The following is a 57,671-nucleotide window of genomic DNA, read 5'->3' as shown; positions in this document are numbered from 1 at the left end:
TGATCTGGTGGGAGAGGCGGCTCTTGGACTGCATGGTGGAGGTGGCCAGGTCGGTCATCCGCATCCGGCGCTCGGGGGACTCGGAGAGGACGACGAGGATCTCGTAGTCGTTGATGGCGAGGTTGTGGGCCTGCAGTTCCCGGCTCAGCTGGTGTTCCAGCAGCTTGCCGACCTCCAGGTGGGCGCGCCAGAACCGCTGCTCACGCGCGTCCAGCCAGGGCGCGTCCTCCTCCGTGGGGGAGGCGGGGACCGCCGGCGCTTCGGTCACAGGAGTATTCATGTGATCGAGTATAGCCGACATTGTTCAATGTTGTACAAATTCACCCGTGGCGGAAGCGTGTAAGGACGGTGTGCTGCGGGCGGACTGATACGTACCCGCACCACCGCCCTGCCGCCTGGCCGGGGTTGAAACGAACATGCTCAATTACCGGGGTGCACTCGGCCGGTGACGGCATGTTAGGCATAATCGCGCCCATGACGACGCGGAGCGCGAACTTCCATTCGATAGCCGACGGCGTGTACGCCTGGCAGCCCGAGCAGCGCGGATGGGGCCTGGCCAACTGCGGCCTGGTCGCCTCCGGCCGCACCGCGCTGTGGATCGACACCCCGTACGACCGCAAGCTCGCCGGCCAGTTCCTGGACCGCACCCGCGGCGTCCTGCCCAAGGGTGTCACCGTCGACCGGATCGTCGTCACCCACGCCAACGGCGACCACATGTGGGGCGCCGGCGTCCTGCCCGACGCCGAACTCATCACCACCCACGAGGCGCTGCACCACATCGCCTACGAGCCGAGCCCCGAGCAGCAGCACGCCCTGCTGCAGAGCCTCGACCCGGCCACCGACACCGGCTCCTACCTGCACGAGCACTTCGGGTGCTTCGACTGGGCCGACACCCCGCCGATCCAGCCCGACACCGTCTTCACCGGCGAACTCGAACTGCGCGTCGGCGACATCCCGGTGCAGATCAGCAGCCTCCCGCCGGCCCACACCAGCGGCGACCTGATCGTCCACCTGCCCACCCGCTCCACCGTGTTCACCGGCGACATCGTGTTCGGCTCCACCGCCGACCGCCCCGGCGACCACCCCGTGCACTGGGCCGGCCCGCTCGGCAACGTCATCGACGCCGTCGAACGCGTCCTCGCCACCGGCGCCGAGACCATCGTCCCCGGCCACGGCCCGCTGCTCACCCGCTACGACCTGCGCGCGCACGCCGAATACCTCGGCCACGTCCGCGACCGCGCACACGCCCTGCACGCCGCCGGCATCCCGGCCGGCGAGGCCGCGCGCACCGTCATCGACGAACGCCGCTACCCCGAACTCGGCCTGCCCGAACGGCTGCTGATCACCATCGCCACCGAATACCGGCACCTCGACGGCAGCGAACCGCCCGCCATGATGGAGGTCTTCGGCCGGATGGCCGGCTTCGCCCGGCAGCGCGGCGCCGAAACCGCCGCCAGCACCGCCTGACCCCCGACCCGCGCCGACGACACCCCCCGAGGACCCGATGGTCGTGATCCTGTACGTCCTGGCCGGCGCCGCCCTGGCCGCAGGACCCCTGCTCTGGCTCCTCCGCCGCGCCGCCCAGGACACCCAGGCCGCCGAACGGCGCGCCACCGAAGCCGACACCTCGGCCCGCGCGGCCACCGCCCGCACCGAGACCGCCGAACAGCGCGCCCGCGCCGCGGACAGCACCGCCCGCGCCGCCGACGCCGTCGCCTCGGCCGCCGAAGCCCGCGCCGAGGCGGCCGAGGAACGCGCCCGCGCCGCCGACACCTCGGCCCGCACCGCGGAGGCCCAGCGCACCGTCGCCGAGACCCGGTACGCCGCCGCCCTGCGCGAACTCGGCCACCTCGCGCACGAGCGGCTGCCCGCCGCCACCACCGCGCTCACCCACCCCCGGACGCCCGTCCCCGGGCCGCTCGACACCACCGGCGGCACCGAGGAACTCCACCACGCCCTGGACACCGCGCTCACCGCCGCCGTCCGGGCCGTGCTCGCCGAACGCGACCGCACCGACGCCGCCGCCCGGGCCGCGCTGCGCGGCGCCGCGTCCAAGATCCAGGCCCTGCTGATCCAGGTCCGCTCGCTGCTGGAGGAGATCCAGCTCAGCGTCGACGACCCGCGACTGCTGGCGCTCGACTTCCGCAACGAACTGACGCTGCGCCGGGTCCAGTCCCTCGCGGTGCTCTCCGGCGCCTGGCCCGGCATGACCCGGGAGGCCTCGCCGCTCGCCGAACTCTGCGTCGGCGCGCAGTCCCGGGTGGCCGGCTACGCCCGCATCGAGATCACCAACCACCTGCGCGAACCCCGCCTCGCGGTGGCCGCGCGGGCCGCCGAACCCGTCGCCATCGCGCTCGCCGAGATCCTCGGCAACGCCACCGCCTACTCCCACCCCGAGACCCGGGTGGTGGTCTCCATCGAACAGGGCAGCTCCGGCGCCCTCGTGGTGGTCGACGACATGGGCGTCGGCATGGAACCCGACCAACTGGAGCGGTCCGGCGACCTGCTGGACGGCCAGGCCGAGGTCCTGCTCACCGAACTCGGCGACCCGCCGCAGGCCGGCTTCGCCGTGATCGGTCTGCTCTGCCGACAGTTCGGCTTCGGCTGCCGGGTCGAACCGTCCCCGTACGGCGGCGTGCGCGCCATCCTGCGACTGCCCGCCGACCTGCTCACCCTGACCGACCCGGCCGCCCCGCTCTCCGCGCTCGCCCCCCGCCCGATCACCCAGACCACACCGGTGTTCGACGCGGGCGACGCGCTGCCCACCCGCAAGCGCCGCAGCCCGCGCGTCCCGCAGCAGGACGCGCCGTCCCCCCTCCCGTCCCCGGTGGGCAGCACCCCCGACCGGGCCCGATCCGCGTGGTCGGCCCTGCAGTCCGGCACCCTCGCCGGCCGCAGCGCCGTCCACCACAACCCGGGCCCCGACGGACCCGCCGCACCCGAAGGAGTCGAAGCCCCGTGACCACCCAGCTCCGCCGCCACACCGAGGACCTCTCCTGGGTCCTCACCCCGCTGCTCGACCTGCCCGGCGTGCAGAACGCCGTCATCGCCACCGGGGACGGCCTGGTCACCGGCCACTCCGCCGACCTCGGCCGGGACAGCGCCGACCGGGTCGCCGCGATGACCGCCTCGCTGCACGCCGCCGCCCGCGCCTTCACCGTCGCCTTCACCGAGGCCGACCAGGTCCGGCTCACCCAGACCGTCGTCGAGTCCGACCTCGGCTACGCCGTCGTCACCCCGGCCGGCGCCAACTCCTCGCTCGCGGTGTTCGCCGTCCCCGGCGCCGACCTCGGCACCATCGCCTACCAGATGCAGGTCCAGGTCGCCGCGCTCGCCAGAGCCCTCGCCAGCCCCGCCCGGGAGGCGAGCGGGACATGACCACACCCAGCGGACCGCACCGCCGACTCGTCCCCGCCTACCTCGCCACCCAGGGCCGCGACCTCGCGCCCGGCAAGCACAGCCTGGACCGGCTCAGCATCCTGCACGCCGCCGCCGACCTCCCCGCCGGACTCGGCGGCGAACACCGCCAGTTATGGGAACTGGTCCGCCCCGGCGCGCTGACCGTCGCCGAGGCGGCCGCCCACCTCCGGCTCCCGGTCAGCGCGACCGTCTTCATCGTCGCCGACCTGGCCGAGCGCGGCGCCCTCAAGGTGCGCGCGCCGATTCCCTCCGCCCAGCCGGTCAACCGGGACCTCGCCGAAAGGCTCCTCAGTGGACTTCGCGCCCTCAAGTAGCACGGGCAGCAGCCCCGTTTACCTCCCCGCCACCGACCCGATCCTGATGAAACTCATGGTCACCGGGCCGTTCGGGGTCGGGAAGACCACCTTCGTGCGCTCGCTGTCGGAGATCCCGACACTGCACACCGAGGAGACCATGACCGCCCAGGGCATCCCGGTCGACGACACCGCCCGGATCCCCGGCAAGACCGCCACCACCGTCGCCGTCGACTTCGGACGACTCACCCTGCCCGGCGGCGACCTCGTCCTCTACCTGTTCGGCACCCCCGGCCAGCGCCGCTTCCTGCCGCTCTGGGAAGACCTCGCCCGCGGCGCCCTCGGCGCACTGATCCTCGCCGACACCCGCCGCCTCGCCGACGCCTTCGACGCCATGGACCTCATCGAGGAAGCCGGCCTGCCCTACGCGGTCGCCGTCAACCGCTTCCCCGACACCCCGCCGATCGAACTCGACAAGATCCGCGCCGCGCTCGACCTCGACCCCGCCACCCCGCTGATCGAATGCGACGCCCGGGAACGCGCAGGCTGCCTGGACGCCCTGATCGCCCTCACCGAGCACGTCCTGGACCGCCTCCCGCAGGAGACCGCCCCATGACCCGCACCGCCCTCTACGGGCCGCAGTTCGCCGCCCAGCCGCACGCCCACTACGCCCGGCTGCGCGACCGCGGCCCGCTCGCGCCCGTCGAACTCGCCCCCGGCATCGACGCCTGGCTGGTCACCGACTACCACGTCGCCCTGGAAGTCCTCCGCGACACCGACACCTGGACCCGCGACTCCCGCGTCTGGCAGGCCACCCAGCCCGCCGACTCCCCGATCACGCCGATGCTCGGCTGGCGCCCCACCGCACTCTTCAACGACGGCGCCACCCACGCCCGCTACCGGCAGGTCATCACCGACAGCGTCGGCATCATCGAACCCCACCTGCTGCAACGCGACACCACCGCCGTTGCCGAACAGCTCATCTCCGAATTCGCGCACACCGGCAAGGCCGACATCCTCGCCCAGTACGCCTACCGGCTCCCGCTGCTCATCCTCTGCTCCTGGTACGGCATCCCCGACCAGGACCTCGACCGGATCAGCGCCGCGATGAACGACTCCTTCGAATCCTCCACCGGCGCCATTGCCGCGTACGCCGACCTGGTCGCCGTCATCACCGGCCTGGTCGCCGAACGCCGCACCGCACCCCGGCACGACCTGATCTCCGCCTTCATCAACCACCCCGCGCGACTCGGCGACGACGAGGTCGTCCGGCACATCACCCTCACCCTGATGGCCGGCCACGAACCCACCGCCAACCTCACCGCCAACGCGCTGCTCCGCATGCTCTCCGACGACCGCTACGCCGGCTCCCTGCACAGCGGCGCGCTCAGCGCGCACGACGCGGTCAACGAAGTCCTCTGGACCGACCCCCCGCTCTCGAACTTCGCCCCGCACTACACCCGGCGCAACATCGTCTTCCACGGCACGCCGATCGCCCCCGACCAGCCCGTGCTGATCTCCTACGCCTCCGCGAACGCGCAGGCCGCGCTCCCTCCCTCGGAGAGCGAGTCCCTCGGCGGCTCCTACGCCCACCTCGCCTGGGGCGCCGGCCCGCACCGCTGCCCCGCCCGCCAGCCCGCGGTCCTGATGGCCGTCACCGCGATCGAACACCTCATCAGCCGCCTCACCGACCTCCGGCTCGCCGTCCCCGCCGACCAGATCCTCTGGCGCCAGGGCCCGGTCCACCGGGCACTGGTCTCCCTCCCGGTCGAGTTCACAGCGCTATAGCGGTTGAGAAACCAGGGAGAGCACAACCAGGGGCGCGGGGAACTGCGCGACAAGCGCACACCACGTCCGCAAGGTCGCGATCAAGTGCAAGTCATTGCCCTGCGTCGCGATCTTGCGGTTGGGTGCCTTCCGCTGCGCGCAGTTCCCCGCGCCCCTGGTGGTGCTCCTCCTGGTTTCGCACCCCGCTAAAGCCCGAACTGCCGGCCGAGGTCCCTCAGGCTCGGCATCGCCTGCGTCGGTTGCTGGTGCGGGACCGCCGACTGTTCGCCGACGACGCCGACCGACTTCTCGGCCATCACCGTCTCCGACGATTGCATCAGCACCTGCCCGGCCCCGATGAACTCGAACTGGTGCTCCTCGCCGCTCGCGCCGCCGATCCCGGTCAGGTGCCGGATGCCGCCGAGGACGCCGTGCAGGTAGCTGTGGTCGTAGTGGTGGCAGGGGGCGGGGCAGTCGGCCCAGCCGACCAGGGCCTCGGGGTCGACCCGTAGCGGGGGTTCGACGAAGTGCACGGGGCCGTTGGACGCGGCGACGAACTTGCCGGTGCCGATCAGGGTGAGGAACCCGGGGATGATCGACTGCTTGAGTCGCAACGTCGGCTCGAAAGCCAGCAGGTTGCCGGACCGGACGGTCAGGTTGCCGTCCTCCAGGTCGTAGGAGTTGAGGTCGTACGCGCGGTCGGCGAGCAGCAGCTTGCCGCGTCCCTCGGCAACGACCCAATCCGACGCGTGCAGTGGGGAGTTGAAGTTCTGTTCGAGGACCCGGTCGAGGACTCCGCGGCCGATCCCGGAGAAGCGCATCTCGCCGTAGTAGGCGATCATCTTGCCCTTCTGCAGGTAGTACGCGCCGTTCAGGTCCACCGAGAAGCAGTACGGGTTGACGTTGTCGTTGACAGGCAGGGTGTGCGGGTCCCAGACCTGCGGGCCGTCGGCGCCGGGGGGCTGCATCAGCGGGGCGTGGGACGGGGGAGGGGGGTAGGACATCAGAGCTTCACCTCGCTGGCCTGCACGTACACCATGCCGTGTCCGGAGAGTTCGAGCTGGAAGGCCTCGCCGGAGCCGCGGCCGATCATGTCGCGCCAACCGAGCGCGCTGGAGAGCTTATTGGTGACCTGGCCGCGGTGTGCGACGTAGGCCTGCGGGTCGACGTGGACGGGTGCTCCGGGGGAGATGGGGAGTTCGACGACGCCGCCGTGGGCGAGCATGGCGACCGCGCCCTTGCCGCTGAGCTGGGTGGTGAACAGCCCTTGCCCGGTGACCTGGCCGCGGACCACGCCCATCAGGCCGCCCTGCTGTCCCATGAACATGGTGGACTGCTGGAGGCTGCCCTCGAAGGCGAGCAGCCGGTCGGCCTCGACGTACAGGGTGTCGCCGGCCAGGTCGACGACGTGCACGTGGTGGCCGCCGTGGCCGAACATCACGGTGCCGTGGCCCTCGACGGTCATCAGTGGGGTGTCCTCGTTGGCCACCCGGCGTCCGATCATCGACATGACGCCGCCCTGGCCGCCCATCAGGTTGGGCTTGAAGGTGACCTCGCCGGTGTAGCCGAGCATCGCGCCGCGCTGGGAGAGGATCCGCTGGCCCGGGAACACCTGGGCGGAGACCATCTTGTGGTTGATCAGGGTGAAGGCCATCAGGCGTCGCCTCCGAAGGTCAGGCGCTCGGAGGGCTGGACGTAGACCAGCCCGTCGCCGGTGAACTCGACCTGCATGGCCTCGCCGCCGCCCTCGCCGATCAGCGTGGTCCAGCCGGCGCCGGACTTGAGGGCGCGGTTCAGGTTGCCGGTGTGCGCGACGTACGCGCCGGGGTCGACCCGCAGCGGCAGGCCCTGGGCGACCCGGAGTATCACCGCGGGGCCGTGCGAGGTGACGGCGGCCCAGCCGTGGCCCTCGACCTTGGTGGTGAACAGGCCGTTGCCGCTCGCCATCCCGTTCAGGCCGGTGAAGGAGGTGCCGGTGCGCAGCGACGCCTCGGTGCAGAGCAGGTTGTCGGACTCGACGAACAGCGTCTCGCCGTTCAGCCGGACCAGATTGATCTCGGTGGCCTTGTCGGCGAAGTAGCAGGTGCCCTGCCCCTTCACCTCCATGACCTCCATGCGCTCGCCGGTGAGCCGGCGGGTGACCATGCCGCGCAGGCCGTCGCCGCCGCCGGTGAGCTTCTTGAAGCCCATCTGCCCGGTGTAGGCGACCATCGAGCCGTTGCGTGCCTTGACGGTGTCCCCGGCGAGATCGACGGCGAGGACCTTTGACCCCTGGAGTCGGAACTGTGCCACGTTGGGGAATGTAGCGGCCCCCGCCCCGGTGTGGGGAGAGGGCCGGGCGAGCCGGTACGGAACCGGCACATCGGACGCGTCGTCAGGCGGCCTGCGACAGCGCCCCGGCGGAGGTCTCGACCTCCAGCAGCGAGGCGGAGTGCCGCTCGGCCTCGAACGCGACGACGCCGCCCCGCAGGCCGAACAGCCGCTTGGAGAGCATGATCCAGAGCACCGCGGCGATGTTCAGCAGCAGCGTGCAGATCTTCAGCACGCTGACGTGCTCGGTGAGTTCGTAGACCTCCAGCGGCAGGAACGCGGCGGTGGCGACCACGGTCAGGTACTCGGCCCAGCGCTGCCCCCACCACAGGCCGAACGCCTCGACGATCTCGACCAGCGCGTAGACCACGAGCGCGGCGGCGACGTAGATCAGGGTGTTGTGCTGGTAGTCGAAGGTCTTGCGGATGGTGTCGACGATCGGCGAGTGGTCGAGGTCGTAGTGGAAGTGGTCGGTGACCGGCTTGAAGACGGTGAGGTTCTCGTCGAAGATCCGGCGCACCGCGTCCTGGCTGTTGGAGAACTTCCACACCGCCCAGGCGGCGACCACGATCAGCACGCCGCGCAGCAGCCGTTCGACGGCCAGGAAGCGCAGGATGAACAGGTCGCGCAGGGCCTTGCCGCGGGGCACCAGCGGCGCCTCGTCGGCGGGGCCGGAGCCGTGCGGCTCGCCGAGCGCGAAGTCACCGCAGCGCAGGCAGCGCCAGGCGGTGCCGAGGGCGGTGGTGGCGTGCAGCCGCTCGCGCAGGTCGGTCTCGTCGGGCGCGTAGGTGATGTGGCCGCGCCGGGCACAGGTGTGCCGGTCCCAGTCTCGTCTCAGCATGGTGTGCGTCCCCCCGTTGCTCTGCGGGCCTGCTGTTCAGGCCGCGCGCAGCACAGCAGGATAGGGGGTCCGGGGTCGGCCGCGACGGCGGGTCGGTGATAATAGGTCTGGTTTGTGCATCCGTTCACAAACCCAGCCGCCCGCCGTGCCTGTGAGGAATCCCCGTGAAGAGCATCGCCGCCGTCCACCGTCTGCGCCTGGTCTCCGGCCCCGAGGGGCTGTCCTTCATCCTGCTGCTGATCTGCTCGGTGCTGAAGCGCACCACGAGCTTCAACGCGGTGCCGGTGATGGGCATGGTGCACGGCGTGCTGTTCGTGCTGTACGTGGTCTTCCTGGTGCAGGCGTACCAGGCCCGCCGCTGGGAGCCGAAGCGCGCGCTGCTGATGTTCGTGCTGTCGGTGTTGCCCACCGGCGGCTTCTTCGCCGAGCGGATGCTCGCCAAGGAGGAGCGCGGCGAGCTGGACGCGGCGAAGCCGGCCACCGCCTGACGTCAGGACAACGTGGTGCGCGGCGGTCGGGCCTCTTCGTGGGAGGCCCGACCGCCGCGAGCTTTTGTGCTACCCGGTGGGGGTCAGTTCACGTTGACGCCGGTCCAGGCCGCCGCCACCGCGTTGTACTGGGTGGAGGTGGCGCCGTACAGGTCCTTCGCCGCGTTCAGGGTCGCGGTGCGCGCGGCCTTGTAGTTGGTGGTGGAGGTCATGTAGACGGTCAGCGCCCGGTACCAGATCTGCGCGGCCTGGTCCCGGCCGATGCCGGTGACGGCGGCGCCGCTGTAGGTGGGCGAGTTGTAGCTGACGCCGTTGATGGTCTTGGCGCCGCTGCCCTCGGCCAGCAGGTAGAAGAAGTGGTTGGCGACGCCCGAGGAGTAGTGGACGTCCTTGCTGCCGACGGTGGAGGACCAGTAGTCGGCGGACGCGCCGTCCTTGGAGGGCTTGTCCATGTAGCGCAGCGGCGTGCCGTTGCCGTTGATGTTGATCAGCTCGCCGATCAGGTAGTCCGGCACGTCCTTCGACAGGTTGGCGTAGAACTCCACCATGGAGCCGAAGATGTCGGAGGTCGCCTCGTTCAGGCCGCCGGACTCGCCCGAGTAGTTCAGGCCGGCGGTGTTGGAGGTGACGCCGTGGCTCATCTCGTGGCCGGAGACGTCCAGTTCGGTCAGCGGGTGGGTGTTGGACGCGCCGTCGCCGTAGGTCATGCAGAAGCAGCTGTCGTCCCAGAAGGCGTTGACGTAGTTGCTGCCGTAGTGGACCCGGCTGTACGCGCCGACACCGTCGTTGCGGATGCCGTTGCGGCCGAAGGTGTTCTTGTAGAAGTCCCAGGTGACGGCCGCGCCGTACTGGGCGTCCACCGCCGCGGACTCCTTGTTGGAGGCCAGGCCGTTGCCCCAGGAGTTGGTGGTCTTCGAGTACAGGGTGCCGCTGCCGGAGGTCTTGCCCGCCAGCGTGGTCGTGTACTGGTTGCCGCGGGTGGCGTCCTTCAGCGTGTAGGTGCTGCCGGTCAGCGTGGTGGTCAGCGAGACGTTGCCGACGAAGACGCCGTTGCCGGTGCCGGTCGCGTTGGCGGTCTGGATCTCCTCGTGGGTGGAGAGGATCTCGCCGGTGTTCGCGTCGGTGACCAGCTTCTGGCGGCTCGGGGTGCCGTCGGCCCGCATGCCCTCGACGGTGGTGCGGTAGGCCAGGCGCGGGGCGCCGTCGGCGGCCCAGACCACCAGCTCGGAGTTGCCGGTGGCGCCGGAGACCGAGGTCAGGGCGGCCTCGTCGGCGTCCTTGGTGATGCCGACGGTGGACTGCACCGCGCCGGTCGCCTTGCCGGCGGCCTGGGCGGCCGTCAGCTTCGGGCTCAGCGAGGCGGGGGCCAGGCTGCCGGAGACGGCCTTGTCGGAGGAGCGGACCTGGCCCTTGGCGTCCTGGTGCACGACCAGGTCGCCGCCGAGCACGGGCAGCCCGTTGAAGGTGCGCTCGTAACGGAGGTGGCGGGTGCCGTCGGCGTCGACGATGGCGTCCTTGACCACCAGCTTCTCCTGGGCGCCGAGGCCGAGGGCCTTGGCGGCGGAGGGAGCCTGCCCGGCGGCCATCGCCAGCAGTTCGGCGCGCTGCTGGCCCGGGGCGTTCTGCGCGGCCGGGTTGGGGGCGGCCTGGGCGATCCCGGCACTCACCTGGATCGCACCGGCCAGCAGGGCAGAGGCAGAGAGAACGGCTCCGACAGCGAGCTTTCGCTTCACGTACGGGTTCCTTCCGGGATGAACCGCATGTGCGGTCGCACCACGTTCCGGGGCACTGGGGGTAGTGCCTGCTGGGGCGGAGGCGGGTGCTGACGTGCAGCTCCGTGCGGTCTGGCGACGTCGCCGGTGGGGTGGGCCGGCTTGTCGAACGGGGCTGGGCAGAAGCATGACAATCGTTCAAATCCCGGAACAGGACCCCGGCAACAATTGGCAAACTCTCGCCAGACCCCCGGCAATGGAACGGTCAGGAAATCGGAGGTTTCGCCGCGAACCATGCGGTGCGGGCTGGGACTCGGCCCAACTCCCGTGTTTTCACTGAATAGTGACGGATTATCCGGTGTTAATTGCGGGAGTACGGTGGCGGTTGTCTGTTTGGCGTGATCCCGCCAACGGGTGGCCTTGTTCAGCATCGTGGACACCTGCTACCCGCGCCCCGGACCGCAGGTACGGTGGGGTCGTGCCCAAGCCCCTCGCTCTCGACTTCGACCCGATCGCCCGCGCCGACGAACTCTGGACCCGCCGCTGGGGCAAGGTGCCGGCGATGGCGGCGATCACCTCGGTGATGCGCGCCCACCAGATCCTGCTGGCCCGGGTCGACGCGGTGGTCAAGCCCTACGGCCTGACCTTCGCCCGCTACGAGGCCCTGGTGCTGCTCACCTTCAGCCGCTCCGGCGAACTCCCGCTGTCCAAGATCGGCGAGCGGCTGATGGTGCACCCCACCAGCGTCACCAACACCGTCGACCGCCTGGAGCGCGCCGGACTCGTCGCCCGCCGCCCCAACCCGCTCGACGGCCGCGGCGTCCTCGCGGCCATCACCGAGCGCGGCCGCCAGGTCGTCGAACGCGCCACCCGCGACCTGATGGCCGTCGAGTTCGGCCTGGAGGGCTACGACGAGGACGACTGCCGCGAGGTGTTCGAACTGTTCCGCCCGCTGCGGGTGGCGGCCGGCGACTTCGACCTGCCACAGCCGCAGGGCCACGACCGGGAGCACCCGTAGGGCCGGTTACCCTCGATGGCATGAAGCAGAGTGTGCTCACCCGCTACCGTGCCATGGCCTACATCACCGGCGTCCTCCTGATCCTGCTCACCATCGGGGTGATCGCCAAGTACGCCCTGGACATGTCGGGCGCCGCCGGCTTCACCACCGCCGTCGGCATCGCGCACGGCTGGCTGTACGTGATCTACCTGGTGCTCGCCTTCGACCTCGGTACCAAGGCCAAGTGGCCGATCGGCAAGCTCGCCTGGGTCCTGCTGGCCGGCACCATCCCCACCGCCGTGTTCTTCGTCGAGCGCAAGGTCAGCCGCGAGGTCGCCCCGCTGATCGCCGCGCCGGAGCCCACCGCCGCCTGACCGCCACCGCGCGCACCAGCTCTGCCGGGCGCCCCTCCCCACACCGGGAGGGGCGCCCTTTCGCGTTTCGGACTGCCGTTCGGAGGACGGGCATCGACAGGTAGTAGGACGTCCGAGTAAATTAGTAGGACATCCAAGTAGTTGTGCCGCCCACCCACCGGGGCGGCCGCACGGAGCGGAGTCGGAGCCGATGGACGCCGAGCAGATCGAAGCCGGCCGGCAGCGCTGGCAGCAGCGGTACGACAAGGCGCGCAAGCGCGACGCCGACTTCACCACGCTGAGCGGCGAGACCGTCGAACCCGTCTACGGCCCGCCCGCCGGTCAGGAGGTCGAGGGCTTCGAGCGGATCGGCTGGCCCGGCGAATACCCCTACACCCGCGGCCTGCACCCCACCGGCTACCGCGGCCGCGCCTGGACCATCCGCCAGTTCGCCGGCTTCGGCAACGCGCAGCAGACCAACGAGCGCTACCGGATGATCCTCGACGCCGGCGGCGGCGGCCTCTCCGTCGCCTTCGACATGCCGACCCTGATGGGCTACGACTCCGACGACGCCAAGTCGCTCGGCGAGGTCGGCCACTGCGGCGTCGCCATCGACAGCGCCGCCGACATGGAGGTGCTGTTCGCCGGCATCCCGCTCGGCGAGGTCACCACCTCGATGACCATCTCCGGCCCCGCCGTCCCGATCTTCTGCATGTACCTGGTCGCCGCCGAACGCCAGGGCGTCGACCCCGCCGTCCTCAACGGCACCCTGCAGACCGACATCTTCAAGGAGTACATCGCGCAGAAGGAGTGGCTCTTCGCCCCCGAGCCCCACCTGCGCCTGATCGGCGACCTGATGGAGCACTGCGCCAAGGGCATCCCCGCCTACAAGCCGCTCTCCGTCTCCGGCTACCACATCCGCGAAGCCGGAGCCACGGCCGCCCAGGAACTCGCCTACACCCTCGCCGACGGCCTCGCCTACGTCGAACTCGGCCTCTCCCGCGGCCTCGACGTGGACGTCTTCGCCCCCGGCCTGTCGTTCTTCTTCGACGCCCACCTCGACTTCTTCGAGGAGATCGCCAAGTTCCGCGCCGCCCGCCGGATCTGGGCCCGCTGGATGCGCGACCACTTCGGCGCCAAGACCGACAAGGCGCAGTGGCTGCGCTTCCACACCCAGACCGCCGGCGTCTCGCTCACCGCCCAGCAGCCGTACAACAACGTGGTCCGCACCGCGGTCGAGGCCCTCTCCGCCGTCCTCGGCGGCACCAACTCGCTGCACACCAACGCCCTCGACGAGACCCTCGCCCTCCCCAGCGAGCAGGCCGCCGAGATCGCGCTGCGCACCCAGCAGGTGATCATGGAGGAGACCGGCGTCACCAACGTCGCCGACCCGCTCGGCGGCTCCTGGTACGTCGAGGCGCTCACCGACAAGATCGAGGCGCAGGTCGAGGAGATCTTCCAGCGCATCCTGGACAAGGGCAGCGCCGAGCACCCGATCGGCCCGATGACCTCCGGCATCCTGCGCGGCATCGAGGAGGGCTGGTTCACCGGCGAGATCGCCGAGGCCGCCTTCCGCTACCAGCAGGGCGTCGAGAAGGGCGACAAGCGCGTGGTCGGCGTCAACTGCCACCCCCGCAGCGTCACCCCCGAACTCGAAATTCTCCGCGTCAGCCACGAGGTCGAACGCGAGCAGGTCCGCGTCCTCGGCGCCCGCAAGTCGCAGCGCGACGAATCCGCCGTCCGGGCCGGCCTCGACGCGATGCTCGACGCTGCCCGCTCCGGCACCAACATGATCGAACCGATGCTCCAGGCCGTCCGCGCCGAAGCCACCCTCGGCGAGATCTGCCACGCCCTGCGCGACGAGTGGGGCACGTACCGCGAGAACGCCTCGTTCTGAGCGAGAGAGCAGACAGGGGCGCTGGGGGTACCCCCAGCGAAGCGAGGGGGCGGAACTGCGCGCAGCGGAAGGCACCCACCAGGAAGATCGCGACGCAGGACAATGACCTGCACTCGATCGCGACCTTGCGGACGTGACTTGCGCTTGTCGCGCAGTTCCCCGCGCCCCTGTTTTCGCACCCATCCGCGGAAGGGATATGGCAGATGACCGGCGCAGCACTTCTCGCCGCGCGTTTCGAGTCGCAACGGCCCAGGTTGCGGGCCGTCGCGTACCGGATGCTGGGCTCGCTGGGGGAGGCCGAGGACGCGGTGCAGGAGGCGTGGTTGCGGCTGGACCGGCATGCGGAGGAGGTGGAGAACCTCGGCGGCTGGCTGACCACGGTGGTGTCGCGGGTGTGCCTGAACGAGCTGCGCAGCCGCTCGCGGCGGCGGGAGGAGGAGCTGGACACCCAGGTGCCGGATCCGGTGCTGGCCGCGCCGGAGCGGGACGATCCGGAGGCGGCGGCGCTGCTGGGGGACCAGGTCGGGTTGGCGTTGCAGGTGGTGCTGGGGACGCTGGGCCCGTCGGAGCGGCTCGCGTTCGTGCTGCACGACCTGTTCGCGGTGCCGTTCGAGGAGATCGCGGCGCTGTTGGAGAAGTCCCCGGCGGCGGTGCGGCAGCTCGCGAGTCGGGCGCGCAAGAAGGTGAAGGAACAGGCGCCGGAGCCGGACCGCGACCCGGCGGCCCAGCGCGGCGCCGTGGAGGCGTTCCTGGCGGCGGCCCGGGAGGGTGATTTCGACGGCCTGGTGCGGGTGCTGGCGCCGGACGCGGTGCTGCGTTCGGACGGCGGCGCGCTGGCGGAGCTGACCAGGGTGCTGCGCGGTGGCGCGGCGATCGCCGCCTCCGCGGTGGGGTTCCGGAAGCTGGCGCCGTTCGCGCGGCTGGTGCTGGTGAACGGCTCCTACGGCGTGCTGACGGTCCGGGAGGGCCGTCCGGTGTCGGTGATGGCGTTCACCGTGGTGGGCGGCCGGGTGGCGCGGATCGACGTGCTGATCGACCCGGAGCGGCTGGCGTCCCTGGAGCTGCCGGGCTGAGTGTCCGTCAACGCAGCAGCCCCGGGAAGGGGTTGAGCAGCAGGGTGGTGAAGCGGCGGATCCAATCCTCGGTGACGGGTTCGCCGCTGACCAGCAGCCGGTGTTCGACGGTGCCGGCGATGATGTCGAAGACGATGTCGGTCTCCTCGTCGGCGCTGGCCGGGTCCCGGTCGGGGTCCATCTCGCCGCGGGCCTGGGCGTTGGCCCGGCCGAGCTGGACGAGGACCTTCTGCGGCTGGACGATCCGTTCCCGGATGCGGCGGCGCAGTTGGAGGTCGCGGGAGCCCTCGGCGAACAGGGCGAGCAGGGCGGCCTGGGTCTCGGGGCGGTTGAGGAGCTCGGCGAACCGGGCGACCACGGCCTCGATGTCGGCCTGCAGGCTGCCGAGGTCGGCGCATTCGAGCTGGTCGAAGAGGCTGGCGATGGCGTCGACGACGAGTTCGCTCTTGGACGGCCAGCGGCGGTAGAGGGTGGTCTTGGCGACGCCCGCGCGCTGGGCGACGTCGCCCATGGTGAGTCCGCCCCAGCCGAGTTCGGCGAGTGCCTCGCGGGTGGCGTCCAGGATGGCCTGGTCGGCGGCGGCGCTGCGGGGGCGGCCCTTGCCGCGGGTGGGCGGCGGGGTGACGGCCGGTGGGTCCGGCTGCTCGGCGGGCTGCCGGGTGGTGGGGGCCACCGCGCCTCCTCAGCGAATTTACTCAGAAGTAACTTGGTGGCCCCACGGTAGCGACCTGCGGCGCTGCCCGATACCCGCCCCGGGTCGGAAAGTGGGGCAGCTCACGCTCCGGGAGGGCGGTTGGGGCTTGCGGGGGGAGCCCGTCCGGCAGATACGCTACGACCAGTAGCGAAAGAGCGACGACCAACGCGCCCTGCCCTCTGGGATCGGGCTGGCGCGGGGCGCGGATGGGGATCCGCGCCCGAACGGACCGGGCTCCGCCGGGAGAGGCGGGCGTCCCGGTTTCGGCATTTCCGGGCGGATGGCGTCCGGTACCGGCTCCGGCGGGGGAGGATAGAGCCATGCAGTCACGGAATTCGCGTCTCAACAGCTCCGCTCTGCGCGGTGCGGTGGACCTCGCCGCGGTGAAGGCGGCCGGAGAGGCCGCCCAGAAGGCGGAGCAGACCCGGGCCGAGCGGGCCCGGCAGGCGGCGGCGGGCGACGGCCCGGCGCTCGCGGACTACCCCCTGGTGCTGGACGTCACCGAGGACACCTTCGAGTCGGAGGTGGTCCAGCGCTCGGCCGAGGTCCCCGTGGTGGTGGACTTCTGGGCCGAGTGGTGCGGCCCGTGCAAGCAGCTCAGCCCGATCCTGGAGCGCCTCGCCGAGGAGTACGCCGGCCGGATCGTGCTCGCCAAGATCGACGTGGACGCCAACCCGCTGATCGCCCAGCAGTTCGGCATCCAGGGCATTCCGGCCGTGATGGCCGTGGTCGCGGGCCAGCTGGTGCCGCTGTTCCAGGGCGCCGAGAACGAGTCGAACGTTCGCAAGGTGATCGACCAGCTGATCGCGGTCGCCGAGCAGCGCTTCGGCATCGTCGGCGGCTCCGGTGCGGGCGCTTCGGACGCCGAAGCCGCCCCGCGGGTGCCGGCCGACCCGGCGCTGGAGGCCGCGCACGACGCGCTGGACCGGGGCGACCTGGGCGGCGCGGTGCAGGCGTACCGGAACGTGCTGAGCGAGCGGCCCGGCCACGTCGAGGCCAAGCTCGGCCTGGCCCAGGCGCAGCTGCTGCAGCGGGTGGAGAAGCTCGACCCGCAGCAGGTGCGCGCGGACGCGGCGGCCGACCCGAAGGACGTGCAGGCCCAGCTGCGGGCGGCCGACCTGGACCTGGTCGGCGGGCACGTCGAGGACGCCTTCGGCCGCCTCGTGTCCACCGTCGCGAAGACCTTCGGCGACGACCGGGACGCCGCGCGGCTGCGCCTGCTGGAGCTGTTCGAGGTGATCGGCCCCGACGACCCGCGCACCGTGGCGGCCCGTCAGGCGCTGGCCCGGGTGCTGTTCTGACAGCCGTTCCGACGGCACTGGGTGACACGTTCGGTGACCTGCGGTGTCGTCGGTGATTTGACGACTTTCACGGGTAATCCGGGCAGGTTTACCAAATCTTGATAACACCCCTCCTTCGTCACGGCGAGTGATGAAGGAGGGGTGTTTTGCCTTCGTTTGCCAGGGTCACGGCTCTGGCGGCCTGCGTCTTCCGTCACTCTGCGCAGTCGCGCCTTCGATCCCCTGAGCGAACGCGTTCACTGTTGGATTACCCGTCAGTAACGCACCCCTTGTGCTCCGCCCGGTATTCGAGCACGATCGGCGACGCCCGGTCCCTTCGTCACGAAGGGTCCCCACCGGGTGAGGGCAGGGGGGTAACCGCAGATCCCACGCGGCGGTTCCTGGCCTCGGCGGTCGCGCAGCCCGCGCGTTCGCACGGTTGTCGCTCGGGGGTGATCGCCGACGCCGTCCCCACGGCATCAGGCGCTCTCCGCTACCGAGGACGTAGCTCTCTCCCATTTCGGGCCGAACCATGTGCGGGACGCACCGGACCGGCCGGAGATGTACGTCCTAGAAGGAGGACTCGCATGTCCACGTCTTACGGCAAGACCCGCTGGAAGCGCTTCGCCCTGGTGATGGTGCCGAGCGTCGCGGCCACCGCCGCGATCGGCATCTCCCTGGCCAACTCCGCGCTGGCGGCCTCGTTCGCGGTCTCCGGCCAGCAGTTCAAGGTCACCGTCGACCAGCTGCACGGCGAGAACTTCTCGCAGTTCGGTGGCGTCGACATGGAGGCCAACCACACGCCGCACCCGGTCGCCATCTCGGCGTTCGACCACGCGACCCTGCAGAACCTGTGCCAGTCGGTCGTCACCGACCTCGGCCCGCTCGGCAAGTGGACCCTGGTCCTCAAGGCCGGCGACCAGAAGCCGGTCGACGCGCAGCAGCTGCTGATCGACATGAACCAGCTGAACGCCGACGCCGAGTTCCACAGCATCAACATCGGCCAGGACGCCAGCACCCTGCAGGGTACGGCCATCGACAAGCTGAAGAAGGACGGCGGCTCCCTGCCGTCCGGCGCGCAGGGCTTTGCCCAGTCCGCCAAGTCCGCGGACCTGTCCAAGGTCCAGCAGACCGCCTGGGCCACCTCGGCGGGCACCTTCACGCTGCCGAACCTGCACCTGAACATCAACCAGGGTGTCAACGAGTGCTACTAGTCCGTGACTGACGGCCCGTCAGTCGGGCCGGACGGCGGACCCCCGGTCCGAGGGAGCGGCAGCGCGCCGCTCCCTCGGGCCGCACCCCGGCATACCCGGGGCCATCCGTATTTCCCCCTCGGACCCACCATCGAGGAGTCGCACCATGTCCAGCGCAACCGTCGAGGCCTGGCCCGAGGGCCCGGCCGGCTTGGCCAGCCGAGGCCGGCGAGGGTTCCGCGCCTGGCGGCGCACCCGGCCGTTCTGGGGTGGCCTGCTGGCCGTGTTCGCCGGCGTCCCGATCCTGTACTTCCCGTACGCCCATCTCAGCCTGAACGGCCTGACGGTGGCGATGGCCACCACCGCCGGCGCCGGCTCGCTGCTGATCGGCATCCTGATGATGGTGCTCGGCATCACCGTCTGGTTCCAGCCGATGGTGCGGATCTTCTGCGGGGTGGCGACCACCATCCTGGCGCTGATCTCCATCCCGGTCTCCAACCTGGGCGGCTTCGGATTCGGCGTGGTGCCCGGCCTGATCGCCGGTGGCCTGCTGGCCTCCTGGGCGCCGCTGCCGGAGCCGGCCGCCGGGCCGGAGACCGCCGAGATGGCGGCTGAGGCGACCGTCGCGGACGCCGCGCCGACCGCGCAGCTGCCCGCGCAGGCCGTCGCCGAGCAGCCGCCGGCGCAGGGCACCACACCGACAGCGAGTCCGGAGGGGGAGCGGCCGTGACCGACTCGGAGAAGCCGGCGGTTCCCGGCCCGCGGCACGCGGTGCCACGGGAGGGCGTGCGGTCCCGGCTGCGCGGGCGGGCGCTGGCGATCGCCGCCGTGCCGACCGCGCTGCTGGTCGGCGCCGCCTACACGCCGACCCTGGCGGTCGCGGCCGACCCGCAGTCCGGCGCCTGCGCGAGCAGCCCGGACACCGTGCTCAAGGAGACGCCCGTCCCGAAGAGCGAGATCAAGGTGCAGCCGGACTCCTCGGTGAGCGAGGCGGCGGCCGTGCAGTCCGGGCAGGCGCCCGCGGGCAGCGCCGCCGCGGTGCCGGCGGTGTTCACCGGCTCGACCGGCGTGCAGTCCGCTGCCTACGTGACGCCCAGCACCGGTAACGCGGCCGGCGGCGGGGTGCAGCAGGCCGGCGTGATCGACGACTGGTGGAACAAGCTGACCCACCCGAGCACCGCCCCGTCGGCCACACCCGGGGCCGCGACCACCGCGCCCGCCACCCCGAGCCCCAGCGCGAAGCCGTCCGCCGAGCCGAGCCCCTCGGCGACCGGGCAGCCGGCCGCCGAGACGCCCGGCACGCCGGAGGCCCCGGCCACCGAGGGTTCGAAGGCGCCGACCAAGGCGCCGTCGACCAATGCGCCGTCCACCAAGGCGCCGAAGCCGTCCAGCTCGGCCTCGGCCTCGGACGACCCGAACTGCCTGGTGAGTACCCGCGGCCTGGCCGCGAAGGCCGCGCCCAAGGGCCACGTGGTGCCGGACCAGAACTGGGTGCTGCACTCGACCCGGCTGGCGCTGCACGGCTCGGTGTTCAACGGCGTCTACGACGTCACCACGGAGAGCGGCACCAAGCGGGTGCTGAAGTTCACCACCGACAGCGTCGACATCGAGAACCTGGACATGTCGACCATCCAGATACCGGGCCTGACCTTCCACGTGAAGAGCCGTCAGGGATCGACCTCCACCATGCGCAACGGCCCGATCACCATGTACGTGGAGAGCCTGTCCGGCCACCTGGCGGAGATCTACGGCCTGCCGATACCGATCGACCTGGGCCAGATCACGCTGACCCCGGACACCCTGCCGAAGTGGCTGTGGGACCTGCTGGGCGCGGTGCCGATCCCGCTGGACCTGACCCTCACCGGCGCCAAGACTGTGCAGGCCGGCCAGTTCGGCGGCGACCTGAACATTCCGGGCATGCGGCTCTTCAACGACAAGGAGCCGTACGACGGTTGAGCCGTCGTCACAGTTGTCGCGCGGACGCCCGCAGGGGCGGGACCCGGTCTCCCGGGTCCCGCCCCTGCGGGTTTTCCGCGCTGCGGCTCAGCGGCCGCGGGTGCCCAGGTGGTGGACCTGGACCATGTTGGTGGTGCCGGGGACGCCGACCGGCACGCCGGCGGTGACGATCACGGTGTCGCCCTCGGTGAGGCGGCCGAGCTTCACCAGCTCGCGGTCGACCTGCTCGACCATCGCGTCGGTGGTGGCCACCTGCTCGGTGACGTACGCCTCGACGCCCCAGCTCAGCGAGAGCTGGTTGCGGGTGGCGACGTCCGGGGTGAACGCGATCACCGGGATCGGCGAGCGGTAGCGGGACAGTCGGCGGGCGGTGTCACCGGACTTGGTGAAGGCGATCAGCGCCTGGCCGTTGAGGAAGTCGCCCAGCTCGCACGCGGCGCGGGCGACCGAGCCGCCCTGGGTGCGCGGCTTGCGGCCCGGGTTGAGCGGCTGGAGGCCCTGCGAGAGCATTTCCTCCTCGGCCTTCTCGGCGATCCTGCTCATGGTCTTGACGGTCTCGACCGGGTACTTGCCGACGCTGGACTCGGCGGACAGCATCACCGCGTCCGCGCCGTCCAGGATCGCGTTGGCGACGTCGGAGACCTCGGCGCGGGTCGGGCGCGAGGCGTGGATCATCGACTCCATCATCTGGGTGGCGACGATCACCGGCTTGGCGTTCCGGCGGGCCAGGGTGACCAGCTGCTTCTGGACCAGCGGCACCTTCTCCAGCGGGTACTCGACCGCCAGGTCGCCGCGGGCCACCATGATCGCGTCGAAGGCGAGGACGATCTCCTCCATCGCCTCGACGGCCTGCGGCTTCTCGATCTTGGCGATGACCGGCACACGAATGCCGACCTCGTCCATGACCTTGTGGACGTCCTCGATGTCCGCGGCGTTGCGGACGAAGGACAGCGCGATCATGTCGACGCCCAGTCGCAGGGCGAAGCGCAGGTCGTCCTTGTCCTTCTCGGACAGCGCGGGCACGTTGACCGCCGCGCCGGGCAGGTTGATGCCCTTGTTGTTGGAGAGCACGCCGCCCTCGACGACCACGGTCTTCACCCGCGGGCCGTCGACGCTGACGACCTCCAGGGCGATGACGCCGTCGTTGATCAGGATCGGGTCGCCGGGCTTCACGTCGCCGGGCAGGCCCTTGTAGGTGGTGCCGCAGATGTGCTGGTCACCGGGGACGTCCTCGGTGGTGATGGTGAACGTGTCGCCGTTGTCAACGGTCACCGGGCCGTTGGCGAAAGTCGCCAGACGGATCTTGGGGCCCTGCAGGTCGGCCAGCACGCCGATGGTGCGGCCGGTGTCCTCCGACACCTGGCGGACGCGGCGGTACCGGTCCTCGTGCTCGGCGTGGGAGCCGTGGCTCATGTTCAGTCGGGCGACGTTCATGCCCGCTTCGACGATGGCCTTCAGCTGTTCGTAGGAGTCCGTGGCAGGACCCAGGGTGCAGACAATTTTCGCTCGGCGCATATCCGTCAGTCTATCCGTTCGTGTTATCGGTGTATTCGACTCGAATCGTCAGATATCGCCAACGAACATTCCGAGGGATGGGATACTGACGGGTAGTCATCCCGCGTCGGCCCTATACCTCGTGGACCAGCGCGAACGTCTGCTGGGCGATCTCCAGTTCCTCGTCGGTGGGCACCACGGCGACGGTCACCCGGCCGTAGGACGGCGAGATCGTCCGGGCCCGGCGCGAACGCGTCGCGTTCAGCTCCGGCTCCACCGAAATACCGAGTTCCTCCAGATTGGCACAGACCGCCGCCCGGACCTCCGCGGAGTTCTCCCCGACACCCGCCGTGAATGCCACCGCGTCCACCCGGCCCAGTACCGCGTAGTAGCCGCCCAGGTAGCGGCGGATCCGGTGCACGTACGAGTCGAAGGCCAGCTTGGCATCCTCGTCGCCGCCCTGGGCGCGCCGCACCACCTCGCGCATGTCGTTGTCGCCGCACATGCCGAGCAGGCCGCTGCGGCGGTTCAGCAGGTCGTCGATCTGATCGATGCTCAGACCGCCCACCCGGTGCAGGTGGAACACCAGGCCCGGGTCCACGTCGCCGGAGCGGGTGCCCATCACCAGGCCCTCCAGCGGGGTGAGGCCCATGGAGGTCTCCACGCAGACGCCGCCGGCCACCGCCGACACCGACGCGCCGTTGCCCAGGTGCAGCACGATCACGTTCAGCTCGGCCGGGTCGCGGCCCAGCAGCCGGGCGGTGGCCCGGGAGACGTACTGGTGCGAGGTGCCGTGGAAGCCGTAACGGCGCACCCGGTGCTCGTCGGCGGTCCGCCGGTCGATCGCGTACCGGGCCGCGTACTCCGGCAGGGTGGCGTGGAAGGCGGTGTCGAACACCGCGACCTGCGGCAGGTCCGGGCGGATCGCGCGGGCCACCTCGATGCCGGTGATGTTCGCCGGGTTGTGCAGCGGCGCCACCGGGATCAGCCGGCGGATCTCCGCCACCACCGCGTCGTTGATCAGCGTCGGCCGGGTGAAGCGCAGCCCGCCGTGCACCACCCGGTGGCCGATCGCCGCCAGCTCGGGCGAGTCCAGGCCCATCAGGTCCGCGGCCAGCTCGTCGGCGACCGCCCGCAGCGCCCCGTCGTGGTCGGCGAACCGGCGCACCTGCTCGCGCGGCTCCCCGGCCAGCGGCAGGTGCAGCAGCCGCCCCTCGCTCTCGCCGATCCGCTCCACCAGGCCGGACGCCAGCCGGGCGCCGTCCAGCATGTCGATCAGCTGGTACTTCACCGAGGACGACCCGGCGTTCAGCACCAGGACACGGGTACCGGTGCTCACTGCGCGTCTCCCTCGGCGGACTGGGTCTGGGACTGGATCGCGGTGATCGCCACGGTGTTGACGATGTCCTCGATCAGGGCGCCCCGGGACAGGTCGTTGACCGGCTTGTTCAGACCCTGGAGCACCGGGCCGACCGCGATCGCGCCGGCCGAGCGCTGCACCGCCTTGTAGGTGTTGTTACCGGTGTTCAGGTCCGGGAAGACCAGCACGGTGGCCCGGCCCGCCACCGGCGAGCCCGGCAGCTTGGTCGCCGCGACGTGCGCGTCCACCGCCGCGTCGTACTGGATCGGCCCCTCCACCAGCAGGTCCGGACGCAGCGCGCGGACCAGCTCGGTGGCCTTGCGGACCTTGTCGACGTCCGCGCCGGAGCCCGAGGTGCCGGTCGAGTACGACAGCATCGCCACCCGCGGCTCCACCCCGAACTGGGCGGCCGTCTCCGCCGACTGGATCGCGATGTCGGCCAGCTGCTGGGCGTCCGGGTCCGGGTTGACCGCGCAGTCGCCGTACACCAGCACCTTGTCGGCCAGGCACATGAAGAACACCGAGGAGACGATCGACGCCCCCGGCGAGGTCTTGATCACCTCGAACGCCGGGCGGATGGTCGCCGCCGTCGAGTGCACCGCGCCGGACACCATGCCGTCCGCGATGCCCTCCTGCACCATCAGGGTGCCGAAGTACGAGACGTCGGTGACCACGTCGAGCGCCCGCTCCACCGTCATGCCCTTGTGCGCCCGGGCCTTCGCGTACAGCTCGGCGAACTGCTGGCGCAGCGGGCTGGCCGCCGGGTCGACGATCCGCAGCTGCGCGCCGGACTCGCCGGCCTGCGGGAACTCGATGCCCAGCGCGGCGGCCCGGCGGTGCACCGCCTCCGGCTCGCCGAGCAGGGTCAGGTCGCAGATGTTGCGGCGCAGCAGCACCTCGGCGGCGCGCAGCACCCGCTCCTCGGTGCCCTCCGGCAGCACGATGTGCCGGCGGTCGGCGCGGGCCCGCTCCAGCAGCGCGTGCTCGAACATCATCGGGGTCACCCGCTCGGAGCGGGTCAGCTCGATCCGGCTGGTCAACTCGGCGGTGTCGACGTGCAGTTCGAACAGGCCGAGGGCGATCTCCGCCTTCCGCGGGCTGTCCGGGCCGATCCGTCCCTCCAGGTGGGTGAGCGCCGCGGCGGTCAGCCAGGAGCCCTCCGTCACCTCCGCCACCGGCGTGCCGGGCGCGAGCCGGGACGCCAGCGCCATCACGTCCGGGCCCGGGTGCTGACCGAGCGTCAGCAGCACGCCCGCGATCGGCGGGGAGCCCGCGGCGTGCGCGGCCAGCGAGCCGATCAGCAGGTCCGCCCGGTCGCCCGGGGTCACCACCAGCGCGCCCTCGGTCAGTGCGTTCAGGAAGGTCGGCAGCATCGCGCCGCCGAACACGAAGCCCCGCACGTCCCGGGCCAGGCCCGCCGCGTCGCCCAGCAGCACCTGCGCGCCGGTCGCCTCCACCAGCTGCGCCACGGTCGGCGCGGCCAGCGCCGGTTCCTCCGGGACGACGTACACCGGCACCGGCAGCTTCTCGGTCAGCGCCCGCTGCACCTGCTGCTTGGCGCCCGGCGCGACCCGGTTGGCGATCATCGCCAGGATCGAGCAGCCCAGGTCCCGGTACGCCCGGTGCGCGTTGCGGACCTCCGCGATCACCGTCTGCGGGTCGTCGTGCTGGCCGCCGACCACCGGCAGCACGGCCGCCCCGAACTCGTTCGCCAGCCGCGCGTTGAAGGCCAGCTCGTCCGGGATGTTGGTGTCCGCGTAGTCGGTGCCCAGCACCAGCACCGCCTGGCAGCGGCGGGCCAGCTGGTGGAACCGGTCGACCAGGACGGAGACCAGCTCGTCCTGGCCGCGGGCCGCCTGCAGGGCCGCCGCCTCGTCGTACGTCAGCCCGTACAGTTCGGCGGTCGGCAGGTCCAGCCGGTACCGGCTGCGCAGCAGTTCCACCATGTGGTCGGTGGCCGGTGCCGCCCCGTCGGGTGCGTGCACCAGCGGGCGGAACACCCCGACCCGGTCCACCTGACGGGTGAGCAGTTCCATGACCCCGAGTTCCACGGCCTGCCGGCCGTCCCCCCGGTCGATCCCGGTCACGTACACGCTGCTCGCCACGGTGGAACTCTCCGTCCGTCTTTCTCAGGCTGAGGTCATCTTGACCATACCTTCGTATGACATTCGGACTGGGCTGCGGCACTGCCGTTCGGGCTGCTCGGGGGGCCGGAGGTCCTCGGTTCGATCAGGTGGTGCGGGCCGGGCGCAGCCAGACGGTGGCCAGCGGCGGCAGCACCAGTTCGGCCGAGCGCGGCTGGCCGTTCCACTGCGTGCCCTCCGCCTTCACCGGCCGGGAGTTGGCGATCCCGCTGCCGCCGTACCGCTCGGCGTCGGTGTTCAGCGCCTCCTCCCAGAGCTGCTCGCGGCCCTCCAGCCGGGGCAGACCGACCCGGAACCCGCGCCGGACCACGGGGGAGAAGTTGCTGACCGCGACCAGCGGGCTGCCGTCGGCGGCGAACCGGACGAAGGAGAACGCGTTGTCGTCGGCCGCGCCGCCGTCCAGCCAGCGGAAGCCCGCCGGGACGGTGTCCTGCTCGTACAGCGCGGGGGTGGCGCGGTAGACCCGGTTCAGGTCGCCGACCAGGCGCTGCACGCCGCGGTGGTCGGCGTGCGCCGCCCACGCCTCGTCGAGCACCCACCACTGCGGGCCGCTCTCGTGCTCCCACTCCGCGCCCTGGGCGAACTCCTGCCCCATGAAAAGCAGTTGCTTGCCCGGGTGGGCCCACATGAAGCCCAGGTAGGCGCGGTGGTTGGCGCGCTGCTGCCACCAGTCGCCGGGCATCTTGGAGACCAGCGCCTGCTTGCCGTGCACCACCTCGTCGTGCGAGATCGGCAGGATGTAGTTCTCCGACCAGGCGTACACCATCGAGAAGGTCATCTCGTTGTGGTGGTACCTGCGGTGCACCGGCTCCTTGGACATGTAGACCAGCGAGTCGTGCATCCAGCCCATGTTCCACTTCAGGCCGAAGCCCAGGCCCCCGGAGTCGGTGGGCCGGGTGACGCCGTCCCAGGCGGTGGACTCCTCGGCGACCGTCAGCACGCCCGGGCAGCGCCGGTAGACGGTGGCGTTCATCTCCTGGAGGAAGGACGCCGCGTCCAGGTTCTCCCGGCCGCCGAACTGGTTGGGCGACCAGTCGCCGCCCTCGCGGGAGTAGTCGAGGTAGAGCATCGAGGCGACCGCGTCCACCCGCAGGCCGTCCACGTGGAACTCCTCGCACCAGTACACCGCGTTGGCGACCAGGAAGTTGCGCACCTCGGTACGGCCGTAGTCGAACTCCAGCGTCCCCCAGTCCGGGTGCTCGGCGCGCTGCGGGTCGGCCGGCTCGTACAGCGGCTCGCCGTCGAACCGGGCCAGCGCGAAGTCGTCCTTCGGGAAGTGCGCGGGCACCCAGTCGACCAGCACGCCGATGCCGTGCCGGTGCAGCGTGTCCACCAGGTACCGGAAGTCGTCGGGGGTGCCGAGTCGGGCCGTCGGGGCGTAGAAACCGGACACCTGGTAGCCCCAGGAACCGCCGAACGGGTGCTCCATCACCGGCATGAACTCGACGTGGGTGAAGCCGAGTTCGCTCAAGTAGCCGGGCAGCACCCCGGCGATCTGCCGGTAGGACGTCAGGTCGGGCCGCCAGGAGGCCAGGTGCAGCTCGTAGACCGACATCGGGGCGCGGTGGTGGACGGTCTGCGCGCGCGCCGCCATCCACTCGGCGTCCTGCCACTCGTGCCGGGAGACCGTCACCACCGAGGCGGTGTCCGGCGGGCACTGCGCGGCCCGGGCCAGCGGGTCGGCCTTCTCCACCACCCGGCCGGAGCGGGTCAGGATCTGGTACTTGTACTGCGCGCCCTCGCCGAGGCCCGGCACGAACAGCTCCCACACGCCGGACGAGCCCAGCGAGCGCATCGGGTGCGCGGTGCCGTTCCAGTGGTTGAACGAGCCGATCAGCCGCACCCCGACCGCGTTCGGCGCCCACACCGCGAACGACGTGCCGGCCACCCCGTCCACGGTGCGCACGTGCGAGCCGAGCGCGTGCCACAGCTGCTCGTGCCGGCCCTCCGAGATCAGGTGCAGGTCCAGCTCGCCGAGCGTCGGGGCGAACCGGTAGCCGTCGTGCTGCTCCAGCGGCGTCCCGCCCGGGTACGTCACCCTCAGCGTGTAGTCCGGGAACCGCTGGCCGGTCAGCAGGCCGGTGAACAGTCCCGCCTGCTGGTGGGTCAGTTCGGCCGGGCCGAGCGCGGTCTCCACCACCACCCGCTCGGCGAACGGGCGCAGCACCCGGATCGCGGTGCCCGTCGGCAGCGCGTGCGCACCCAGCAGGGCGTGCGGGTCGTGGTGCGCGCCGGAGACCAGGCGCTCCACCTCGGCGGGCGGCAGCGGAGCCTCTGGCAGCCGCAGCGCCGCGCCCGGTGCGGGCCGGACGGGCGCGGGGCGGGACTTCGCCGGGCGCCCGGCCTTCCCGGAAGCGGGGGCGTTCGCCGGCTTGGCCGCCGGGCTCTTGGCCACCGGGTTCTTGGTCGCCGCCGGACGGGGCGTCGCGCCGGACGGCCGTGCGGGCTTCGCCGGGGGCTGCCAGCCGGCCCCCCTGCCGCGCTCGCCGTTCCGGAAGGTGGCCGGGACGGCCGGTTGGCGGTCGGCCGGAAGGGGCGGGTCGAGCGGACCGAGCGGGGTCACGGCGGAGGCCTCCAGGATTCCTGCGAACGGGTCGGGGTTGGTGCCGGGAGAACGGACCGCCCGGCCGGGGTGCCCGGCCGGGCGGAGGGTCAGACGGAGTCGGCCAGCCGGTTGATCGCGGCCAGCGGGATCGGCAGCCAGCTGGGCCGGTGCCGGGCCTCGTACACCACCTCGTACACGGCCTTGTCGATCTCCAGGGCGCGCATCAGCTCGGGCGACTCGGACGGGTCGCAGCCGCCGCCCGCCGTGTAGCCGGCGCAGTACGCGGCCCGGTTGCGGGCCGCCCAGGCGGAGGCCAGGTGGGCCAGTTCGGGGTCCTGGGCGGGGGCGCCGGCCAGCAGGTGGGCGGCCGCGTAGTCGAAGGAGCGCAGCATCGCGGCGACGTCCCGCAGCGCGGGCTGCGGCAGGCGGCGTTCGGCCAGCGGTTTGGCGGGCTCGCCCTCGAAGTCCAGCAGCACCCAGCCCTGCGGGGTGCGCATCGCCTGGCCGAGGTGCAGGTCGCCGTGGATGCGCTGGACCAGCAGCCCGTCCAGGTGGGCGGCCGTCAGCTGCTGGAAGGCGGAGCGCAGTGCGGAGCGGTAGCGCAGCAGGCCGGGGACGGCGGTGACGGCGGAGTCCAGCCGGTCGGCCATCGCGCCGGCCAGTTCGGCGATCCGCGGCCGGTCCAGCCGGGTGGTGGGCATCGAGCGGGCCAGCACCCGGTGCACCTCGGCGGTGGCCCGGCCCAGCCGGTGCGCCTCGATCGCGAAGTTGCCGGGCGACGGGTCGCCCTTCAGCCGGGCGACCTGGTCGAGCGCCAGTTCCCAGCCGTCCTCGGCGTCCGGCAGGTAGCGCTGCAGCAGGCCCAGGGTGGCGGGCTCGGAGCGTTCCAGGCGACATTCGAACCAGGCGGCGACCCGGGGAATGCGGGTCGAGCCGGCCCGGGACAGCGCCAGCGACAGTTCCAGGTCGGGGTTGGTCCCGGGACTGATCCGGCGGAACAGCTTCAGGATGAACGCGGTGTCGTAGATCACCGAGGAGTTGGACTGCTCGGCGGTGGACGCCCGCCCCGGCAGGTTGCCCGGCAGGCCCGGGCCCGGGGTGCGGCGGAAGCACAGCGAGCCGAACCGGTCGCCGGTGGCCAGGTGTTCCAGCAGGCGGCCCGTCAGCTCGGGGTCGTGCACCGCGTCGTAGAGCACCGCGCCGTCGTAGGTGCCACCCGCCAATCGGCCCAGCACCGCCCGCTGCCCGACCGCCGCGGGCCGGTCCGAGCGGATGCCCAGCAGCAGTTGGTACACGTCACCGGGGCCGGTGGCCGCCCCGCCGTGCTCCACCCGCAGCAGCAGGTGCAGCAGCGCGGGGTCGCCGACCTGGAGCGGCGTGCCGATCACGGGGGTGAGGGCGGCGATCGGCCGGCCCTTGCCGGCGTACCAGCGCTGGGTGGGGAGCCATTCGGCGATCAGCGGCAGGGCCGCATGGACCAGCTCGCTGACTCCCGCGGCGGTTCTCCGGACCCCCGGCGTCCGCGTCCCGACCGGCGCCGGGGCGGCGGACGGATCACGGTGCAGGTGGGCTTGAGAACGGGAGGTTTCGGACATGACTCCCTTTCCCCGGAAGCGGGCGACTGCCCGACGGGATCGTGGCCGGGCCCTTCACTCTTCCGGATTTCGACGGCGCGTCGGCGACGGCACGCGAGCCGGGGCCCGGTGTCACGCCTTCGTGTGGATGGCCGTTGGGCTGTTCTCCGTACGCGGTGGTGCGAAGACCTCCGGGGGCGCGCGGAGCAACTCGCGCGCCCGCGGAAGAGGTGTCCCGGATCGGGGCCCGGTGAATCGCTGGTGCGTGGGCGTGTCGGCCCCCGCGTGCTACTTCGCGGACGCCTTCGCCGGGGACTGGCGCAGCTGGAACCAGTAGAAGCCGTGGCCGGCCAGCGTCAGCAGGTACGGCCATTCGCCGATGGTGGGGAAGCGCACGCCGCCGATCAGCTCGACCGGGTACCGCCCCCCGTACTGCCGCAGGTCCAGTTCGGTCGGCTGCGCGAACCGCGAGAAGTTGTTCACGCACATGACCAGGTCGCCCTCGTACTCGCGCACGAAGGCCAGCACCGCGGGATTGCTGGAGGGCAGCTCGGTGTAACTGCCGAGGCCGAACGCGGGATTGAGCTTGCGGATCTCGATCATGCGACGCGTCCAGTGCAGCAGCGAACTCGAACTGCTTTGCTGCGCTTCGACGTTGGTCACCTGAAAGCCGTACACCGGGTCCATGATGGGCGGCAGACTGAGCCTGCCCGGGTCGGCGGAGGAGAAACCCGCATTGCGGTCCGGCGTCCACTGCATCGGGGTGCGTACGCCGTCCCGGTCGCCGAGCCAGATGTTGTCGCCCATGCCGATCTCGTCGCCGTAGTACAGCACCGGGCTGCCCGGCAGCGAGAGCAGCAGCGCGGTGAACAGCTCGACCTGGTTGCGGTCGTTCTCCAGCAGCGGGGAGAGCCGGCGGCGGATGCCCACGTTGGCCCGCATCCGCGGGTCCTTCGCGTACTCCGCGTACATGTAGTCGCGCTCCTCGTCGGTGACCATCTCCAGGGTCAGCTCGTCGTGGTTGCGCAGGAAGATGCCCCACTGACAGCCCGAGGGGATCTCGGGCGTCTTCGCCAGGATCTCGGAGACCGGGTGGCGGGACTCCCGGCGGACCGCCATGAAGATCCGCGGCATCACCGGGAAGTGGAACGCCATGTGGCACTCGTCGCCGCCGGAGCCGAAGTCGCCGAAGTAGTCGACCACGTCCTCCGGCCACTGGTTGGCCTCCGCCAGCAGCACGGTGTCCGGGTAGTTGGCGTCGATCTCCTTGCGGACCCGGCGCAGGAAGTCGTGGGTCTCCGGCAGGTTCTCGCAGTTGGTGCCCTCGCGGGCGTACAGGTACGGCACCGCATCCAGCCGGAAGCCGTCGATGCCGAGGTCCAGCCAGAACCGGAGCGCCGCCATCACCTCCTCCTGCACCCGCGGATTGTCGTAGTTGAGATCCGGCTGGTGACTGAAGAAGCGGTGCCAGTAGTACTGCTTGCGGACCGGGTCGTACGTCCAGTTGGAGGTCTCGGTGTCGACGAAGATGATCCGGGCGTCCGGGTACTGCTTGTCGTCGTCGGCCCACATGTAGAAGTCGCCGTACGGGCCCTCCGGGTCGCTCCGGGAGGCCTGGAACCACGCGTGCTGGTCGCTGGTGTGGTTCACCACGAAGTCGATGATCACCCGCATGCCGCGGGCGTGCGCCGCGTCGACGAACTCCACGAAGTCGGCCAGGTTGCCGAACTCCGGGAGCACCGACTGGTAGTCCGAGACGTCGTAACCGCCGTCCCGCAGCGGGGAGTTCATGAACGGGGGGAGCCAGAGGCAGTCCACACCCAGCCACTGGAGGTAGTCGAGCCGCGAGGTGAGCCCCTTGAGGTCTCCGACGCCGTCGCCGTTGCTGTCCTGGAACGAACGCACCAGGACCTCGTAGAAGACCGCGCGTTTGAACCACTCGGGGTCGCGGTCCCGGGCGGGGGTGTCGGCGAAGGTGTCGGGGACGGGCTCGTTGACTGTCACTGCGGGTTCCTCCGAACCGTGAGGAGGTGGGCCGGCCCGGAAGAGGGATCGAGCCGGACGTAGTTGTGACGGCCCCAGGCGTACGTCGCGCCGGTCAGCTCGTCGTGCACCGTCAGCGGCCCCGGCACGTCGAGCGTGACGGTGGCCTCCTGGACGTGGTGCGGGTCCAGGTTGACCACGCAGATCACCTGGTCCTCCAGGCCGTCCTCGGTGACGGCGCACTTGGAGAACGCGATGATCCGCTCGTTGTCGACGGGGTGGAAGCGCAGGTCCCGCAGCTGCTGGAGGGCGGGATGCCGGCGGCGCAGCCGGTTCAGGGCGGTCAGCAGCGGCGCGAGGGAGTCCTGCCGGGTCCAGTCGCGCGGCCGCAGCTCGTACTTCTCCGAGTGCAGGTACTCCTCCGAGCCGGGCTTCGCGGGCTCGTTCTCGAACAGCTCGAAGCCCGCGTAGATCCCGAAGGTCGGCGACAGCGCCGCCGCCAGCACCGCTCTCACCGCGAACGCCGCCGGGCCGCCCTGCTGGAGGTACTCGGGCAGGATGTCCGGGGTGTTGGCGAAGAAGTTCGGCCGCATCCAGGCGGCGGCCTCGCCGGTCAGCTCGGTCAGGTACTCCGTCAGCTCGGCCTTGGAGTCGCGCCAGGTGAAGTACGTGTAGGACTGGTGGAAGCCGACCTTGGCCAGGGTGTGCATCATCGCCGGACGGGTGAACGCCTCCGCCAGGAACAGCACGTCCGGGTCGGTGCGGGCGATGTCCGAGAGCACCTTCTCCCAGAAGTTCACCGGCTTGGTGTGCGGGTTGTCGACGCGGAAGATCCGCACCCCGTGGCCCATCCAGAACCGCAGGATCCGCACCGTCTCGCGGACGATCCCGTCGAAGTCCTGGTCGAAGTTGACGGGGTAGATGTCCTGGTACTTCTTCGGCGGGTTCTCGGCGTACGCGATGGTGCCGTCCGCGCGGTGGCTGAACCACTCTGGGTGCTTGTGCACCCACGGGTGGTCCGGCGAGCACTGGAGCGCGAAGTCCAGCGCCACCTCCAGGCCCAGCGCGCCCGCCTCCGCGACGAAGTGGTCGAAGTCCTCCAGGGTGCCCAGGTCCGGATGGACGGCGTCGTGGCCGCCCTCGGGGGAGCCGATCGCCCACGGCGAGCCGACGTCCTGCGGGCCGGCCTCCAGCGAGTTGTCCGGACCCTTGCGGTGGGCCCGGCCGATCGGGTGGATCGGCGGCAGGTACACCACGTCGAAGCCCATCGCGGCCACCGCGGGAAGCCGCTCGGCGGCCGTCCGGAAGGTGCCGGAGACCGGCGCCTCCACACCGTTCGGGTCCACCACCGCGCCCTCCGAGCGCGGGAAGAACTCGTACCAGGAACCGAACAGCGCCCGCTTGCGGTCCACTTGGAGCGGCTGCGGACGGGTCGCCGAGAGCAGCTCGCGCAGCGGGAAACGGGCCAGCAGCGCCGTCACCTCCGGCACCAGCGCCGCCGCGTAGCGGCTCAACGGCGGCAGGCCGGAGTCGCGCAGCGCGTCCACCGCGGCCAGCACCTGGGCCCGGCCCTCCTTCTTCGGCACCCCGGCCGCCGCCCGCTCCAGCAGCTGGGCGCCCTCCTCCAGCACCAGCGCGGTGTCGATCCCGGCCGGGAGCTTCACCGCCGCGCGCTTGCGCCAGGTCGCCACCGGGTCGCCCCATGCCTCCACCAGGTACGACCAGCGGCCCGGCGCGGTCGGCGTCACGTACGCGCCCCAGCGGTCGCTGCCCTCGGACAGCTCGCGCATCGGTGTCCACGGACCGGAACGGCCGCGCGGGTCGCGCAGCACCACATTGGCCCCCACCGCGTCGTGGCCCTCGCGGAACACCGTGGCGGAGACCAGGAAACGTTCGCCCTCCACGGCCTTGGCCGGACGCCGGCCGGCGTCGACGAGCGGGGTGACGTCAAGCACGGGGATGCGGCCGATCACGGTGTCGCTCTCTGTCGTGGTGCGGGTGGGGCGGGTCGGTGATTTACGCGGGGACGACGTGGTGCCGGGGGCAGGCGCAGTGGGTGCGGTGACGGCGGTGGCCGATGGGGTGCCGGAGGGCGGGGCCGCGGCGGACCTGACGGTGGTGGTCCGTTTCGACGCGGCCTTGCGCGGGGTGCCCGCACGTTTCGTCGCCGGTGCGGCCGCCCGCTTGCGGGCCGCCGCGGTGCGCGGGGCCGGCACCGGGGGTTCCCCGGTCGACGGTCCGTCAGGGGTGTGGTCCGTCGGTACCGTGGACTGGTCCCGCGTGTCGCCGTGCATGCCAAGCTCCTGCCCGAGATCGGCGGCAGCTCTGCCCGGCGGGCGACGCCGGGAGAGTACCGGGAGGACTGCTGGGTGAGGAAGGACGCGCGGCCGGAGCCGGCCCCGCGCCGACGGACCCGGCCACCCCGCCCGCCGACCGCCGCAGCGGGACCCGCCGCGGCGAACGCACGTGTCCCGGCGCGCGTCGCTCGGTGCGCGCCCCCGCGTGACCCAGCCCACCGGAAAACGACCGGTCGGGGAATGAGGACACGCAAAGACACGCCTACTGAGGCCGAATGGGCTAAGGGGAAGTGAGGGCACGTCAAAACCGGACCTGCACCAGCCGGAGGCAGCGGGGGGACGACCGTCCGATCGTGCACCAGCGGCACCCACGACCTTGTTGCATCCTCGCACCACGGGCAAGAGGACCGGGCGGGCAAGCGCGTGGTTTCAGCCGGTATACAAGGGTGAAACAGGCCCCCGCAACACCTCGGATCCCAGGAGTTCACACCCGACGGCGCATGTTTTACCTGCTTGCGCCCTACGTGCGCCGTGATTTGCCACCACGCGCCCGGAACGATCTCAACGCTGCTCCGAACGGGTGTGGCGCCCGCAAGTTGACGCCCAGTCAGGCGAAAGGTCGGGACTACCCTTCAAGCCGTGAAGGCAATCCGCAGGTTCACCGTCCGCACCGTCCTGCCCGAACAACTGCAGCCACTGCACGAGCTCGCGCTGAACCTCCGCTGGTCCTGGCACCCCGAGACCAGAGAGCTGTTCCGCTCCGTCGACCCGGACGTCTGGGCCGCCGTCGGAGAGGACCCGGTCCGACTGCTCGGCGAAGTCCCCGCGGCCCGGCTCGCCGCCCTCGCGGGCGACCGGCGATTCCTGCGCCGGCTCGGCGACCTCGCCGACGACCTGCGCGACTACCTCACCGGCCCGCGCTGGTACCAGTCGGCGAACGACGCCGAGAGCGAGCTCCCCGTCGGCGTCGCCTACTTCTCGCCCGAATACGGCATCGCCGCTGCCCTCCCGCAGTACTCCGGCGGCCTCGGCATCCTGGCCGGAGACCACCTCAAGGCCGCCTCCGACCTCGGCGTCCCGATCATCGGCGTCGGACTCTTCTACCGGCACGGCTACTTCCGGCAGTCGCTCAGCCGGGACGGCTGGCAGCAGGAGCGCTACCCCCTGCTCGACCCCGACGCGCTTGCCGTCACCCTGCTCCGCGAAACCGACGGCACCCCCTGCCGGATCGACCTCGCCCTGCCCGGCGGCCGCACCCTCGCCGCCCAGGTCTGGCGCGCCCAGGTCGGCCGGGTCCCGCTGCTGCTGCTCGACTCCGACATCGAGGCCAACAGCCCCGCCGAACGCAACGTCACCGACCGCCTCTACGGCGGCGGCAGCGAACACCGGCTGCTGCAGGAAATACTGCTCGGCATCGGCGGCGTCCGCGCCGTCCGCACCTACGCCCGGCTCACCGGCCACCCCGCACCCGAGGTGTTCCACACCAACGAGGGCCACGCCGGCTTCCTCGGCCTGGAACGCATCGCCGAACTCACCACCGAACACCCCGGCCTCGGCTTCGCCGACGCGCTGGAAGCCGTCCGGGCCGGCACCGTGTTCACCACCCACACCCCCGTCCCCGCCGGCATCGACCGCTTCGACCGGGACCTGGTCGCCCGCCACTTCGGCGGCGACGCCGCACTGCCCGGCGTCCCCGTCGACCAGGTGCTCGCGCTCGGTGCCGAGAGCTGGGCCGGCGGCGACCCCAAGCTGTTCAACATGGCCGCCATGGGCCTGCGGCTCGCCCAGCGCGCCAACGGCGTCTCCACCCTGCACGGCGCCGTCAGCCGGGAAATGTTCAGCGGCCTGTGGCCCGGCTTCGACGCCCCCGAAGTCCCCATCACCTCGATCACCAACGGCGTCCACGCCCCCACCTGGATCGACCCCGCCGTGGTCCGGCTCGGCGCCACCGAGATCGGCCAGGAACGCGCCGACGAGGCCATGGCCGTCGGCACCACCGGACAGTGGACCGGCCTGGAACGCATCGGCAACGCCGAAGTCTGGGAACTGCGCCGCACCCTGCGCGCCCAACTCGTCGACGAAGCCCGCCGACGGCTGCGCGCCTCCTGGCAGCAGCGCGGCGCCGGCGACGCCGAACTCGGCTGGACCGGCACCGTGCTCGACCCCGACGTCCTCACCATCGGCTTCGCCCGGCGCGTCCCCTCCTACAAGCGGCTCACCCTGATGCTCCGCGACCCCGCCCGGCTGCGCGCGATGCTGCTGCACCCCGAACGGCCCGTGCAGATCGTCGTCGCCGGCAAGGCGCACCCCGCCGACGACGGGGGCAAGCGGCTCATCCAGCAACTCGTGGCCTTCGCGGACGACCCCGCGGTGCGGCACCGGATCGTCTTCCTGCCGGACTACGACATGGCGATGGCCAAGGCGCTCTACCCCGGCTGCGACGTCTGGCTGAACAATCCGCTGCGCCCGTTGGAGGCTTGCGGCACCTCCGGGATGAAGGCCGCGCTGAACGGCTGCCTCAACCTGTCCATCCTCGACGGCTGGTGGGACGAGTGGTACGACGGCCAGAACGGCTGGGCCATCCCCACCGCCGACGGCGGCACAGGCGAGGGCGTGCTCGACCCGGAGAGCCGGGAGGCCGAACGGCGCGACGACATCGAGGCCGGCGCGCTCTACGACCTGATCGAGCACCAGGTCGCCGCCCGCTTCTACGACCGCGGCGCGGACGGGCTGCCGCACCGGTGGATCTCGATGGTCCGGCACACGCTGGTCACCCTGGGGCCGAAGGTGCTGGCCGGGCGGATGGTCCGGGAGTACGTCGAACGGCTCTATGTTCCGGCTGCGGGCGCGCGACGGCGGCTGGCGGGTTCGGCTTCGGACTACGCCGGGGCGAAGGCGCTTGCGGGCTGGAAAGCGACGGTCCGTGACGCGTGGCCCTCGGTGCGGGTCGAGCACGTCGAGGCGGACGGGGTCGGCGAGGCGCAGGAGCTCGGGGCGACGCTGGCGCTTCGGGTGCAGGTGGCGCTCGGGCGGCTCGGGCCGGAGGACGTCGAGGTGCAGGTGGTTTCCGGGAGGGTGGACGAGAGTGACCGGATCTCCGAGGCGACGACGCTGGCGCTGAAGCCGGCGGTGGGCGGGCCGGACCTGGACGGGCGGCTGCGGTACGAGGGGCACCTTGAGCTGGCACGGACCGGGCCGTTCGGGTACACGGTGCGAGTGCTTCCCGCGCACGCCAGGCTCGCGTCGATCGCGGAGCTGGGGCTGGTGGCGGTGCCGGTGGAGTTGGGGGGACTGGAGGCGGGCGTGCTCAGGTAGGAGCTCGGTGGAGCACAACAGGGGCCCGGGGAACGGCGGGGCCGAGTTGTGGGTGGTCGGGGACAGCGAGGGGTCGAGTCTGCGGAGGGTCGGAGAAGGGGACCCGAAACTACGGGACCTTTTCGCGCCCTGTTGATCACCCGCAGACTCGGCCCCGCCGTTCCCCGGGCCCCTGGATGCGCACCCGCGAGTGCTAGCCCTGCCAGGAGTGCCAGAGGCGGGCGTACGGGCCGTCCGTTGTGACGAGCTTCTCGTGGGGGCCGAGGTCGGTGAGGTGGCCCTGGGTGAGGACGGCTACGCGGTCGGCGTCGTGGGCGGTGTGGAGGCGGTGGGCGATGGCTATGACGGTGCGGCCGGTGAGGGTGGCGGCGAGGGCACGTTCGGTGTTGCGGGCGGCGGTGGGGTCGAGGAGGGCGGTGGCCTCGTCGAGGATCAGGGTGTGGGGGTCGGCCAGGATGACGCGGGCGAGGGCGAGTTGCTGGGCCTGGGCGCCGTCGAGGCGGTGGGTGGGGCCGAGGTCGGTGTCGAGGCCGTGGGGCAGGTCGTGGTGCCAGCCGACGGCGTCGAGTGCGGCGGTGAGGGTGGGGTCGTCGGCGTCGGGGGCGGCGATCCGCAGGTTGTCGCGGAGGGTGCCGAGGAAGACGTGGTGTTCCTGGGTGACCAGGACGACCTGGCGGCGCAGCCTCTCGGGGGAGAGGTCGGCGAGCGGGACGCCGCCGACGGTGATGGTGCCGGTGCGGGGCCGGTCGATGCCGGCGAGCAGGCGGCCGAGGGTGGTCTTGCCGGAGCCGGACGGGCCGACCACGGCGAGGCGTTCGCCGGGGCGCAGGTCGAGGTCGAGGCCGTGCAGCACGTCGGGCCCGTCCGGGTACGCGTAGCGGACGTCGGTGACCCGGATGCGGTCGTCGGCGGGTTCGCGGTCGGCGGTCGGGGTGGGCGTGGGGGCGGCGGCGAGGCCTTCGACGCGGGCGTACGCGGCGGTGCTGCTCTGCACGGATTCGAGCAGGACGACGATGGTGTCGAGGGGTTCTTCGACGCGTCGCAGGTACAGGACGGCGGAGATCGCGGCGCCGAGGGTGACGGTGTGGTGGGCGACCAGCAGGGCGCCGAGGGGGAGGACCAGGACGACGGGGACGGTGTACGAGAGGTTGATGACGGCGAAGAAGCGCAGCCGCAGGTTCAGGGTGCGCAGCCGGGCGAGGTTGGCGGTGTCGACGGCGTGGCGGCCGGCGTCGAGGCGCTGCTGCTGGAGGCCGAGGGCGTCGATGGTGCGGGCGCCGTTCGCGGTGGCGGAGAGGGTCTCGGCGAGGCCGGCGTTGGCGGCCCGGTCGGCGAGGTAGGCGGGACGGGCGCGGCGCAGGTACCAGCGGGCGCCGAGGACGACGCCGACGACCCCGAGCAGGCCGCAACTGCCCAGCAGGGGGCTGACGGTGAGGATCGCGACGAGGATGAACAGGGCCTGGGCGGCGGCCACGAAGAGTTCGGGCGCGACGTCCCGGAGGGTTTCGCCGACGGCGGTGGCGTCGGTGGTGCCGCGTGAGGTGAGGTCGCCGGTTCCCGCCCGCTCGGCGGTGGCGGCGGGCAGTGCGAGGACCCGGTCGAGGAGCTGTTCGCGGATGCGGGCGGCGGCCCGTTCGCCGAACCGGTGGGCCAGGTAGCGGGCCTGGCGGTTCATCAGGACCTGCGCGGTGGCGCAGCCGAGCAGCAGCAGGCCGAGGCGGTCGATGTCGGCGGTGGTGGCGCCGTGGGTGACCCGGTCGATGATCCGGCCGAGCAGCCAGGGCCCGGCCAGGCCGAGCAGGGCGGCGAGGCCGTTGAGGGCGAGGACGGTGGCGAACGCCCGGCCGTCCTCGCGGACCAGCCGGGTGGCGGCCTGCCGGACCTGGCGGGCGGTGGCGATCGGCAGGGTGCTCATTCGGCCACCTCGGCGGGGGAGTTGGAGCCTCGGGTGACCAGGGCGCGGTAGCCGGGCTGGGTGCGGAGCAGTTCGCGGTGGGTGCCGCTGGCGGCGACCTTGCCGTCCACCAGGTAGTGGACGGTGTCGGCCTGGTCGAGCAGCAGCGGGGAGGTGCTGGTGAGGGCGGTGGTGCGGCCGGCGCGGGCGGCGCGCAGTCCGGCGGCCATCGCGGCCTCGGTGTGGGCGTCCACCGCGGAGGTCGGTTCGACGGCCAGCAGGACGTCCGGTGCGGCGGTCAACGCGCGGGCGAGGCGCAGGCGTTGGCGCTGTCCGCCGGACAGGTTGCGGCCGTCGGGGGCGATCGGGGCGTCGAGCTTGCCGCCCAGGGAGCCGAGCACGTCGAGGGCGGCGGCGGCCTCCAGGGCGACCAGCAGGGTGTCGTCGGGGGCGTCGGTGCGGCCGCGGACGGTTTCGCGGAGGGCGCCGGCGAACAGGGTCGCCTCGTTCTCGGCGAGGGTGATCCGGGCCCGGACGTCGGCCAGGGGCAGGTCGGTGAGCGGGGTGTCGCCCCAGTCGGCGGTGGTGGCCGGGGCGAGCCGGGCGAGGCGTTCGGCGACGGCGGCGGTGTCGGCCGGGCGGGCCCCGGCGAGCACCGTGAGTTCGCCGGGGGCTATTCGGACACCGGACTCGTGGTCGATCAACTCAGCAGAGGAGGCCGGGAGTTGGGCGGAGCCGTGATCCGGGTCGGGGGCCAGGTTGAGGAAGTCGGTGACCCGGCGGGCACAGACCAGGGCGCGGCCGATGTCCTGGCTGTTCTCGATCAGGAAGTACACCGGGGCGACCAGCACCGCGGCGTACGCGAACACCGCCGTCAGCTGGCCGGGCGTCAGATCGCCCTCGACGGCGAGCCGGGCGCCGAGCCAGGTGACGGCGGCCAGCAGCAGCGTCGGGAGGCCGCCGCCCAGTGCCTGGATCCAGCTGACGGCCGCGCCGACCCGGTAGCCCTCGGCGCGCAGCGCCTGGGAGTCGGACCGGTAGCGGGCCGCGTACACGTCCTTGCCGCCCAGGCCGTTCAGCACCCGCAGGCCGCCCGCCAGATCCTCGAACCGGGCGGTCAGGTGGCCCTGGTGGTCGCGGAAGCGGCTCTCGGCAACCTGCTGACGGGACATCAAGGGCCGCAGTGCCAGGGCGAGGAAGGGCAGTCCGAGCAGCACGATCAGGGCCAGCAGTGGGGCGAGGGTGAACAGGATCGCGGCGGTCGTCAGGTAGCAGATCACCGCGCCCACGCCGGGCCCGATGAAGGTGAGCGCCATGGCGATCTTGGACACGTCGGAGATGCCGATGGTGACCACCTCGCCGGCCGTCACCTGGCGGGGCAGCGCCGCGCCGAGCCGCACGCCGTGCCGCAGCACCACGGTGATGGTGCGGAAGGACGCGTCGTTGCGGACCATCGTCATGGTGCGGTGCCGGCACCAGGCCAGCACCAGGTTCAGCAGGCCGAAGCCGAGCATCGCCGCCGACCAGCCGAGCACCGCCGCCGTCCGGCCCGGGCGCAGGCCGTCGTCGACGGCGCGGGAGAGCAGATAGGGCTGGACGGTCAGGCCGAGCATCCAGGCGGTGCCGTAGAAGGTGCCCGCCAGCGAGCGGCGGCGCTGGCTGCGGACCAGCCACCACAGGAAACGGAGCGGGCTGCGGGCGTCAGGGGGGCCGGCTCGGCCGGCGGTCGGGTCGTCCACGGACCGAGGCTAGTGGCGGTGGCCGGAGCGGGTCGATCGGTTTCCGGTGCACCTGGGTGCCGGGCCCCGGCGGTGGGGCGGGGCCCGGCGGTGAGTCGGTTGATGGGTGGCGGGCTGACGGGCGGGGCGTTTTTCCCAAGTCATGGGAAACGCGGTTGTGCGGGTGGGGCGGGGATGGTTATCGTCACTTCGACGTAAAGCCTGGAGGAGGGCACACATGACGGAGTGGCTGGGGTTCGTCACCGGCGCGATATGCGTATGGCTGACGGTGCGGACCAATGTGTGGACCTTCCCGGTCGGCATCGCCAACAACGTGTTCTTCCTGGCGGTGTTCGGCACCGCCGGCTTCTACGCGGACGCGGGCCTCCAGGTGGTCTTCCTGGCGCTCGGCGCGCACGGCTGGTGGCAGTGGCTGCGCCGCGGCGCGGACGGGGAACGGCTGGTGGTGCGACGCGGCGGGTTGGGCGTCGTCGGCCTGGCGCTCGCGGCCGTGGTGCCGGTCACCGTTCTGCTGACGTGGCTGCTGACGGTTGTGGGTGATGCCGCGCCGTTCTGGGACGCGCTCACCACCGCGCTCTCGCTCGCCGCCCAGTGGCTGCTGAACACCAAGCGGATCGAGAACTGGTACCTGTGGATCGTCGCCGACCTGATCTACATCCCGATGTACGCGTGGAAGGGCCTGTACCCCACCGCCGCCGTGTACGTGCTGTTCCTCGGCCTGTGCCTGTACGGCCTGCGCACCTGGCGCCGTGAACTCGGCGTCCGCCCGGGCGGGTTGGCGGTGGCCGCATGAGCCTGTTCCGGCATGCCCTGGTGATCGGCAAGTTCTACCCGCCGCATGCCGGGCACCACTTCCTGATCCGCAGCGCCGCAGATGCCGCGGAGTGCGTCACCGTGGTGGTGATGGCCGCTGATGCCGAGACGATGTCGCTCGACGATCGGGTCCGCTGGATCCGCGAGGTGTGGCAGGGCGAGGCGCATGTGCGGGTGGTCGGGACCGTCGACAACATCCCCATTGATTACGAGGACCCGGACATCTGGGACGGCCACGTCGCGCTGATGCGGGAGGCGCTGCGGCCGGGGGAGACCGTGGATGCGGTGTTCTCGTCCGAGGACTACGGGCACGAACTCGCCCGCCGCTTCGACGCCGCACCCGTGGTGCTCGACGTCGACCGGGCCACGTTCCCGGTGTCCGGCACCAAGGTGCGGGCCGACCCGGCCGCGTACTGGGCGGACCTCGAACCGGCCGTCCGGGCCTGGCTGGTCCGGCGGGTGGTCGTCCTCGGGGCCGAGTCGACCGGGACGACGACGCTCTCGCGCGACCTCGCCCGCGCGATGCGGGCACGGGGCGGCGTGCACGCGCTCACCGGGTGGGTCGCCGAGTACGGGCGGGAGCTCACCGCCGCGAAACTCGCTGTCGCGCGGGGGAAAGCGGCGATGGCGGGTGCGGAACTGCCGACCGTCGATCAACTGGAGTGGGACGGGCGGGACTTCGCTCTGGTGCGGAAGCGGCAGGCGGAGGCCGAGGAGCGGGCCGCGAGGGCCGGAGGGCCGGTGCTGGTCTGCGACACCGACCTGCTGGCGACGGCGGTGTGGGAGGAGCGGTACTGCGGGGGCACGACGGTGGAGACGTGGGCGGCGGCCGAGGCGCAAGTGCCGCGGGCGCTGTATGTGCTGACGTCGCACGAGGGCGTCGCGTTCGAGGACGACGGGCTGCGGGACGGGGAGCATCTGCGGGAGTGGATGACGGGGCGCTTCCGTGAGGTGCTCATTGCCTCGGGGCAGCGGTGGATCGAGGTGCGGGGGGATCGGGAGGAGAGGGTGGCTGCCGTGCTGCGGGAGATCGGTTGATCGGGGGTCGGGTCAGAGACGGGGACCAGAAACGGCGGGACCTTTTCGCGCCCTGCTGATCGTCAGCAGACTCGGCCCCGCCGTTCTCCCCCAGCCCCTGAAAACTCACACCAGGCTGTCCTTCCAGGTCTGGTGGAGCGTCGCGAAGCGGCCTTCGCCGGCGATGAGGGTGGCGGGGGTGCCGTCTTCGACGATGCGGCCCTGGTCCATGACGAGGACGCGGTCGGCGATCTCGACGGTGGAGAGGCGGTGGGCGATGATCACGGCGGTGCGGCCGGCCAGGACGGTTTGCATGGCGTGCTGGACGGCCTGTTCGCCGGGGACGTCGAGGGAGGAGGTGGCTTCGTCGAGGATGAGGACGGCGGGGTCGGCGAGCAGGGCGCGGGCGAAGGCGACGAGTTGGCGCTGGCCGGCGGAGATGCGGCCGCCGCGCTTGCGGACGTCGGTGTCGTAGCCGTCGGGGAGGGCGGTGATGAACTCGTGGGCGCCGATGGCCCGGGCCGCGGCTTCGATCTCGGCTCGGGTGGCGTCCGGCTTGCCGACCGCGATGTTCTCGGCGACGGTGCCGGAGAACAGGAAGGACTCCTGGGTGACCATCACGACGGCGGCCCGCAGGTCGGTGGTGGTGAGGTCGCGGAGGTCGACGCCGTCGAGGGTGACGGCGCCGGCGGTGGGGTCGTAGAAGCGGGCGAGCAGTTTGGCGAGGGTGGACTTGCCGGCGCCGGTCGCGCCGACCACGGCGGTGGTCTGTCCGGCGGGGAGGACGAGGTCGAACTCGGGGAGGATCTCCTTGCCGTTGGCGTACGCGAACCGGGTGTCGCGGAAGGCGACTTCGCGGCCCTTGCCGGTGGCGGCGGGCAGCGGGGTGGGCTCGGTGGGCTCGGGGACGGAGGGCTCGTGGGCGAGCAGGCCGGCCATCTTCTCCAGGGCGGCGGCGGCCGACTGGTAGCTGTTCAGGAACATCGCCAGCTGGTCGATCGGGTCGTAGAGCCTGCGCAGGTACAGCACGAAGGCGGTGAGGACGCCGAGTTCAAGGCTGCCGTCGCTGACCAGCAGCGCGCCGAGGACGACCACGCCGGTGATCCAGGTGTTGGCGGTGACCCGGGACAGGAAGACGTACCGGGCCATCTCCAGCAGGCCGTCCGCGGTGGCGGTGGCGGACTGCTGGTTGACGGTGTCGAAGGCCTTGTTGTTGGCGGACTCGCGGCGGAAGGCCTGGACCGGGCGGATGCCGTTCATGGTCTCGGTGAAGCGGACGATCAGTCCGGCGGTGACGGTGCGGGAGCGGCGGTAGACCTGCTGGGAGCGGCGCCGGAAGGACCGGATGATCAGGTACATCGGCAGGAAGGACACCAGGGCGGCGAGGCCCAGGCGCCAGTCCATCAGGATCAGCACCACGGTGATGTAGCCGACCGACAGGCAGACCATCAGGAGTTCCTGGAGGCCCTCGGCGAGCAGTTCGCGCAGGGTGTCCACGTCGCTGGTGGCGCGGGAGATGATCCGGCCGGAGGTGTAGCGCTCGTGGAAGTCCAGGCTGAGGCGCTGCGCGTGCTTGAAGATCCGGCCGCGCAGGTCGAGCAGGATGTCCTGGTTGATCCGGGCGGCGACCCGGATGAATGCTCGTTGCAGCAGGGTGGCGACCAGCGCGCAGCCCAGGTACGCGGCGGTGACGGCGATCAGCGGGCCGGAGTCGTGGCCGCGCAGCGCGGGGATGCCGCGGTCGATGGCGTAGGCGACCAGGAGCGGCCCGGCCTGCAGGGCGGCCTGCTGGACCAGGACGGCGAGCACGGCGACGGCGATCCGGCGGCGGTGCGGGGCGAGCAGCGAACCGAGCAGGGCGCGCGGGGCACCGGGCGGGACGGGGATGTCCTGGTCGTCGGTGGCCGCGGGAACCAGGTCGTCCTCTTCGACGGCGGGTTCGGCGACGGCGGTGGTCATCGGGCCAGCGCCCCTTCCAGGTCGGATTCGCCGGACATCAGGGCCCGGTAGGCGGGACAGGACTGCAGGAGTTCCTGGTGGGTGCCGACGGCGGTGATCCGTCCGTCGGCGAGCAGCGCGACCCGGTCGGCCAGCAGCACGGTGGACGGGCGGTGCGCGACGACCAGCGCGGTGGTGTCCGCGAGGACCTGCCGCAGGGCGCGCTCCACCAGTGCCTCGGTGTGCACGTCGAGCGCGGACAGCGGGTCGTCGAGGACCAGGAAGCGGGGTTCGCCGACCACGGCGCGGGCCAGCGCGAGGCGCTGGCGCTGGCCGCCGGACAGGCTCAGGCCCTGCTCGCCGACCTCGGTGTTCAGGCCCTCGGGGAGCCGGTCGACGAAGCCGGCCTGCGCGGTGTCGAGGGCGCGGGCGAGCCGCTGCTGGTCGGCGTTCGGGGCGCCCATCAGCACGTTCTCCCGGACGGTGGCGGAGAACAGGGTGGGTTCCTCGAAGGCGACGGCGACCTCGCGGCGGAGTTCCTCGCGGGACAGGTCGCGGATGTCGGTGCCGTCCAGCGTGATCGAGCCGGCGGTGGGCTCGTACAGGCGGGGGAGCAGTGCGGTGAGGGTGGTCTTGCCGCTGCCGGTGGCGCCGACCAGGGCGAGGGTCTCGCCGGGGCGGATGTGCAGGTCGATGCCGGACAGCAGGTCGGGGGTGCCGGCCGGGGCGTCGGGGTAGCGGAAGCGGACGCCGGTGAAGCGGATGCCGCGGTCGTCGGTGGGGCTTTCGCCGGAGGGCGGGTCGGTGGGCTCCGGCTCGTCCATCACCTCGAAGTAGCGGTTGGTGGCGCTGGCGGCCTCGGCGGCGAAGCCGAGCAGCCAGCCGATCGACTCGACCGGCCAGCGCAGGGCGAGCGCGGTGGACAGGAAGGCGACCAGGGTGCCGGCCGAGAGTTCGTCGTGGGCGACCAGGTAGACGCCGGTGGCGAGGGCGCCGCCGAGGGCGAGTTCGGGCAGGCCGACGATGACCGCCCACAGGTCGCCGAGCAGGCCGGCCTTGCGGAGTTCGGTGTCGCGCAGGTCGGCGCTGTGCCGGCGGAACTCCTCGGCCATGGTGCGGTGCCGGCCGAAGGCCTTGAGGATGCGGATGCCGAGCACCGACTCCTCGACCACGGTCGCGAGGTCGCCGTTCTGGTCCTGGGCGAGCCGGGAGGCGGCCGAGTACCCGGCCTCGAAGCGGCGGGTGAAGATCATCAGCGGGATGGCCGGGATCAGGGTGATCAGGGCGAGCCGCCAGTCCAGCGCGAACATCAGCGCGGTGCCGGTCAGGAAGACGGTGGAGTTGACCACCAGGAAGACCAGCGGGAAGGCCAGGAACAGCCGCATCACGAACAGGTCCGAGGTGGCCCGGGAGAGCAGCTGCCCGGACGGCCAGCGGTCGTGGAAGGAGATCGGCAGCCGCTGGAGCTTGGCGAACAGGTCGCCGCGGAGCTTGGTCTCCACCTTGGCCAGCGGGCGGGCCACGATGATCCGGCGGATGCCGAACAGGCCGGCCTCGGCGAGGCCGAGCAGCAGCAGGGCGACGGCCAGCGGCCACAGCCCGGCCAGGTCGTGGTGGGCGACCGGCCCGTCCACGATCTTGCGCAGCACGATCGGCACGGCCAGCACGCTGAGCGAGGCGAGCCCGGCGGCGGCCATCGAGCCGAAGATCCGCCAGCGGGCCTCCCGGGCGTACGGCCACAGGCGCAGCAGGGATCGCACCGGTGATCGGCGTACCGATTCGGGCGAAATTCCGGTGTCGTCCGTTGACGGAGTGTTCGAATCCGCGGGGGTGGGCGGAGCGGGGTTCTGGTTCTCGGCCATCGCCGAGAGGGTAGGCGCTGCCACGGACATTTCTCATCCGGTTTTTTGCCCCTGTCGGCGAGATCCGGCCAGGCCGGACGGGGCGTCAGGCCGGCCGAAGGCGCTCCCCATTGCGCCGTTCGGGTCGCTCGGAACGGTGTGCGCCGCCTCCGGGCGCAGGGAGCGCGCAACCATCGGAGACCGGCGTGAGGGGGCGCGGACCGGCCGACAACACGCAACGAGCGCCTCCTTGCAGGCCCCCGGGCACCGGGGTGTGTGATCTGGCCCGAGTGATCGCGGTGGATCACCGGAGCAGCCAGGAGACCCGCATGTCGGTCGAGACCGAGCACGCCCCCGAAGTCCAGGCCCCGGCACAGCAGAGCCTGAGCACCGCGGCGGCGCGCAACCTCGCCACCACGACCAAGTCCAAGCCGCAGATGCAGGAGATCAGCTCGCGCTGGCTGCTGCGCAAGCTGCCCTGGGTCCACGTCTCGGCCGGCACCTACCGGGTCAACCGGCGGCTCTCCTATGCGGTCGGCCGCGGCCGGGTGAGCTTCGTGCAGACCGGCCGGGAGGTCAAGGTGCTGGCGCCCAGCCTGCGCGAGGTCCCGGTGCTGCGCGGCTTCGAGGACCACGCGGTACTGAACGAGCTCGCCGGGCGCTTCGTCCAGCGCGGCTTCAGCGCCGGTGAGGTACTGGTCCAGGCGGGCACCCCGATCACCGAGGTCTTCCTGATCGCGCACGGCAAGGTCGAGCGGATCGGCACCGGCAAGTACGGCGACGACACCGTGCTCGCCGTGCACGCCGACGGCGACCACCTCGGCGACGAGGCGCTCAACGTCCCCGACGGCCACTGGCCGTACACCGTGAAGGCCGCCACCGCGGGCACCGCCATGTCGCTGGCCTGGCCGGCCTTCCAGGAGGTCGTGGACCGCTCCCCGGGCCTCCAGGCACAGATCGCGCTCTTCCTCGCCGGACAGGCCGCCGGGCAGAACGAGCACGGCGAGGCCGAGATCGGCATGTCGGCCGGCCACGAGGGCGAGTACGCCCTGCCCACCGCCTTCGTCGACTACGAACTCGGCCCCCGCGAGTACGAGTTGAGCGTCGCCCAGACGGTGCTGCGGGTGCACAGCCGGGTCGGCGACCTGTACAGCAAGCCGATGGACCAGACCCAGGAACAGCTCCAACTCACCATCGAGGCGCTGCGCGAGCGCCAGGAGCACGAGATCGTCAACAACCCCGACTTCGGGCTGCTCTCCAACTGCGCCTTCGACCAGCGGATCCAGACCCACAGCGGCGCGCCCACCCCCGACGACCTGGACGAACTGCTCGCGATGCGCCGCGACACCGACTACCTGTTCGCCCACCCGAAGGCGATCGCCGCGTTCGGCCGGGAGGCCAACCGGCGCGGCGTCTACTTCTCCACCGCCGAGGTGCACGGCCACCGGGTGCCCGCCTGGCGCGGCGTCCCGCTGCTGCCCTGCGGCAAGATCCCGGTCCGCGGCGGCACCACCTCGATCCTCGCGATGCGCACCGGCGAGCACAACCAGGGCGTGGTCGGCCTCACCCAGGTCGGCATCCCCGACGAGGTCGAACCCGGCCTGAACGTCCGCTTCATGGGCATCGACGAGAAGGCCGTCGTCAAGTACCTGGTCTCGACGTACTACTCCGCCGCGATCCTGGTCCCCGACGCGCTGGGCGTGCTGGAGAACGTCGAGGTCGACCACCCCCGGTCCTGACCGCCCCCACGCCGAAAGACGACCGACATGCCCTCACTGCTCACCCGGACGCTCGCCCCGCACGGCACCCACGAGCTGGCGGCGCTGGTCTCCGCCATCCTCACCCACCCCGAGCGCCCCGCCCCCGGCCGGCTCACCTGGCACGCCCCCGGCCCCACCGGACTCGGCACCAGCGGCCTGCTGACCCACCGCCCGACCGTCCCGAACCAGGCCACCGGGGCGACCGACGACATCGTCCGGGACGCCCCCAGGGCCAGGCCGATCACCAACGGCAAGGCGCCCGCGCTGTACTGCCCGCCCGCGGTGCGCGACGACCCGGCGCTCGGCGACCTGGTCAACGAGCGGCTGATCGAATGGGCCGAGGGGATCGGCATCTACCCCGGCCGCACCGACATGCTGCGCAAGGCCAACTTCGGCCGGCTGATGATGCTCGGCCACCCCGAGACCGACGACCCCGACCGGCTGCTCGCCGCCGCCAAGTGCGGCCTGGCCGAATGGTCGGTGGACGACCACATCGTGGACGCCGAGGTCGAGGAACCCCGGCACGAGGTGATCGGCCAGCGCCTGGCGATCTGCCACTCCGTCATCGACCAGGCCCAACTGCCGCTGCGCTACGCCCCCCAGCTGGAGGAGAACGTCCAGCGCGACCCGGTCGCCATGGCACTCCGCTCCTCCCTCGGAGACCTGGCCGCGTACGCCAGCTGGAACCAGGTCCGGCGGCTGCGGCACGAGCTGGCGATCATGTTCGTCGCGTACGGCCAGGAAGGCATGTGGCACACCACCGGGCACCGCCCGCCGGTGTGGGAGTACCTGATGCACCGCCACGAGAACTCCTTCATCCCGTGCATGGTGCTGGTCGACGCGATCGCCGGCTACGAGGTGCCACAGGCCGAGTTCGCCGACCCCGCCGTGCGCCGCACGTTCAACCTGGCCGGCACCGCCACCGTGCTGATGAACGACCTGTACTCGATGGGCAAGGAAGACCCCAGCGACTTCAGCCTGCCGATGCTGATCGCCACCGAGGAGGGCTGCTCGCTGGACGAGGCCGTCCGGCAGAGCGTGGCGATCCACGACGAACTGATGCACACCTTCGAGGCCGAGGCCTCCGCCCTCGCCCTGACCGGCTCGCCCGAGCTGCGCCGCTTCCTGGCCGGCACCTGGGCCTGGGTCGGCGGCAACCGCGAGTGGCATGCGGGCAGCGCCCGCTACCAGACCGACTGATCCCACCGTCCCCGCCAGTTGAGGAGCACGCCGTACATGACCACCACCGCCGTCCCGAGCGCCACCAACGTGCTGCGCACCGCGTTCCAGAAGTCGGTCGCCAACTACTGGAACCTGGAGAAGGACCCGGTCAACATCAAGCTCGGTGAGGTCGACGGCCTCTACCACCACCACTACGGCCTCGGCCCGGTCGACCCGTCGGTGTTCGAGGGCCCGGACGAGACCCGCGACGAGCGCATGATCAAGGAGATGCACCGGCTGGAGACCGCCCAGGCCGACGTGCTGCTCGACCACCTCGGCGACATCGCGCCCACCCACGCGCTGCTGGACGCCGGCTCCGGCCGCGGCGGCACCAGCATCATGGCCAACCAGCGGTTCGGCTGCGAGGTGGACGGCGTCTCCATCTCCGAGCAGCAGGTGGCGTTCGCCAACGGGCAGGCGCACGAGCGCGGCATCGCCGACCGGGTCCGGTTCCACTTCCGCAACATGCTGGACACCGGCTTCGAGACCGCCTCCCGCCGGGCGATCTGGACCAACGAGACCACCATGTACGTGGACCTGTTCGAGGCGTTCGGCGAGTTCTCCCGGCTGCTCGCCCCCGGCGGCCGCTACGTCTGCATCACCGGCTGCTCCAACGACGTGATGGGCCTGCGCTCGAAGGCCGTCAGCCGGATCGACGAGCACTACATCTGCAACATCCACCCGCGCAGCCAGTACTTCAAGGCGCTGGCCGCCAACAACCTGGTGCCGATCAGCGTGGTCGACCTGACCGCCGACACCATCCCGTACTGGGAGCTGCGCGCGCAGTCCTCGGTGGCCACCGGCATCGAGGACCCGTTCCTGACGGCGTACAAGGAAGGCAGCTTCCACTACCTGATGATCGTCGCCGACCGGGTCTGACGGGCGTATCGGCGGGAGGCCCGGGCCGGTGCCCGGGCCTCCCGTCATGCCGTCAGCAGCACGGCCGAGCGGGCGGCCAGGGTGACTTCGGCGACCGGCCCGGGCGCCGGCGGGCCGGCCAGCGCGGTGTCGATCAGCGGGCGGTGGGGGCCGGGCAGGGTGAAGTGCCGGGGCTCGGGGCCGGCGTTCAGCAGCAGCAGGAAGTCGGCGTCCTGCACGGCGTGGCCGTGCTGGTCGCGTTCGGCCATCGCGGTGCCGGACAGCCGCATCGCCAGCGCGTGGCCCGGGGCGAACCAGTCCGCCTCGGTCATCTCCCGCCCGTCCGGGGTGAGCCAGCTCAAGTCCCGCGGGCCGCCGGGCCCGGCCGGGCGGCCGGAGAAGAACGCCCGCTGCCGCAGCACCGGGTGGGCCCGGCGCAGCCGGATCAGCCGGGCCGTCAGCTCGGCCAGCGAGCGCCACTGCGGGTCGTCCAGCAGCGACCAGTCCAGCCAGCCGGTCTCGTTGTCCTGGCAGTAGGCGTTGTTGTTGCCGCGCTGGGTGCGGCCGAGTTCGTCGCCCGCCGTCAGCATCGGCACGCCGCTGGACAGCAGCAGGGTGGTCAGCAGGTTGCGCAGCTGGCGCACGCGCAGTTCGCGGATCGCCGGGTCGTCGGTGTCGCCCTCCGCGCCGTGGTTCCAGGACCGGTTGTCGTCGGTGCCGTCCCGGTTGTCCTCGCCGTTGGCCAGGTTGTGTTTGCGGTCGTAGGAGACCAGGTCGCGCAGGGTGAAACCGTCGTGCGAGGTGATGAAGTTGACGGAGGCGTAGGGGCGCCGCCCGCCGCGCTGGTACAGGTCGGAGGAGCCGGCGATCCGGGTGGCCAGCTCGCGCACGTCCGGCCGGACGCCGCGCCAGAAGTCGCGCACGGTGTCCCGGTAGCGGTCGTTCCACTCGCCCCACAGCGGGGGGAAGCCGCCCAGCTGGTAGCCGCCCGGGCCGACGTCCCACGGCTCGGCGATCAGCTTGACCCGGCTGAGCACCGGGTCCTGCGACACCGCGGCCAGGAACGGGTGCTCCATCTCCACCGCGTCGCTGCCGCGGGCCAGCGCCGCCGCCAGGTCGAAGCGGAAGCCGTCCACGCCCATCTCCTGCACCCAGTAGCGCAGCGAGTCGGTGATCAGCCGGATCACCTGCGGGCGGCGGGTGTCCAGGGTGTTGCCGCAGCCGGTGTAGTCGGCGTAGCCGCGGCGGGAGCGGTCGAGCCGGTAGTAGCCGGCGTTGTCGATGCCGCGGAAGGACAGCGCCGGGCCCATCACGCCCGACTCGGCGGTGTGGTTGTACACCACGTCGAGGATCACCTCGATGCCCGCCGCGTGCAGCGCCCGCACCATCCGCTTGAACTCGCCGACCTGCTGGCCCCGGCTGCCGGAGGACGAGTAGCCCGCGTGCGGGGCGAAGAAGCCGAGCGTGTTGTAGCCCCAGTAGTTGACCAGGCCGCGCTCCTGGAGGTGGTCCTCGCTGACGTGGTGGTGGACCGGCAGCAGCTCCACCGCCGTCACGCCCAGCCCCGTCAGGTGGGCGATCGCCGCCGGGTGCGCCAGGCCCGCGTAGGTGCCGCGCAGCTCGGGCGGGATGTCGGGGTGGCGCTTGGTGAAGCCGCGCACGTGCAGTTCGTACAGCACCGTTTCGGCCCACGGCGTCTTCGGGCGGTGGTCGTCGTACCAGTCGTCGGCGTCGTGCACCACCACCGCCCGGGGCACGTACGGCGCCGAGTCCCGGTCGTCCCGGACGGTGTCCGCGACGTCCCGCTCCGGCCAGTGGCGGACGGCCGAGCTCACCGCGTCGTGCGTCACGCAGCCGCCGTCGATGGCGCGGGCGTACGGGTCGAGCAGCAGCTTCGCCGGGTTGTGCCGGGCGCCCGTCCACGGGTCCCACCGGCCGTGCACCCGGAAGCCGTAGCGGGTGCCGGGCAGCACTCCCGGCAGGTAGCCGTGCCAGGTCTGGTAGGTCTGCTCGGTCAGCCAGTGCCGGCTCTCCCGGCCGCGGTCGTCGAACAGGCACAGCTCGACCGCCTCCGCGCCCGGTGACCAGAGCGCGAAGTTGGTGCCCCGGCCGCCCTCGCCGTCGGTGCGGAACCGGGCGCCGAGCGGCTGCCAGCTGCCCGGCCAGGGCGGCGCCGGGGCCGGCCGGGGCGCCGAGCCGTTCGGCCCGGCGGCCGGTCGTGCCTCCCGGGACGTGCTCCTGCCCAGCTCCTGCCACGCCGTCATGGCGACCCTCCCAGCCATCCGGGGGCCTGTCCCCGTTCTTCCGGTTGTTCCCTGTGCGACGGCGCTCGTCACCCCGGGTCGGAATGCGTGACGCACCGTGATCAATCCTGTGCCCAGCGCGGCCGGGTGGGGAAACCATCCGGTCGTGTCCGGGGAGTGCGATCGGTCGTTGTCCCCGGCATCGGGTGGTTCGCACGACAGCGGGAGGACGGCATGCGCGCCGCGGTACGGCTCTGGGCTCGGCGGGCGGCCGCGGCCGGACTGGTCCTGCTGACCGGCTGCTCGGGCGTGTTCTCGTCGGGCGACGCCGGGCCGCCGGTCTCCCGCGCCCAGCTCACGATCGGCCCCGCCGACGGCGCGCAGGGCGTCGCGGTGGACGGCGCGGTCAGGGTGAACGTCACCCAGGGCCGACTGCTGGACGTCGAACTGACCGACGACAAGGGCGCCCGGGCGCCCGGCACGTTCACCGGTGACGCCACCGGCTGGACGCCCGACAACCGGCTGGCCGCCGGCACCGCCTACACCCTGGACGTGACCGCCGAGGACGCCGGCGGCCTGCGCGCCGTCCAGCACGCCCGGTTCGCCACGGTGCCACCCGACCGCACCTTCGTCGCCTTCTTCACCCCCGAGGACGGCTCCACCGTCGGCGTCGGCATGCCCGTCTCGCTGCGCTTCTCCCGCCCCGTCCCGGCCGAGAACCGGGCCGCCGTCGAACGGGCCGTCTCCGTCACCGCCGACCCACCGGAGGAGATCGCCGGCCACTGGTTCGGCGACCAGCGGCTCGACTTCCGCCCGCACGCGTTCTGGCCGACCGGCACCAAGGTCACCCTGGGGCTGCGGCTCAAGGACGTGGAGGGCGCGCCCGGCTTCCTCGGCACCCAGAACAAGGACATCCACTTCACCGTCGGCCGCTCACTGATCGCCACCGTGGACCTGGACCGGCACACCATGACGGTCCGCCAGGACGGCCGCCTGCTGCGCACCCTGGAGGTCAGCGGCGGCAGCCCCGAGCACTCCACCTACCTCGGCACCATGGTGGTCTCCGAGCGCTACGAGGTGACCAGGATGAACTCGCAGACCGTCGGCCTCGGCGACGAGTACGACATCAAGGACGTCCCGCACGCGCTGCGGCTCACCACCTCCGGCACCTTCGTGCACGGCAACTACTGGACCGGCCGCGAGGTGTTCGGGGCCGCCAATACCAGCCACGGCTGCATCGGCCTGGCCGACACCAACGACGGCAGCCCCAGCACCCCGGCCGGCTGGCTCTACCAGCACATCCAGGTCGGCGACGTGATGGAGGTGCGCGGCTCGCACGGCGACCGGGTCTCGCCCGACAACGGCCTGAACGGCTGGAACCTCTCCTGGTCGCAGTGGACGGTCGGGCGGTCGGCGCCGGTTCACTGAACGGGCACTCGGCTACCTCGGAAGATTCACTCAGCTTTGACGGTTATTGTTGCCCGCGCGCCCGACACGGTCGGGAGTGCGGTGGCTGTGCATACCGGAGGGGAGCAGCGCGGTGAAGGCGGTTCAGAAGGCCGAGGGCGGAATAGTCGGGGGCGGACGGCGGGCGCGGCAGGCCGCGACAGCCGTGCTGGTGGGCGGTGTCCTGCTGCTCGGTACGGCCTGCAGCAGCGGCGGCGGCGGCTCGAGCGACGCCAAGGGCGGCGGCGGCGGTTCCTCGTCCGCTTCGGACGCGACGCCGAAGGTGTCGACCGCTCAGCTGACGGTCACTCCGGCCGACGGGGCGAACGACGTGGCGCCCAAGGACGGTCTGCAGGTGACGGTGGCCAGCGGCAAGCTGACCACGGTCGCGGTGACCGACAAGAACGGCAAGGCGGTGGCCGGCGAGATCGCCGCCGACGGCCTGAGCTGGAAGCCCACCGAGCAGCTGACGGTCGGCACCACGTACACGGTGAACGCGCAGGCGACGGACTCGGCCGGCCTGGTGGCCGCCTCCACCACCTCGTTCACCACGCTGACGCCGGCCAAGAAGGTCGCCACCAACGACAACATCGCCGACAACGGCCAGTACGGCGTCGGCATGATCGTCTCGGTGAACTTCAGCAAGGCCGTCAAGAACAAGGACGCGGTGCTGGCCGGCATCACCGTGGTGGGCTCGGACGGCACGGTGGCCAAGGGCCACTGGTTCGGCGCCTCCCGGCTGGACTTCCGGCCGGAGAAGTACTGGCAGCCCGGCACCAAGGTGACGGTGAAGTACCGGCTGAAGAACGTCGAGATCGCGCCCGACGTGTACGGCGACGTCGACAAGGACGAGCCGTTCACCATCGGCCGCTACCAGGTCTCGACGGTGGACGCCGCGACCCACCAGATGACGGTCTCGCGCGGCGGCAGCGACAACCAGACCATTCCGATCACGGCGGGCGACGACCAGAACCCGTCCTGGAACGGCACCATGGTGATCGCCACCAAGGAGAAGGTCACCCGGATGAACTCCGCCACGGTGTCCAACATCAAGGGCAAGGAGTACGACGTCCCGGACGTGCCGCACGCGATGCGGCTGACCACCTCCGGCACCTACGTGCACGGCAACTACTGGGGCGACGCGTTCGGCAAGTCGAACGCCAGCCACGGCTGTGTCGGCATCGCCGACGTCAAGGGCGGCAGCGACGGTTCGAACGCCGGCAAGTTCTTCAACACGTCGATGGTCGGTGACGTGGTCAAGATCGTGAACTCCAAGAACGGCAAGACCGTCTCCGGGGACAACGGTCTGAGCGGCTGGACCATCCCGTGGAGCCAGTGGTAGCCGATCGGTTCAACCGGCAGTGGGACGGCCCGGCGATCGTGCGATCGCCGGGCCGTCGACCGTTCGTGACCGTACCGGGACACTCGGCGCGCAACGTTTCCCGCTGCCGACCCGTCATATCAACCGAAAGACCTGTCAGCCGACAGGCAGGGTGTTGGGGAGAGCGGAACGTGAAGGCTATACGCGGGGGTTACGCGGTGGGGGCACTCGCAGGAGCCCTGGTGCTGATGGCCACGGCCGGCTGCAGCACGAACCCGGCCAAGGCCGACAGCCCGGCGGCGGCCGCGAGTTCGGCCAAGCCGAGCGTGTCGGCCGCGACCATCGCGATCGAGCCCGCCAGCGGCGCCACCGACGTCAAGACCAACGGCACCGTCAAGGTGTCGGCCACCGGCGGCAAGCTGACCTCCGTCAAGGTCACCGGCCCCGACGGCGTCGAGGTGCCCGGCGCGCTCACCTCCGACGGCGCCGGGTGGGCGCCGTCCGGCAACCTCAAGATATCCACCGCCTACACGGTGGACGCGCTCGCCGAGGACTCCCAGGGCGTGGTCGCCAACGCGCGTTCCACCTTCACCACCCTCACCCCGGAGAAGGACGCCGGCGTCAACGACAACGTCGCCGACAACGAGCAGTACGGCGTCGGCATGATCGTCTCGGTCCGGTTCAACCGGGCGGTGAAGAACAAGGACGCCGTGCTGGCCGGCATCACCTTCGAGGCCTCCGACGGCACCGTGGTCAAGGGCCACTGGTTCAACGACAAGCGGCTGGACTTCCGCCCCGAGAAGTACTGGAACCCCAACACCAAGGTCACCATCCACTACAAGCTCAAGGACGTGGAGACCGCCCCCGGCGTGTACGGCGGCGTCGACAAGGACGAGCCGTTCACCATCGGCCGCTCCCAGATCTCCACCGTCGACGTCAAGACCCACCGCATGGCGGTCGTCCGCGACGGCCAGCAGACCGACTCCATCGCGTTCACTGCGGGCAAGCCCGGCTACGACACCTGGAACGGCACCATGGTGGTCGAGGCCATGGAGGGCACCACCCGGATGACCTCCGCCGGCGTCACCAAGGCGGGTTCCGGGGACGAATACGATCTGGTGGTCCCGCACGCCATCCGGTTGACCGACACCGGCACCTACGTGCACGGAAACTCCTGGAGCGACGGCGTCATCGGCTACTCCAACGGCAGCCACGGCTGCATCGGCCTCACCGACACCAAGGCCGGCAGCGCGAGCAGCCCGGCGGGCAAGTTCTACGCCTCCACGCTGGTCGGAGACGTGATCACGGTGGTCAACTCCAAGGGCGCGGTGGTCGACCCGGTCAACGGACTCGGCGGCTGGAACGTCGACTGGGCGAAGTGGTGATCGTCGGGCGCCTGTTCGGTTGCTGACGGCATATGCCAAATGCGCGGTGATCGTTTGCTCATTGTCCGTACGCGGCTGCCCACGTTCCGCAATGATGGGCGCCATGGCGGGATGGGGCGAAGCGGAACAGGCATCACTTCCATTGGTCGACACCCGCGGTGACGGCCCGCCAGGGGCCGGCACCGCGGTCGTGCTCGCCGAACTGGAACGGATGACCGCGGACGAGATGGAGCACGCCTTCCTGGGCGTGCTCCGCGACACCGAGACCGCGGAAGAGGTGCGACTGCCCTCCCGGTCGGAGTCGGCCGGGGTCGCGCGGCGGCTGGTGCTCTCGGTCCTGGACTCCTGGAAACTCCACCACCTGCTGGAAGTCGGGGAGTTGCTCACCGGCGAGCTGGTCGCCAACGCCGTGCGACATGCCGGCGGGCGGATGATCGGACTCAAACTCGTCCGGCGACCAGGGTGGCTACGGATCGAAGTCCGGGACTCCTCGCGGGCGATGCCCTGCCTGATAGTCGCCCCCGAGATCGGCTACCAGAACGGCCACGGCCTCCAAGTGGTCAACGACCTCGCCGACCGCTGGGGAGCGGACCTGCTGCCACGCGGCAAGGGCGTCTGGTTCGAGATGAGGACCCGGGACCGAATGGCCCCCTAATTTTTTCACCCTCTGCAAAAACGATGCGGGGCCCCTGTCCGCGGTTGTTCGCGGTCCGGGGCCCCTGCGCGTCATCCGGCAGCCAAGGGGGTGCGTGCCGCCGGATGGAAGTGGCCGGGCCGTAGCGCCCGACACCCATAACTATCGCACGCCGTGGTGCCAAAAACAAGTCGAAACCAAGGTCTGCATCCCGTTAAACCTTAGGATCTCAGGCCACTCGTAAATCATCTCATAATCCGGACACGCACTAACAGCCCCGAAGGTCCCGCGAACAGGGACCTTCTAGCTATACCCAAACCCCGACGCGGGCGGAGCCCCGAGCGGCCCCTGCGGGGAGCTTCGGGGTAGACGCATGAGCCCCTGTGGGGAGCGTCCAGGGGGGACCTGAGCCGGCAGGCTCTGTGCGGCCGGCCTGGCGGCAGCCGGGAAGCCCCCTGCGGGGAGCTTCGGGGTAGACGCATGAGCCCCTGTGGGGAGCGTCCAGGGGGGACCTGAGCCGGCAGGCTCTGTGCGGCCGGCCTGGCGGCAGCCGGGAAGCCCCCTGCGGGGACGTA

General features: G+C 71.6%; 44 protein-coding genes (1 of these 44 running past the window's edge). 25 read left to right on the top strand and 19 right to left on the bottom strand.

Annotated features, from left to right (window positions below; all coding sequences use genetic code 11):
* Window positions 1-280, bottom strand: partial view of a MarR family winged helix-turn-helix transcriptional regulator gene (locus ACFYS8_RS07630; RefSeq protein WP_387637220.1) — the 5' portion only. Its footprint begins 236 nt before the window's first position; the window shows 280 of its 516 coding nt (coding positions 1-280); its start codon is at window positions 278-280; the stop codon falls past the left edge of the window.
* A gap of 194 nt (window positions 281-474) precedes the next feature.
* Between ACFYS8_RS07630 and ACFYS8_RS07625 the strand changes: the two genes are divergently transcribed.
* Genes ACFYS8_RS07625 through ACFYS8_RS07600 form a run of 6 tightly spaced genes read left to right on the top strand, consistent with a single transcriptional unit; the run spans window position 475 to window position 5,501 of the window.
* Window positions 475-1,467 carry an MBL fold metallo-hydrolase gene (locus ACFYS8_RS07625; protein ID WP_387637217.1) on the top strand — a complete coding sequence of 331 codons (993 nt, stop codon included), beginning with the start codon at window positions 475-477 and terminating at the stop codon, window positions 1,465-1,467.
* Window positions 1,468-1,510: 43 nt separating this feature from the next.
* On the top strand, window positions 1,511-2,962 hold the full coding sequence (locus tag ACFYS8_RS07620) for an ATP-binding protein (protein WP_387637215.1): 1,452 nt from the start codon (window positions 1,511-1,513) through the stop codon (window positions 2,960-2,962).
* The gene (locus ACFYS8_RS07615; RefSeq protein WP_387637212.1) at window positions 2,959-3,378 is read left to right on the top strand and encodes a roadblock/LC7 domain-containing protein; all 420 of its coding nucleotides are present in this window, start codon (window positions 2,959-2,961) and stop codon (window positions 3,376-3,378) included. Before ACFYS8_RS07620 ends, ACFYS8_RS07615 begins: the two co-directional genes overlap by 4 nt.
* Window positions 3,375-3,734 (top strand): DUF742 domain-containing protein, encoded by a 360-nt coding sequence (locus tag ACFYS8_RS07610; RefSeq protein ID WP_387637210.1) that lies wholly within the window; start codon window positions 3,375-3,377, stop codon window positions 3,732-3,734. The genes ACFYS8_RS07615 and ACFYS8_RS07610 overlap by 4 nt, the downstream gene beginning before the upstream one ends.
* Entirely contained in the window at window positions 3,712-4,329 is a 618-nt protein-coding gene (locus ACFYS8_RS07605) for an ATP/GTP-binding protein (protein WP_380482162.1), read from the top strand. The genes ACFYS8_RS07610 and ACFYS8_RS07605 overlap by 23 nt, the downstream gene beginning before the upstream one ends.
* A complete protein-coding gene (locus ACFYS8_RS07600; RefSeq protein ID WP_387637207.1) occupies window positions 4,326-5,501 on the top strand; it encodes a cytochrome P450 in 1,176 nt (391 codons plus the stop codon). Before ACFYS8_RS07605 ends, ACFYS8_RS07600 begins: the two co-directional genes overlap by 4 nt.
* A gap of 185 nt (window positions 5,502-5,686) precedes the next feature.
* Here the strand turns inward: ACFYS8_RS07600 and ACFYS8_RS07595 are convergent, their stop codons facing one another.
* The 4 genes from ACFYS8_RS07595 to ACFYS8_RS07580 all read right to left on the bottom strand — a co-directional run bounded on the left by ACFYS8_RS07595 (window position 5,687) and on the right by ACFYS8_RS07580 (window position 8,628).
* Entirely contained in the window at window positions 5,687-6,448 is a 762-nt protein-coding gene (locus ACFYS8_RS07595) for an AIM24 family protein (protein WP_387638835.1), read from the bottom strand.
* A gap of 35 nt (window positions 6,449-6,483) precedes the next feature.
* Window positions 6,484-7,134: an AIM24 family protein gene (locus ACFYS8_RS07590; RefSeq protein WP_387637204.1), complete on the bottom strand. Its 651-nt coding sequence runs from the start codon at window positions 7,132-7,134 to the stop codon at window positions 6,484-6,486.
* A complete protein-coding gene (locus ACFYS8_RS07585) occupies window positions 7,134-7,772 on the bottom strand; it encodes an AIM24 family protein (protein ID WP_387637201.1) in 639 nt (212 codons plus the stop codon). The genes ACFYS8_RS07590 and ACFYS8_RS07585 overlap by 1 nt, the downstream gene beginning before the upstream one ends.
* 82 nt (window positions 7,773-7,854) lie before the next feature.
* Window positions 7,855-8,628, bottom strand: coding sequence for a DUF2127 domain-containing protein (locus ACFYS8_RS07580; RefSeq protein ID WP_387638832.1), 774 nt, complete (start codon window positions 8,626-8,628; stop codon window positions 7,855-7,857).
* A gap of 161 nt (window positions 8,629-8,789) precedes the next feature.
* Here ACFYS8_RS07580 and ACFYS8_RS07575 point away from each other — a divergent pair, with 161 nt between their 5' ends.
* A complete protein-coding gene (locus ACFYS8_RS07575; protein WP_387638829.1) occupies window positions 8,790-9,119 on the top strand; it encodes a DUF3817 domain-containing protein in 330 nt (109 codons plus the stop codon).
* A gap of 83 nt (window positions 9,120-9,202) precedes the next feature.
* On the opposite strand, the gene ACFYS8_RS07570 is transcribed toward ACFYS8_RS07575, so the two are convergent.
* Window positions 9,203-10,852, bottom strand: coding sequence for a M4 family metallopeptidase (locus ACFYS8_RS07570; protein ID WP_387637199.1), 1,650 nt, complete (start codon window positions 10,850-10,852; stop codon window positions 9,203-9,205).
* A gap of 457 nt (window positions 10,853-11,309) precedes the next feature.
* On the opposite strand from ACFYS8_RS07570, the gene ACFYS8_RS07565 reads away from it, so the two are divergent.
* The 4 genes from ACFYS8_RS07565 to ACFYS8_RS07550 all read left to right on the top strand — a co-directional run bounded on the left by ACFYS8_RS07565 (window position 11,310) and on the right by ACFYS8_RS07550 (window position 15,151).
* A complete protein-coding gene (locus tag ACFYS8_RS07565; protein WP_387637197.1) occupies window positions 11,310-11,849 on the top strand; it encodes a MarR family winged helix-turn-helix transcriptional regulator in 540 nt (179 codons plus the stop codon).
* 20 nt (window positions 11,850-11,869) lie between these two features.
* Complete coding sequence (locus ACFYS8_RS07560) at window positions 11,870-12,202, top strand: DUF3817 domain-containing protein (protein ID WP_387637194.1); 333 nt, start codon at window positions 11,870-11,872, stop codon at window positions 12,200-12,202.
* A gap of 190 nt (window positions 12,203-12,392) precedes the next feature.
* Window positions 12,393-14,078, top strand: coding sequence for a methylmalonyl-CoA mutase (locus tag ACFYS8_RS07555; RefSeq protein WP_387637192.1), 1,686 nt, complete (start codon window positions 12,393-12,395; stop codon window positions 14,076-14,078).
* 203 nt (window positions 14,079-14,281) lie between these two features.
* On the top strand, window positions 14,282-15,151 hold the full coding sequence (locus ACFYS8_RS07550; protein WP_387637190.1) for a sigma-70 family RNA polymerase sigma factor: 870 nt from the start codon (window positions 14,282-14,284) through the stop codon (window positions 15,149-15,151).
* 7 nt (window positions 15,152-15,158) lie between these two features.
* On the opposite strand, the gene ACFYS8_RS07545 is transcribed toward ACFYS8_RS07550, so the two are convergent.
* A complete protein-coding gene (locus ACFYS8_RS07545) occupies window positions 15,159-15,824 on the bottom strand; it encodes a TetR/AcrR family transcriptional regulator (RefSeq protein ID WP_387637187.1) in 666 nt (221 codons plus the stop codon).
* A gap of 341 nt (window positions 15,825-16,165) precedes the next feature.
* On the opposite strand from ACFYS8_RS07545, the gene trxA reads away from it, so the two are divergent.
* From trxA to ACFYS8_RS07525, 4 genes are all read left to right on the top strand, one after another.
* The gene (trxA, locus tag ACFYS8_RS07540) at window positions 16,166-17,146 is read left to right on the top strand and encodes a thioredoxin (RefSeq protein ID WP_387637184.1); all 981 of its coding nucleotides are present in this window, start codon (window positions 16,166-16,168) and stop codon (window positions 17,144-17,146) included.
* Between the two features lie 566 nt (window positions 17,147-17,712).
* Window positions 17,713-18,339, top strand: coding sequence for a DUF6230 family protein (locus ACFYS8_RS07535; RefSeq protein WP_387637182.1), 627 nt, complete (start codon window positions 17,713-17,715; stop codon window positions 18,337-18,339).
* 145 nt (window positions 18,340-18,484) lie between these two features.
* The gene (locus ACFYS8_RS07530) at window positions 18,485-19,048 is read left to right on the top strand and encodes a DUF6114 domain-containing protein (RefSeq protein WP_387637179.1); all 564 of its coding nucleotides are present in this window, start codon (window positions 18,485-18,487) and stop codon (window positions 19,046-19,048) included.
* The gene (locus tag ACFYS8_RS07525) at window positions 19,045-20,274 is read left to right on the top strand and encodes a hypothetical protein (protein ID WP_387637176.1); all 1,230 of its coding nucleotides are present in this window, start codon (window positions 19,045-19,047) and stop codon (window positions 20,272-20,274) included. Before ACFYS8_RS07530 ends, ACFYS8_RS07525 begins: the two co-directional genes overlap by 4 nt.
* 87 nt (window positions 20,275-20,361) lie before the next feature.
* On the opposite strand, the gene pyk is transcribed toward ACFYS8_RS07525, so the two are convergent.
* From pyk to ACFYS8_RS07490, 7 genes are all read right to left on the bottom strand, one after another.
* On the bottom strand, window positions 20,362-21,789 hold the full coding sequence (gene pyk / locus ACFYS8_RS07520) for a pyruvate kinase (RefSeq protein WP_387637174.1): 1,428 nt from the start codon (window positions 21,787-21,789) through the stop codon (window positions 20,362-20,364).
* Window positions 21,790-21,901: 112 nt separating this feature from the next.
* Window positions 21,902-23,107 carry an acetate kinase gene (locus ACFYS8_RS07515; RefSeq protein WP_387637172.1) on the bottom strand — a complete coding sequence of 402 codons (1,206 nt, stop codon included), beginning with the start codon at window positions 23,105-23,107 and terminating at the stop codon, window positions 21,902-21,904.
* Entirely contained in the window at window positions 23,104-25,233 is a 2,130-nt protein-coding gene (gene pta / locus ACFYS8_RS07510; protein ID WP_387637169.1) for a phosphate acetyltransferase, read from the bottom strand. Before pta ends, ACFYS8_RS07515 begins: the two co-directional genes overlap by 4 nt.
* Window positions 25,234-25,357: 124 nt before the next feature.
* Window positions 25,358-27,835 (bottom strand): 1,4-alpha-glucan branching enzyme, encoded by a 2,478-nt coding sequence (gene glgB / locus ACFYS8_RS07505; RefSeq protein WP_387637166.1) that lies wholly within the window; start codon window positions 27,833-27,835, stop codon window positions 25,358-25,360.
* An 89-nt stretch (window positions 27,836-27,924) separates the two neighbouring features.
* Window positions 27,925-29,412 carry a maltokinase gene (locus ACFYS8_RS07500; RefSeq protein WP_387637164.1) on the bottom strand — a complete coding sequence of 496 codons (1,488 nt, stop codon included), beginning with the start codon at window positions 29,410-29,412 and terminating at the stop codon, window positions 27,925-27,927.
* 267 nt (window positions 29,413-29,679) lie between these two features.
* Window positions 29,680-31,395, bottom strand: a complete 1,716-nt coding sequence (treS, locus tag ACFYS8_RS07495) for a maltose alpha-D-glucosyltransferase (RefSeq protein WP_387637161.1) — start codon at window positions 31,393-31,395, stop codon at window positions 29,680-29,682.
* Window positions 31,392-33,347, bottom strand: coding sequence for an alpha-1,4-glucan--maltose-1-phosphate maltosyltransferase (locus tag ACFYS8_RS07490; RefSeq protein WP_387637159.1), 1,956 nt, complete (start codon window positions 33,345-33,347; stop codon window positions 31,392-31,394). The genes treS and ACFYS8_RS07490 overlap by 4 nt, the downstream gene beginning before the upstream one ends.
* A gap of 963 nt (window positions 33,348-34,310) precedes the next feature.
* Between ACFYS8_RS07490 and glgP the strand changes: the two genes are divergently transcribed.
* Window positions 34,311-36,986: an alpha-glucan family phosphorylase gene (glgP, locus tag ACFYS8_RS07485; protein ID WP_387637157.1), complete on the top strand. Its 2,676-nt coding sequence runs from the start codon at window positions 34,311-34,313 to the stop codon at window positions 36,984-36,986.
* A gap of 193 nt (window positions 36,987-37,179) precedes the next feature.
* On the opposite strand, the gene ACFYS8_RS07480 is transcribed toward glgP, so the two are convergent.
* Together ACFYS8_RS07480 and ACFYS8_RS07475 are read right to left on the bottom strand one after the other, a co-directional pair.
* Window positions 37,180-38,901, bottom strand: coding sequence for an ABC transporter ATP-binding protein (locus ACFYS8_RS07480; RefSeq protein WP_387637154.1), 1,722 nt, complete (start codon window positions 38,899-38,901; stop codon window positions 37,180-37,182).
* Complete coding sequence (locus ACFYS8_RS07475) at window positions 38,898-40,619, bottom strand: ABC transporter transmembrane domain-containing protein (protein WP_387637151.1); 1,722 nt, start codon at window positions 40,617-40,619, stop codon at window positions 38,898-38,900. Before ACFYS8_RS07475 ends, ACFYS8_RS07480 begins: the two co-directional genes overlap by 4 nt.
* A 217-nt stretch (window positions 40,620-40,836) precedes the next feature.
* Between ACFYS8_RS07475 and pnuC the strand changes: the two genes are divergently transcribed.
* Window positions 40,837-41,412 (top strand): nicotinamide riboside transporter PnuC, encoded by a 576-nt coding sequence (gene pnuC, locus ACFYS8_RS07470; protein ID WP_387637149.1) that lies wholly within the window; start codon window positions 40,837-40,839, stop codon window positions 41,410-41,412.
* Window positions 41,409-42,470 (top strand): AAA family ATPase, encoded by a 1,062-nt coding sequence (locus ACFYS8_RS07465; RefSeq protein ID WP_387637147.1) that lies wholly within the window; start codon window positions 41,409-41,411, stop codon window positions 42,468-42,470. Before pnuC ends, ACFYS8_RS07465 begins: the two co-directional genes overlap by 4 nt.
* Window positions 42,471-42,575: 105 nt before the next feature.
* Here ACFYS8_RS07465 and ACFYS8_RS07460 read toward each other — a convergent pair whose 3' ends face one another.
* Window positions 42,576-44,408, bottom strand: coding sequence for an ABC transporter ATP-binding protein (locus tag ACFYS8_RS07460; protein WP_387637145.1), 1,833 nt, complete (start codon window positions 44,406-44,408; stop codon window positions 42,576-42,578).
* Window positions 44,405-46,249: an ABC transporter ATP-binding protein gene (locus tag ACFYS8_RS07455; protein ID WP_387637143.1), complete on the bottom strand. Its 1,845-nt coding sequence runs from the start codon at window positions 46,247-46,249 to the stop codon at window positions 44,405-44,407. Before ACFYS8_RS07455 ends, ACFYS8_RS07460 begins: the two co-directional genes overlap by 4 nt.
* A gap of 308 nt (window positions 46,250-46,557) precedes the next feature.
* Here ACFYS8_RS07455 and ACFYS8_RS07450 point away from each other — a divergent pair, with 308 nt between their 5' ends.
* The 3 genes from ACFYS8_RS07450 to ACFYS8_RS07440 are packed head-to-tail and all read left to right on the top strand — an operon-like array spanning window position 46,558 to window position 50,088.
* On the top strand, window positions 46,558-47,967 hold the full coding sequence (locus ACFYS8_RS07450; protein ID WP_387637140.1) for a family 2B encapsulin nanocompartment shell protein: 1,410 nt from the start codon (window positions 46,558-46,560) through the stop codon (window positions 47,965-47,967).
* A 27-nt stretch (window positions 47,968-47,994) separates the two neighbouring features.
* Window positions 47,995-49,188 (top strand): family 2 encapsulin nanocompartment cargo protein terpene cyclase, encoded by a 1,194-nt coding sequence (locus ACFYS8_RS07445; RefSeq protein WP_387637137.1) that lies wholly within the window; start codon window positions 47,995-47,997, stop codon window positions 49,186-49,188.
* A 36-nt stretch (window positions 49,189-49,224) separates the two neighbouring features.
* Complete coding sequence (locus ACFYS8_RS07440; RefSeq protein WP_387637134.1) at window positions 49,225-50,088, top strand: geranyl diphosphate 2-C-methyltransferase; 864 nt, start codon at window positions 49,225-49,227, stop codon at window positions 50,086-50,088.
* A 44-nt stretch (window positions 50,089-50,132) separates the two neighbouring features.
* Here the strand turns inward: ACFYS8_RS07440 and glgX are convergent, their stop codons facing one another.
* Window positions 50,133-52,331, bottom strand: a complete 2,199-nt coding sequence (gene glgX / locus ACFYS8_RS07435; RefSeq protein ID WP_387637131.1) for a glycogen debranching protein GlgX — start codon at window positions 52,329-52,331, stop codon at window positions 50,133-50,135.
* 213 nt (window positions 52,332-52,544) lie between these two features.
* On the opposite strand from glgX, the gene ACFYS8_RS07430 reads away from it, so the two are divergent.
* The 4 genes from ACFYS8_RS07430 to ACFYS8_RS07415 all read left to right on the top strand — a co-directional run bounded on the left by ACFYS8_RS07430 (window position 52,545) and on the right by ACFYS8_RS07415 (window position 57,117).
* Entirely contained in the window at window positions 52,545-53,738 is a 1,194-nt protein-coding gene (locus ACFYS8_RS07430; RefSeq protein WP_387637129.1) for an Ig-like domain-containing protein, read from the top strand.
* Window positions 53,739-53,850: 112 nt separating this feature from the next.
* Entirely contained in the window at window positions 53,851-55,098 is a 1,248-nt protein-coding gene (locus ACFYS8_RS07425) for an Ig-like domain-containing protein (protein ID WP_387637126.1), read from the top strand.
* Between the two features lie 170 nt (window positions 55,099-55,268).
* Entirely contained in the window at window positions 55,269-56,462 is a 1,194-nt protein-coding gene (locus ACFYS8_RS07420; protein ID WP_387637123.1) for an Ig-like domain-containing protein, read from the top strand.
* Between the two features lie 103 nt (window positions 56,463-56,565).
* Window positions 56,566-57,117, top strand: a complete 552-nt coding sequence (locus ACFYS8_RS07415) for an ATP-binding protein (protein WP_387637120.1) — start codon at window positions 56,566-56,568, stop codon at window positions 57,115-57,117.
* The last annotated feature ends 554 nt before the right edge of the window (window positions 57,118-57,671 follow it).

Origin of the sequence: Kitasatospora sp. NPDC004615, from assembly GCF_042873545.1 — a bacterium.
Classification (GTDB): Bacteria; Actinomycetota; Actinomycetes; order Streptomycetales; family Streptomycetaceae; genus Kitasatospora.
This window is presented reverse-complemented; position numbering and strand designations above follow the sequence as displayed.

Excerpts from the sequence above, each read along its gene's own strand:
- ACFYS8_RS07625 (WP_387637217.1), top strand. The coding sequence starts at position 475 with ATGACGACGCGGAGCGCGAACTTCCATTCGATAGCCGACGGCGTGTAC.
- ACFYS8_RS07610 (WP_387637210.1), top strand. The coding sequence starts at position 3,375 with ATGACCACACCCAGCGGACCGCACCGCCGACTCGTCCCCGCCTACCTC.
- ACFYS8_RS07600 (WP_387637207.1), top strand. The coding sequence starts at position 4,326 with ATGACCCGCACCGCCCTCTACGGGCCGCAGTTCGCCGCCCAGCCGCAC.
- ACFYS8_RS07595 (WP_387638835.1), bottom strand. The coding sequence starts at position 6,448 with ATGCAGCCCCCCGGCGCCGACGGCCCGCAGGTCTGGGACCCGCACACC.
- ACFYS8_RS07590 (WP_387637204.1), bottom strand. The coding sequence starts at position 7,134 with ATGGCCTTCACCCTGATCAACCACAAGATGGTCTCCGCCCAGGTGTTC.
- ACFYS8_RS07560 (WP_387637194.1), top strand. The coding sequence starts at position 11,870 with ATGAAGCAGAGTGTGCTCACCCGCTACCGTGCCATGGCCTACATCACC.
- ACFYS8_RS07555 (WP_387637192.1), top strand. The coding sequence starts at position 12,393 with ATGGACGCCGAGCAGATCGAAGCCGGCCGGCAGCGCTGGCAGCAGCGG.
- ACFYS8_RS07550 (WP_387637190.1), top strand. The coding sequence starts at position 14,282 with ATGACCGGCGCAGCACTTCTCGCCGCGCGTTTCGAGTCGCAACGGCCC.
- trxA (WP_387637184.1), top strand. The coding sequence starts at position 16,166 with ATGCAGTCACGGAATTCGCGTCTCAACAGCTCCGCTCTGCGCGGTGCG.
- ACFYS8_RS07535 (WP_387637182.1), top strand. The coding sequence starts at position 17,713 with ATGTCCACGTCTTACGGCAAGACCCGCTGGAAGCGCTTCGCCCTGGTG.
- ACFYS8_RS07530 (WP_387637179.1), top strand. The coding sequence starts at position 18,485 with ATGTCCAGCGCAACCGTCGAGGCCTGGCCCGAGGGCCCGGCCGGCTTG.
- pyk (WP_387637174.1), bottom strand. The coding sequence starts at position 21,789 with ATGCGCCGAGCGAAAATTGTCTGCACCCTGGGTCCTGCCACGGACTCC.
- ACFYS8_RS07500 (WP_387637164.1), bottom strand. The coding sequence starts at position 29,412 with ATGTCCGAAACCTCCCGTTCTCAAGCCCACCTGCACCGTGATCCGTCC.
- ACFYS8_RS07480 (WP_387637154.1), bottom strand. The coding sequence starts at position 38,901 with ATGAGCACCCTGCCGATCGCCACCGCCCGCCAGGTCCGGCAGGCCGCC.
- pnuC (WP_387637149.1), top strand. The coding sequence starts at position 40,837 with ATGACGGAGTGGCTGGGGTTCGTCACCGGCGCGATATGCGTATGGCTG.
- ACFYS8_RS07465 (WP_387637147.1), top strand. The coding sequence starts at position 41,409 with ATGAGCCTGTTCCGGCATGCCCTGGTGATCGGCAAGTTCTACCCGCCG.
- ACFYS8_RS07460 (WP_387637145.1), bottom strand. The coding sequence starts at position 44,408 with ATGACCACCGCCGTCGCCGAACCCGCCGTCGAAGAGGACGACCTGGTT.
- ACFYS8_RS07455 (WP_387637143.1), bottom strand. The coding sequence starts at position 46,249 with ATGGCCGAGAACCAGAACCCCGCTCCGCCCACCCCCGCGGATTCGAAC.
- ACFYS8_RS07450 (WP_387637140.1), top strand. The coding sequence starts at position 46,558 with ATGTCGGTCGAGACCGAGCACGCCCCCGAAGTCCAGGCCCCGGCACAG.
- ACFYS8_RS07445 (WP_387637137.1), top strand. The coding sequence starts at position 47,995 with ATGCCCTCACTGCTCACCCGGACGCTCGCCCCGCACGGCACCCACGAG.
- ACFYS8_RS07440 (WP_387637134.1), top strand. The coding sequence starts at position 49,225 with ATGACCACCACCGCCGTCCCGAGCGCCACCAACGTGCTGCGCACCGCG.
- glgX (WP_387637131.1), bottom strand. The coding sequence starts at position 52,331 with ATGACGGCGTGGCAGGAGCTGGGCAGGAGCACGTCCCGGGAGGCACGA.
- ACFYS8_RS07430 (WP_387637129.1), top strand. The coding sequence starts at position 52,545 with ATGCGCGCCGCGGTACGGCTCTGGGCTCGGCGGGCGGCCGCGGCCGGA.
- ACFYS8_RS07415 (WP_387637120.1), top strand. The coding sequence starts at position 56,566 with ATGGCGGGATGGGGCGAAGCGGAACAGGCATCACTTCCATTGGTCGAC.